The organism is Ligilactobacillus hohenheimensis (assembly GCF_947381805.1).
Lineage (GTDB): Bacteria > Bacillota > Bacilli > Lactobacillales > Lactobacillaceae > Ligilactobacillus > Ligilactobacillus hohenheimensis.
Window position 1 is genome coordinate 1 of sequence record NZ_CANCXC010000004.1, and the last position, 57,671, is coordinate 57,671.

The 57,671-nt window shown below is 52.7% G+C and carries 47 protein-coding genes (1 of these 47 running past the window's edge); 27 read left to right on the forward strand and 20 right to left on the reverse strand.

What is annotated here, in order from left to right; genetic code table 11:
- Positions 1-122: 122 nt before the first annotated feature.
- Entirely contained in the window at positions 123-581 is a 459-nt protein-coding gene (locus QOR60_RS05620) for a low molecular weight protein-tyrosine-phosphatase (protein ID WP_283582392.1), read from the reverse strand.
- Between the two features lie 165 nt (positions 582-746).
- Here QOR60_RS05620 and QOR60_RS05625 point away from each other — a divergent pair, with 165 nt between their 5' ends.
- On the forward strand, positions 747-2,072 hold the full coding sequence (locus QOR60_RS05625; RefSeq protein ID WP_283582393.1) for a ClC family H(+)/Cl(-) exchange transporter: 1,326 nt from the start codon (positions 747-749) through the stop codon (positions 2,070-2,072).
- Between the two features lie 103 nt (positions 2,073-2,175).
- On the opposite strand, the gene QOR60_RS05630 is transcribed toward QOR60_RS05625, so the two are convergent.
- A complete protein-coding gene (locus QOR60_RS05630; protein ID WP_283582394.1) occupies positions 2,176-3,165 on the reverse strand; it encodes a LacI family DNA-binding transcriptional regulator in 990 nt (329 codons plus the stop codon).
- 40 nt (positions 3,166-3,205) lie between these two features.
- Entirely contained in the window at positions 3,206-4,681 is a 1,476-nt protein-coding gene (locus tag QOR60_RS05635) for a sucrose-6-phosphate hydrolase (RefSeq protein ID WP_283582395.1), read from the reverse strand.
- A 222-nt stretch (positions 4,682-4,903) separates the two neighbouring features.
- Between QOR60_RS05635 and QOR60_RS05640 the strand changes: the two genes are divergently transcribed.
- Positions 4,904-6,871 (forward strand): sucrose-specific PTS transporter subunit IIBC, encoded by a 1,968-nt coding sequence (locus tag QOR60_RS05640; RefSeq protein WP_283582396.1) that lies wholly within the window; start codon positions 4,904-4,906, stop codon positions 6,869-6,871.
- A 92-nt stretch (positions 6,872-6,963) separates the two neighbouring features.
- On the opposite strand, the gene QOR60_RS05645 is transcribed toward QOR60_RS05640, so the two are convergent.
- Positions 6,964-8,151: an SAM-dependent methyltransferase gene (locus tag QOR60_RS05645; RefSeq protein ID WP_283582397.1), complete on the reverse strand. Its 1,188-nt coding sequence runs from the start codon at positions 8,149-8,151 to the stop codon at positions 6,964-6,966.
- Positions 8,152-8,332: 181 nt separating this feature from the next.
- Between QOR60_RS05645 and QOR60_RS05650 the strand changes: the two genes are divergently transcribed.
- Both QOR60_RS05650 and QOR60_RS05655 read left to right on the forward strand, forming a co-directional pair.
- A complete protein-coding gene (locus QOR60_RS05650) occupies positions 8,333-8,569 on the forward strand; it encodes a transcriptional regulator (RefSeq protein ID WP_283582398.1) in 237 nt (78 codons plus the stop codon).
- A gap of 101 nt (positions 8,570-8,670) precedes the next feature.
- Positions 8,671-10,830 carry an ATP-dependent Clp protease ATP-binding subunit gene (locus tag QOR60_RS05655; RefSeq protein ID WP_283582399.1) on the forward strand — a complete coding sequence of 720 codons (2,160 nt, stop codon included), beginning with the start codon at positions 8,671-8,673 and terminating at the stop codon, positions 10,828-10,830.
- Positions 10,831-11,008: 178 nt separating this feature from the next.
- On the opposite strand, the gene QOR60_RS05660 is transcribed toward QOR60_RS05655, so the two are convergent.
- The gene (locus QOR60_RS05660; protein WP_283582400.1) at positions 11,009-12,292 is read right to left on the reverse strand and encodes a C40 family peptidase; all 1,284 of its coding nucleotides are present in this window, start codon (positions 12,290-12,292) and stop codon (positions 11,009-11,011) included.
- A gap of 424 nt (positions 12,293-12,716) precedes the next feature.
- Here QOR60_RS05660 and QOR60_RS05665 point away from each other — a divergent pair, with 424 nt between their 5' ends.
- Positions 12,717-13,604 (forward strand): ROK family protein, encoded by an 888-nt coding sequence (locus tag QOR60_RS05665; RefSeq protein WP_283582401.1) that lies wholly within the window; start codon positions 12,717-12,719, stop codon positions 13,602-13,604.
- 82 nt (positions 13,605-13,686) lie between these two features.
- Here the strand turns inward: QOR60_RS05665 and QOR60_RS05670 are convergent, their stop codons facing one another.
- The 3 genes from QOR60_RS05670 to QOR60_RS05680 form a co-directional block, all read right to left on the reverse strand.
- Positions 13,687-14,004 (reverse strand): type II toxin-antitoxin system Phd/YefM family antitoxin, encoded by a 318-nt coding sequence (locus QOR60_RS05670; RefSeq protein ID WP_283582402.1) that lies wholly within the window; start codon positions 14,002-14,004, stop codon positions 13,687-13,689.
- 118 nt (positions 14,005-14,122) lie between these two features.
- On the reverse strand, positions 14,123-15,028 hold the full coding sequence (locus tag QOR60_RS05675; protein WP_283582403.1) for a proline-specific peptidase family protein: 906 nt from the start codon (positions 15,026-15,028) through the stop codon (positions 14,123-14,125).
- A 42-nt stretch (positions 15,029-15,070) separates the two neighbouring features.
- Positions 15,071-17,488: a Xaa-Pro dipeptidyl-peptidase gene (locus QOR60_RS05680; RefSeq protein ID WP_283582404.1), complete on the reverse strand. Its 2,418-nt coding sequence runs from the start codon at positions 17,486-17,488 to the stop codon at positions 15,071-15,073.
- 164 nt (positions 17,489-17,652) lie between these two features.
- Between QOR60_RS05680 and QOR60_RS05685 the strand changes: the two genes are divergently transcribed.
- From QOR60_RS05685 to QOR60_RS05700, 4 genes are all read left to right on the forward strand, one after another.
- Positions 17,653-18,825, forward strand: coding sequence for a cation:proton antiporter (locus QOR60_RS05685; protein WP_283582405.1), 1,173 nt, complete (start codon positions 17,653-17,655; stop codon positions 18,823-18,825).
- 86 nt (positions 18,826-18,911) lie between these two features.
- Positions 18,912-19,343, forward strand: coding sequence for a Fur family transcriptional regulator (locus QOR60_RS05690; protein WP_283582406.1), 432 nt, complete (start codon positions 18,912-18,914; stop codon positions 19,341-19,343).
- 70 nt (positions 19,344-19,413) lie between these two features.
- Entirely contained in the window at positions 19,414-19,857 is a 444-nt protein-coding gene (locus QOR60_RS05695; protein ID WP_283582407.1) for a hypothetical protein, read from the forward strand.
- 13 nt (positions 19,858-19,870) lie between these two features.
- On the forward strand, positions 19,871-20,875 hold the full coding sequence (locus QOR60_RS05700; RefSeq protein ID WP_283582408.1) for a DUF6681 family protein: 1,005 nt from the start codon (positions 19,871-19,873) through the stop codon (positions 20,873-20,875).
- A 76-nt stretch (positions 20,876-20,951) separates the two neighbouring features.
- On the opposite strand, the gene hflX is transcribed toward QOR60_RS05700, so the two are convergent.
- From hflX to QOR60_RS05720, 4 genes are all read right to left on the reverse strand, one after another.
- A complete protein-coding gene (hflX, locus tag QOR60_RS05705) occupies positions 20,952-22,226 on the reverse strand; it encodes a GTPase HflX (protein ID WP_283582409.1) in 1,275 nt (424 codons plus the stop codon).
- A 56-nt stretch (positions 22,227-22,282) separates the two neighbouring features.
- Entirely contained in the window at positions 22,283-22,954 is a 672-nt protein-coding gene (locus QOR60_RS05710; protein ID WP_283582410.1) for a histidine phosphatase family protein, read from the reverse strand.
- A gap of 368 nt (positions 22,955-23,322) precedes the next feature.
- Positions 23,323-25,176 carry a monovalent cation:proton antiporter family protein gene (locus QOR60_RS05715; RefSeq protein WP_283582411.1) on the reverse strand — a complete coding sequence of 618 codons (1,854 nt, stop codon included), beginning with the start codon at positions 25,174-25,176 and terminating at the stop codon, positions 23,323-23,325.
- A 21-nt stretch (positions 25,177-25,197) separates the two neighbouring features.
- On the reverse strand, positions 25,198-25,827 hold the full coding sequence (locus tag QOR60_RS05720; protein WP_283582412.1) for a VTT domain-containing protein: 630 nt from the start codon (positions 25,825-25,827) through the stop codon (positions 25,198-25,200).
- Between the two features lie 150 nt (positions 25,828-25,977).
- On the opposite strand from QOR60_RS05720, the gene helD reads away from it, so the two are divergent.
- Both helD and QOR60_RS05730 read left to right on the forward strand, forming a co-directional pair.
- Entirely contained in the window at positions 25,978-28,281 is a 2,304-nt protein-coding gene (helD, locus tag QOR60_RS05725; RefSeq protein ID WP_283582413.1) for an RNA polymerase recycling motor HelD, read from the forward strand.
- Between the two features lie 234 nt (positions 28,282-28,515).
- Entirely contained in the window at positions 28,516-32,196 is a 3,681-nt protein-coding gene (locus tag QOR60_RS05730) for a mucin-binding protein (RefSeq protein WP_283582414.1), read from the forward strand.
- Positions 32,197-32,377: 181 nt separating this feature from the next.
- Here the strand turns inward: QOR60_RS05730 and QOR60_RS05735 are convergent, their stop codons facing one another.
- The gene (locus QOR60_RS05735; protein ID WP_283582415.1) at positions 32,378-32,992 is read right to left on the reverse strand and encodes an SGNH/GDSL hydrolase family protein; all 615 of its coding nucleotides are present in this window, start codon (positions 32,990-32,992) and stop codon (positions 32,378-32,380) included.
- A 129-nt stretch (positions 32,993-33,121) separates the two neighbouring features.
- Here QOR60_RS05735 and coaA point away from each other — a divergent pair, with 129 nt between their 5' ends.
- The 4 genes from coaA (at position 33,122) to QOR60_RS05755 (ending at position 37,146) form a co-directional block, all read left to right on the forward strand.
- Positions 33,122-34,042 carry a type I pantothenate kinase gene (coaA, locus tag QOR60_RS05740; protein WP_283582416.1) on the forward strand — a complete coding sequence of 307 codons (921 nt, stop codon included), beginning with the start codon at positions 33,122-33,124 and terminating at the stop codon, positions 34,040-34,042.
- A 112-nt stretch (positions 34,043-34,154) separates the two neighbouring features.
- The gene (gene guaA, locus QOR60_RS05745) at positions 34,155-35,696 is read left to right on the forward strand and encodes a glutamine-hydrolyzing GMP synthase (protein ID WP_283582539.1); all 1,542 of its coding nucleotides are present in this window, start codon (positions 34,155-34,157) and stop codon (positions 35,694-35,696) included.
- 149 nt (positions 35,697-35,845) lie between these two features.
- The gene (locus QOR60_RS05750) at positions 35,846-36,481 is read left to right on the forward strand and encodes an Lreu_0056 family protein (protein WP_283582417.1); all 636 of its coding nucleotides are present in this window, start codon (positions 35,846-35,848) and stop codon (positions 36,479-36,481) included.
- A 2-nt stretch (positions 36,482-36,483) separates the two neighbouring features.
- Positions 36,484-37,146, forward strand: coding sequence for a histidine phosphatase family protein (locus QOR60_RS05755; RefSeq protein WP_283582418.1), 663 nt, complete (start codon positions 36,484-36,486; stop codon positions 37,144-37,146).
- A gap of 74 nt (positions 37,147-37,220) precedes the next feature.
- On the opposite strand, the gene QOR60_RS05760 is transcribed toward QOR60_RS05755, so the two are convergent.
- A complete protein-coding gene (locus tag QOR60_RS05760; RefSeq protein WP_283582419.1) occupies positions 37,221-38,564 on the reverse strand; it encodes an FAD-dependent oxidoreductase in 1,344 nt (447 codons plus the stop codon).
- Positions 38,565-38,788: 224 nt separating this feature from the next.
- Positions 38,789-40,381, reverse strand: coding sequence for a bifunctional aspartate transaminase/aspartate 4-decarboxylase (locus tag QOR60_RS05765; RefSeq protein ID WP_283582420.1), 1,593 nt, complete (start codon positions 40,379-40,381; stop codon positions 38,789-38,791).
- A gap of 170 nt (positions 40,382-40,551) precedes the next feature.
- Between QOR60_RS05765 and QOR60_RS05770 the strand changes: the two genes are divergently transcribed.
- The 5 genes from QOR60_RS05770 to QOR60_RS05790 all read left to right on the forward strand — a co-directional run bounded on the left by QOR60_RS05770 (position 40,552) and on the right by QOR60_RS05790 (position 46,895).
- On the forward strand, positions 40,552-41,982 hold the full coding sequence (locus tag QOR60_RS05770; RefSeq protein WP_283582421.1) for a C69 family dipeptidase: 1,431 nt from the start codon (positions 40,552-40,554) through the stop codon (positions 41,980-41,982).
- A 156-nt stretch (positions 41,983-42,138) separates the two neighbouring features.
- Positions 42,139-43,650: a glutamate/gamma-aminobutyrate family transporter YjeM gene (gene yjeM, locus QOR60_RS05775; protein ID WP_283582422.1), complete on the forward strand. Its 1,512-nt coding sequence runs from the start codon at positions 42,139-42,141 to the stop codon at positions 43,648-43,650.
- A gap of 169 nt (positions 43,651-43,819) precedes the next feature.
- Positions 43,820-44,371 carry a hypothetical protein gene (locus tag QOR60_RS05780; protein ID WP_283582423.1) on the forward strand — a complete coding sequence of 184 codons (552 nt, stop codon included), beginning with the start codon at positions 43,820-43,822 and terminating at the stop codon, positions 44,369-44,371.
- Positions 44,372-44,480: 109 nt separating this feature from the next.
- Positions 44,481-44,930 (forward strand): hypothetical protein, encoded by a 450-nt coding sequence (locus QOR60_RS05785; RefSeq protein WP_283582424.1) that lies wholly within the window; start codon positions 44,481-44,483, stop codon positions 44,928-44,930.
- 300 nt (positions 44,931-45,230) lie between these two features.
- A complete protein-coding gene (locus QOR60_RS05790; RefSeq protein ID WP_283582425.1) occupies positions 45,231-46,895 on the forward strand; it encodes a Cys-Gln thioester bond-forming surface protein in 1,665 nt (554 codons plus the stop codon).
- 314 nt (positions 46,896-47,209) lie between these two features.
- Here the strand turns inward: QOR60_RS05790 and QOR60_RS05795 are convergent, their stop codons facing one another.
- The 3 genes from QOR60_RS05795 to QOR60_RS05805 all read right to left on the reverse strand — a co-directional run bounded on the left by QOR60_RS05795 (position 47,210) and on the right by QOR60_RS05805 (position 51,109).
- Positions 47,210-47,473, reverse strand: a complete 264-nt coding sequence (locus QOR60_RS05795) for a hypothetical protein (RefSeq protein WP_283582426.1) — start codon at positions 47,471-47,473, stop codon at positions 47,210-47,212.
- Positions 47,474-47,682: 209 nt separating this feature from the next.
- Positions 47,683-48,984, reverse strand: coding sequence for a uracil-xanthine permease family protein (locus QOR60_RS05800; protein WP_283582427.1), 1,302 nt, complete (start codon positions 48,982-48,984; stop codon positions 47,683-47,685).
- A 220-nt stretch (positions 48,985-49,204) separates the two neighbouring features.
- Entirely contained in the window at positions 49,205-51,109 is a 1,905-nt protein-coding gene (locus QOR60_RS05805; protein ID WP_283582428.1) for a M13 family metallopeptidase, read from the reverse strand.
- A 211-nt stretch (positions 51,110-51,320) separates the two neighbouring features.
- On the opposite strand from QOR60_RS05805, the gene jag reads away from it, so the two are divergent.
- The 6 genes from jag to QOR60_RS05835 all read left to right on the forward strand — a co-directional run bounded on the left by jag (position 51,321) and on the right by QOR60_RS05835 (position 54,044).
- Positions 51,321-52,169 carry an RNA-binding cell elongation regulator Jag/EloR gene (gene jag / locus QOR60_RS05810; protein ID WP_283582429.1) on the forward strand — a complete coding sequence of 283 codons (849 nt, stop codon included), beginning with the start codon at positions 51,321-51,323 and terminating at the stop codon, positions 52,167-52,169.
- 14 nt (positions 52,170-52,183) lie between these two features.
- On the forward strand, positions 52,184-52,561 hold the full coding sequence (locus tag QOR60_RS05815) for a DUF302 domain-containing protein (RefSeq protein ID WP_283582430.1): 378 nt from the start codon (positions 52,184-52,186) through the stop codon (positions 52,559-52,561).
- A gap of 1 nt (position 52,562) precedes the next feature.
- Complete coding sequence (locus tag QOR60_RS05820; RefSeq protein ID WP_283582431.1) at positions 52,563-53,147, forward strand: uracil-DNA glycosylase family protein; 585 nt, start codon at positions 52,563-52,565, stop codon at positions 53,145-53,147.
- Between the two features lie 97 nt (positions 53,148-53,244).
- Positions 53,245-53,577, forward strand: coding sequence for a hypothetical protein (locus tag QOR60_RS05825; RefSeq protein ID WP_283582432.1), 333 nt, complete (start codon positions 53,245-53,247; stop codon positions 53,575-53,577).
- Entirely contained in the window at positions 53,570-53,878 is a 309-nt protein-coding gene (locus QOR60_RS05830) for a type II toxin-antitoxin system death-on-curing family toxin (RefSeq protein WP_283582433.1), read from the forward strand. The genes QOR60_RS05825 and QOR60_RS05830 overlap by 8 nt, the downstream gene beginning before the upstream one ends.
- Before the next feature lie 4 nt (positions 53,879-53,882).
- Positions 53,883-54,044, forward strand: a complete 162-nt coding sequence (locus QOR60_RS05835) for a hypothetical protein (protein ID WP_283582434.1) — start codon at positions 53,883-53,885, stop codon at positions 54,042-54,044.
- Between the two features lie 84 nt (positions 54,045-54,128).
- Here the strand turns inward: QOR60_RS05835 and QOR60_RS05840 are convergent, their stop codons facing one another.
- Positions 54,129-55,442, reverse strand: coding sequence for an MFS transporter (locus QOR60_RS05840; protein ID WP_283582435.1), 1,314 nt, complete (start codon positions 55,440-55,442; stop codon positions 54,129-54,131).
- Positions 55,414-56,205, reverse strand: coding sequence for a glycerophosphodiester phosphodiesterase family protein (locus QOR60_RS05845; RefSeq protein ID WP_283582436.1), 792 nt, complete (start codon positions 56,203-56,205; stop codon positions 55,414-55,416). Before QOR60_RS05845 ends, QOR60_RS05840 begins: the two co-directional genes overlap by 29 nt.
- 346 nt (positions 56,206-56,551) lie before the next feature.
- On the opposite strand from QOR60_RS05845, the gene glpK reads away from it, so the two are divergent.
- Positions 56,552-57,671: the 5' portion of a glycerol kinase GlpK gene (glpK, locus tag QOR60_RS05850; protein ID WP_283582437.1), read on the forward strand. Its footprint extends 404 nt past the window's final position; only the first 1,120 of its 1,524 coding nucleotides appear in the window; its start codon is at positions 56,552-56,554; its stop codon lies beyond the right edge, outside the window.

The following is a 57,671-nucleotide window of genomic DNA, read 5'->3' on the forward strand; positions in this document are numbered from 1 at the left end:
CGAACACAGCAGTTAAGCTTCAGCGCGCCGAGAGTAGTTGGGGGACCGCCCCCTGTGAGGGTAGGACGTCGCCGTGCAATGGAAAAGAGGAGTTCCAATGATGGAACTCCTCTTTTTGTTTGTTATTGTTTCTGAATAAACGCTAACCATGCCGGAAGTGCTGCGCTTAAATCATTATATGTTGCATTAAAGTTGTGTGTATACCACGGATCAGCAATTGGTTGGCCCTTTTTATCTGGTAAAACATCATTAATTCCGTATATTTTAGCCGCTGTTCCCTGAGGAGCCATTGCCCGAAGATCCCGCAGATTCATAGCATCCATGCCAATAATGTAATCGTTGTTAACAAAATCTTGGGTGGTAATTTGGCGTGAAACCAATCCGGTTGCTGGAATATGGTGGGTCGCTAAAATCTGTTGGGTTCCCTCGTGGGGTTGGCTTCCAACCTGAGCACTTGTTCCGGCTGAATCAACCGTAATTTGGGACGTCAGGTGAGTTTGGGCTACAAGATCGCGCATCATCGCCTCTGCCATGGGTGAGCGACAAATATTCCCCAAGCATACAAATAGGACGTTTGTCATCATTCTCTCCCCTTTCTTGTTTAATACTAGAATACGGAAAGTTACGCGATTTGACAACGATTTATGATTATCCGGGTACACAGTAATCATGCGGCAATGATTTTAATTTTTTCGATGATAATCATATAATGAAAATAAAGTGAAGGAGAAAGAAGCGACGGTCCAATGGAAAGTGTAAGGGAAGTTCTTCGGCCAGCATTTCAGACGAAGAACTTCATTTTAATTGCGAAGAGTGCGGTAGTCGGAGCGATTACGGGATTAATCGTTAGTATCTTTCGGTTAATCATCGATCATACGATGAAGTGGTTGTACCTGATTTACCCGTACATGTTTCATCATCCGGTAACCATTATCGGGTACGTAATTGCAACGCTTATTCTAGCGTTAGTCCTGGGGTTTATTATCCGGCCGCAGTTACGCAACATTACGGGTTCCGGGGTTCCGCAAACAGAAGCCATCCTTGACGGCACGCTTGAAATTAAGTGGTGGCCCGTCCTTTGGCGGAAATTTGTCGGGGGGCTGATGGCGATTTGTCCGGGGCTGTTTCTTGGCCGGGAAGGTCCGTGTATTCAAATGGGAGCGTGCGTCGCTCAGGGAGTGGCGGACGACCTGTTTCCGAGTACCAAGCAAGAGCGGAATACGTTGATTGCTAGCGGGGTTGCTGCGGGGCTGTCCGCGGCGTTCAGTGCGCCGCTTGCCGGGGCGTTATTCCTAATTGAAGAAATTACCCAGGATTTTTCAACCGTCGTGTGGTTAGCGGCCCTGACTGCTGCGATTGTTTCTGACATGGTAACGCTCATCTTCTTTGGGTTAACGCCGAGCTTACACCTGATTTATGATTTTAGCGTGCCGTTAGCGCAGTACTGGCAGTTAATTCTGTTGGGGCTAATTCTTGGGTTCTTTGCCTTTCTCTACCAGTGGGTGATTTTAAGTTTACCTCACTGGTACGGCAAACTAAAGATTATTCCGCGGGCCTGGCACTGTGTCGTGCCGCTTTTACTGGTCATTCCGTTAGGGTTGTTCTACTGCAAAATGCTGGGAGGAAGTCATAACTTTATCCTTGATATTACCAGTCCCCACTTCAGTGCGTACATTATGGACAGGATGTCCGGGGTTGGAATTTTACTACTCCTGTTGATTATCCGGTTTGTCTTTTCGATGGTCTCGTACGGTGCGTCGGTTCCAGGGGGGATTTTCATGCCGATTTTGGTTCTCGGGGCAACGGCTGGTGGCTTATATGCGAGCGTGATGGTTCACATGGGATTGCTTGCTTCCGGGTACTTCCTCAACATCGTCATCTACGCGATGGCGGCCTACTTCGGTGCAATTGAAAAGGCGCCGTTTACCGCGGTAGTGCTTATTTCTGAGATGGTCGGGAGTATTAAACACATGATGCCGTTGATTGTGGTTACGCTGGTGGCATACCTGGTGAACGATTGGCTGGGAGGCCGGCCGATTTACACTGCTTTGCGGGAGTTAAATGGATTTTAGAACCATAAAGTACGGGTCCTTTATGTCCCCGTTCTTTTGAGAGATATAAAACAAGCGAGTTAAGGAAAGCTGGTTCCTTAGCTCGCTTATTGTTTGCTGTGAGTTAATTGGCAAGGTTCCCCGCCCGAAACGTCACCGGAAGAATACACGGTGATTCAGTGACGGGCTTATCCGGCGTTTCAATCCGTTGCTTGAGGAAGTTGACAAGCACCGCGGCAATGTCTCGTGTTGGCTGGACAACCGTCGGCAATTCCGGGCAGTAGTTCTGAATTAGCTTGGTGCCGTCAAAGCCGCTTACCCGCAAATCAGTTGGAACGTTAATGTGCAGTTCTTGCGCCGTTTGGAGGACTAAAAGGGCGGTGAGGTCGTCCGTGCACACCACCGCGTCAGGATGGTGGTTAGTCAGCATGTCCTTAATGGTAATTTTTTTGACCGCGGGCGAATCATCAAACCGGACCGGACAGATATGGGGCTGAAGTCCAAGGCTGTGCACCGTATCCTGGTATCCCCGGAGCCGTTGAATGGTCGGGTTGGCCTCATCATGGGGATTTCCCAGGAAATAAATATGCCGGGCACCAGTCCGGTACATGGCCCGGGCCGCGTGCACCATTCCCTGGTAGTTATCGGACGACACGATTGGGATGTGGGGCGCCAACTGGCGGTCAAACGAAACGATTGGCAGGCCCGTTCGCTGGTATTCACCAATGCCGAGATTATGGGCACCGGCGATTACGCCATCCACCTGGTTGGCAATCAACATGCGCAGGTAGGCGCGCTCCTTTTCCTTGTTTGTCACACTGTTACACAGGATCATTTTGTAGTTATTGCGCAGCAGTTCGTTTTCAATTTCCTCGACCAGCTCGGCGAAAAACGGGTTTGTAATCGACGGAACGATGACGCCAATTAAGTGGGTTCGTTTCCCCTGAAGTGAGCGGGCCAGGGAGTTGGGCTGGTAGTTAAGTTTTTTCATTGCAGCGTGAACCGCGTTAATCGTCTTTTCGCTCAGGTAACCGTAGTGGTTGATTACCCGGGAAACGGTCGTCACCGAGCACTGTGCTTCCCGGGCAACGTCTTTCAATGTTGGACGGTGCATGTTTCATTCCCCCTAAATAAGTTGGTTGTTTGGCTAACCGTTATAGGGCAAGCGGCCAGTATTCCCCGTCAAAGTGGCCGTTACCAGTAAGAGTGACCGTTGTGGCAGCTTGCTCCTGGAAGAAGCGGAAGGTCATAACGTGCCGCCCCCCATTAATAAAGATTTCCCCCAGTGAAGCATCAATAAAGATGTCGAGGTCAAGGGGGGCGGTTGCTGGGAGGGCGATTGACCGGGTCGTTCCGTATTCCGGGTTGACCGCCTTTCCCGCCTGACCACGGTCAAGGGTTAGCTTTCCGGTGGTGGTATCAAAGCGAAGTTGAATAGCGTGGGTGCAATCCGCATTGCCAGCAAGGAAGACGGTTCCCTGGGTTGAACTCTTAAAGTGCAGGTGCAACTCGTAGTGGTTACCGGCATCCGCAATTAGTGGGGTAATTTCCCGGGAAATTGCGCCGTTAAGTGCTTGCTTGGTTCCCCGAAGGTCCTTCATTGCAGTCACTGGCTGTTGAATTAACTCTCCAGTAGGCGTTACGTGGAGTTCTTTGACTTGGCTAAGGCAGTTTGCCCAACCTTCTTCGTCCGTGGGGTAGGTACAATCGGGAAGTCCCACCCAGCTAATCATGTATATGTTGCCGTCCGGGGCGTTAAATGCCTGGGAGGCGTACACGTCAAACCCATCGTCAAGGTTGGTCGGCGTGGTGGCGTTGGTGATCGCCGGGGTGGTGAGATCACAGTCATCACCAATGAGGTACATGTTCGGGTAAATGTTGGCGTAGTGCTGCACTTCCTGGGCAAGTCCCTGTGGACAGAAGATAAGAACCGGGCGTCCGTCAACCCACACAAGGTTCGGACATTCGATCATGTAGCCCATGTCGTCCTTACTAAACTGAAGGTAACCCTGGTCGTGCCATTCGTGCAGGTCGGAGGATGAGTAGACCGCTACTTGTCCGGTCAGGGTTTGCTTATCCTGGGCCCCGATGATGGCGTAGTAGGTATCGCCCCGTTTAATTAGCTGGGGATCCCGGAAATGTTCGGTGACGTGGTCAGGAGGGGTAATTAGCGGGGCCGGCAGCTTGGTGATTGTTCCGTCCGGAGCCATCATGGCGCCTAATTGGTATGGGGTCCGGACCCAGTTTTCGTCCCGGTGATTGCCCGTGTACATCAGCATCAGCTGGTTATCAACAACCATCGCTGAACCAGAATACGCCCCGTGGCTATCATACGGAGTATCAGGCGCAAGGGCGAGTCCCTGGTTTTCCCAGTGCACAAGGTCTGACGACGTGAGGTGCATCCATGACTTTAACCCGTGAACCGGACCGAAGGGATACGACTGGTAAAAGACGTGCCACTCCCCGTTAAAATATGAAAACCCGTTGGGATCATTTAGCAGTCCCGACTGGGGATGAATGTGATAGTGCAGCTGGTACTGTGACCGGGCTGCTTGTGCCTGCAGTTGAAGTAGTGTTTGAGCATCCCAGTCAGCATATGGTAAATACCGCTGTTCGCGCGTCCATTCCATTAGTAGTCCTCCTTGAAAACGTTATCTATTGCTATTCTAGCGGGCGGTGATTTTTATGTCAAACGCATATCATGTTATCGTTTCATAGTTAAAAAAGAAGGATAAAGACGGCATTTTTTCTGATAAACGTTTGACAGACGGAGAAAAAGCTGGATAATAGAGTTTGGAAGTTATAAAAACGTTTCCATTGCAATTATCATTTACGGTAAAGGAGTGTTTACCATGGATCACAAGAAGGTCGCTGCCGACGTCGTTAAAGCGGTCGGCGAAGACAACATTGTTGCCGCTGCCCACTGTGCAACACGGCTGCGGTTGGTCTTAAAGGACGAATCTAAGGTTGATCAAGCAGCTTTGGATAATAACGATGGGGTCAAGGGAACGTTCAGTACGAACGGGCAGTTCCAGATTATTATTGGCCCTGGTGACGTTAATAACGTTTACGACGAAATGGTTAAGCAGACGGGGGTTCAGCAGGCTTCGACTGATGACCTGAAGCAGATTGCTGCGAAGGGGAAGCACGTTAACCCAATCATGGCGTTTGTTAAGCTGTTATCCGACATCTTTGTTCCGCTGATTCCAGCCCTGGTTGCCGGCGGGCTTATGATGGCGTTAAACAACTTCATTACGTCAAAGGGACTCTTTGGCCCTCAGGCCGTTGTTACGATGGTGCCGTGGCTCAAGCCAATCTCAAACATGATTCAGGTTATGTCGTCCGCACCGTTCATCTTCTTACCAATTCTGGTTGGTTTTTCTGCTGCTAAGCGGTTTGGCGCTAACCGATTCCTCGGTGGGATGATCGGGATGATGATGACGTCCCCGAGTTTGATTGCGGGCCACTCATGGGTGCTATTTGGGATGCACGTTTCCCAGACACCGTACACGTACCAGGTTATCCCGGTATTGGCGGCCGTATGGGTCCTGTCCATTCTGGAGAAGTTCTTCCACAAGCACTTACCAGAAGCCGTGGACTTTACGTTCACCCCGTTACTGTCCGTGATCATTACCGGCTTCCTGACGTTTGTCCTGATTGGGCCGGTTATGCGGGCCGTTTCTGAGTACCTGACAGACTTTATTGTTTGGCTGTACCACATGACTGGTGCTATCGGAATGGGAATCTTTGGGGCCTGCTACTCACCGATTGTGCTGACTGGGCTGCACCAGAGTTTCCCGGCCATCGAAACCCAGTTAATTACCGCCTTACAGCACGGTAAGGGGGTTGGGGACTTCATCTTTATCGTTGCTTCCATGGCCAACGTTGCTCAGGGGGCCGCAACCTTCGCCATCTGGCGGTTAACTAAGGACAGCAAGATGAAGAGTTTGACCTCATCAGCCGGTGTTTCAGCACTGCTGGGAATTACGGAACCGGCCATCTTCGGGGTTAACCTGAAGTTCAAGTTCCCGTTCTTCTGTGCTTTAGTTGGTTCGTGTGTGGCATCATTTGTTGCTGGGCTATGCAAGTTAGGGGCCGCTTCCCTCGGTTCCGCCGGGTTCTTAGGGTTCTTATCAATCCACATTGCTTCCCGGTTGACGCTGCCGTTCTACGTTGGGTGTGAATTACTGAGTTTCGTCGTCGCCTTCATCATCACCTTTGTGTACGGGAAGAAGCACATCGACCAGGTTAACCCGGCCAGTGCAATGGTTCAGGAAAGTGCCACGGCCGTTTCTGCCGACGAAGCCGCTGCGGTTGATGCCAAGGCAGAACAGGTTGCTAAGGAAGAATTAAGTCTAAACGACGAAATCATTGCTTCCCCGGTTACCGGCCAGTCAAAGAGTTTAACTGATGTAAATGACGAGGTCTTCTCCACGTTAATGATGGGGAACGGGGCTGCTGTTGTTCCGAGTGACGGAACAATCTACGCGCCAGTCGACGGTGAAATTACGATTGCATACGAAACGAAGCATGCTTACGGATTGAAGTCCGATAACGGTGCTGAAGTATTAATCCACATTGGGATCGATACCGTTAACCTGAAGGGTGCCCCGTTTGAATCATTTGTTAAGCAGGGCCAGCACGTTAAGAAGGGTGACAAGCTGGGGACGGTTGACATCCAGCAGGTAAAGGATGCCGGCCTTGACCCGACAGTCATGGTGGTTATTACTAACACGGCGAACTACGCCGCCGTTGACCGGATTACCGAATCAAAGGTGGAACACGGCGACCAATTAATTGCTGTTACGGTTAAGGAATAACCGTGCTTCTCTCATAAACTAAAGACAAGTAAAAATCCGGAGAACCAGTTTGGTTCCTCGGATTTTGTTTATCCTGAATCTTTGCATTAAGACTACTGTTCGTCTTCGTAGACGTAGTTGCGCGTCATTGGAAGACCAGCGCCACTTGGGCCCTTAGTCAACAGGTACTGCATGACATCCACGTTTCCCACCTGGAAAACAGCCGCACAGGCCTGGAGGTAGAGGTCCCACATCCGGGCGAACCGTTCGTCAAACATCTGCTCAACTTCTTGGCGGTGAGCGTTAAAGTTCTTGTCCCAAATTTCCAGTGTTTTCTGGTAATGCCGCCGGAGACTCTCAAGGTCAGCAATCTGCAGGTTGGCGTTGGCGATGTGATCAATGTTTTCAACGACTCCCGGAATGTAACCGCCCGGGAAGATGTACTTATTAAGCCAGGCATTGTACGCCCCGCCCTGTTGCCGGGTAATTCCGTGAATGAGGGCCGTTCCCCCGTCCTTGAGAAACTGGTTAACCAGCTGGAAGTATTCTGCCAGGTTTTCCTTCCCGACGTGTTCAAACATCCCAACACTTACCACGTAGTCAAATGGGGCGTGCTTCAGCTTCCGGTAGTCTTCGAGGAAGATTTCCGCCTGGCCTTCGAGCCCCTGATCCTTAATTTGCTGTTGAACGTAGCGGTACTGTTCTTCACTAAGGGTGATCCCCGTAACCTTCATGCCGTACTTCTTAGCAGCTGTAAGCATCAGTGTTCCCCAGCCACACCCAATATCAAGGAGTGATTCACCCTGCTTAGGGTGGAGCTTGTGGAGAATGTGCATGACCTTATTCATTTGGGCCTGCTCGAGGGTATCGTCGGGGTGTTCAAAGTAGGCACACGAGTACGTCATCGTTGGGTCAAGCCACATCTTATAAAAGTCATTCCCGATGTCGTAGTGGGCGGCAATGTCCTTTTTGTTGTCCTTAACCGAGTGGGTCTGCTTCTTGGGCAGGAGGTTCTTGATCTTTGAGTTGTTCATGAAACTGCCCGCTGATTCATAAGCGGAAACCAGTAACCGTTGAAGGGAACCATCAACGTCAACGGTTTTGTCCATGTAGGCTTCACCTAGGCAGAGCGAAGCGTTCTTGATGAGGTCAGGAATTGAGATCTTGCCGTTAAAGGTGATGGTCGCCTCGGGTGTCCCATCACCGCCGTACTGTTCCGTTTTTCCATCGGCAAATTTCACCTTCACCGGATAGTTAAACGAGTGTTTCAGTACTTCCTTGAAAAACAAATCATTCATCATGTGAAAGACCTCCTTGGAATTGATGAAGTGTTTTCCAAACTAATTGTAACGCTTTTGCTAACTGTTGGTAAGTAATTGCGGTACGCAATGGTTGTCATAAAATTATTTCACATTTTTGGTAGTTTACACTTGTCATATACTACAAAAGTGGTATACTGAGAAACGTAAGGAAGTGATGGCGATGAAGATCGACATCAAGGCATATCTCGGTGCAAACCAATTAACGATTTACCGGGTGTCGAAGGAATCAGGCTACGGCTACACGACCTTGCACAAGTCGTTCAATAAGCAGCAGTCCAGTGCAACGTCGCTGAATCTTCGGGATCTCGATGCACTTGCTCAGGCGCAGCATAAGCGGATGTGGGAAGTGCTCCGGGAGCTTGAGGAGCACTACTTACGGGACGACGATGAAGGGTAAGCGTAGTTGGAAGTCCGTTGGCGTGCACGAGCAGGTTGATGGACTTTCGCCGTTAAACGAGTACCGTAAGAATTAGAGGATGTAATAAGGAGGAATGTGTTATGGCTAAGATTCCAGTAGATCCATTTGACGATGACATGAACAGTATTTTTAACCAGTTAATGGGCGGGATGAACGGAATGAATTCGGAACGGCATTACCTGGTAAACGGGCGCGAGTTAACTCCGGAACAATTCGCAGAGTACCGGAAGACCGGTAAGCTGCCGGACGGAGTTGCGCCGCAGCAGGCCGCTAAGCGCGGGCAGGCAAATGGCAAGGATTCAATCCTGAACAAGCTTGGCCGTAACCTAACGGAAGAAGCCCGGCAGGGGAACCTTGACCCGGTGATTGGCCGGAACAAGGAAATCCAGGAGACGAGTGAAATTCTTTCCCGGCGGACGAAGAACAATCCAGTGTTGGTTGGTGACGCCGGGGTCGGGAAGACGGCCGTGGTTGAGGGATTGGCCCAGGCGATTGTTGCTGGGGACGTTCCGGCGGCCATTAAGAACAAGGAAATTATCAGCGTTGATATTTCTGGCCTGGAAGCAGGAACCCAGTTCCGGGGAGCGTTTGAAGAAAACGTTCAGCGGTTAATTGATGAAGTAAAGAAGCGGGGCAATGTAATCCTCTTCTTAGACGAAATCCACCAAATTCTTGGTGCCGGGAGTACCGGCGACGGGAACGGTTCAAAGGGTCTGGCCGATATCTTAAAGCCGGCATTATCCCGGGGTGAAGTCACCGTCATCGGGGCAACGACCCAGGATGAGTACCGGAACACCATTATGAAGGATGCGGCCCTTGCACGGCGGTTTAACGCGGTGACGGTCAACGCACCGAGCGCAGCGGACACGTTTAAGATTCTGCAGGGAATTCGGAAGCTGTACGAGAAGCACCACAACGTTGAATTGCCGGATGATGTTTTGAAGGCAGCGGTTGATTACTCCATCCAGTACATTCCGCAGCGGAGTTTACCGGACAAGGCGATTGACCTGCTTGACATGACGGCGGCGCACCTTGCAGCGCAGAATCCGGTTGCCGACGTAAAGGAACTGGAAGGCCAGATTAAGGAACTGGCTAAGAAGCAGAAGGATGCGGCCGCCAAAGAAGACTACGAGGAAGCCATGAAGGATAAGCAGCAGATCAAGGAACTGCAGTCCCAGATTGACCAGCATTCGGAGGACAAGAAGACGACGGCGACGGTCAACGATGTCGCAGAAGCCGTTGAGCGGTTGACCGGGATTCCGGTTTCCCAGATGGGCGCAAGTGATATTGAACGCCTGCGGGGCATCGGCGACCGGTTGAAGGGCAAGGTAATTGGTCAGGACGAAGCGGTCGATGCGGTTGCCCGCGCAATTCGGCGGAACCGGGCTGGGTTCGATGAAGGAAACCGGCCGATTGGGAGCTTCCTGTTTGTTGGCCCAACGGGAGTCGGAAAGACGGAACTGGCTAAGCAGTTGGCACTGGATATGTTTGGTAACAAGGATGCGATTATCCGGTTGGACATGTCCGAATACTCTGACCGGACGGCGGTTTCTAAGTTAATCGGGACGACGGCTGGATACGTCGGGTACGACGATAACGGCAACACGTTAACCGAAAAGGTTCGGCGGAATCCGTATTCAATTGTCCTGCTGGACGAAATTGAAAAGGCTGATCCGCAGGTAATCACGCTGCTCCTGCAGGTACTGGATGATGGTCGCTTGACGGATGGTCAGGGGAACACCGTGGACTTCAAGAACACGGTCATTATCGCAACGTCAAACGCCGGGTTTGGAAACGAAGAGCTGACGGGTGACAAGAAGAAGGATATTGACCTGATGAAGCGGTTAGCGCCGTACTTCCGGCCAGAATTCCTGAACCGGTTTAACGCCATCGTTGAGTTCTCCCACCTGACGAAGGACGACCTCAAGCAGATCGTTGATCTCATGTTGGCGGACGTCAACACGACGTTAGCGAAGAAGCACCTGGACCTGACCGTTAGCGATGATGCCAAGGACTACCTGATTGAGCAGGGGTACGACGAAGCGATGGGTGCACGGCCGCTGCGGCGGGTAATCGAGCAGCAGATCCGGGACAAGGTAACGGACTACTACCTGGATCACCTGGACGTTCAGCACCTTGAAGCGGTGATAGAAGATGGTCAGCTGGTTATTAAGGAACGGCAGGCTAAGGCAGAAGAGGATAAGGACGAAGAAGAGAAAAAGGATGATGATAAGGACTAAGTTTGGCGGAAACGTCAAATAAAAGAAGGGCGAAGTTAGCGGGAATTCCGTTAGCTTCGCCCTTTTGTTATGCCTTATTCAGGGTTATCGTATTATACAAACACCGGGGCAACGTCCTCAAATAGCGTTGTCCCGGTGTTCATGTTTAAGATTAGTTGTTTATGAAGTTGTTATCGGATTACCGTACGTGAACGGCGAATGATGGTTCAAAGCCTTGCATACTTTGGATTGAAACGGACATCCCCGGTTCTGGAGCAGCAATGAACTTGCCGTTTCCAACGTAAATCCCAACGTGGTATGTTGCACCCTTCGAGCCCCAGAAGAGCAGGTCGCCTGGCTGTGCTTGGCTAACTGAAATCTGTGTCCCGGCATTTTCCTGCTGGGTGGTTACCCGGCCGATGTGAATGCCTTCGTGGGCGTAAACATACTGCGTGAAGCCTGAGCAGTCAAACCCAGCCGGCGTTATTCCACCCCATACATACGGTGTTCCGATGAAGGATTCAGCGTATGAAACGATGGAATTGTAGTTTGCCTGTGCCTGGTTAACCTGCTGTTGGTCCCGTTGAACCTGTTGCTGAGCCTGCTGGATGGCAGCAGAATGAGCAGCGGCATTAGCGTTGTTGTTCTGCTGTGTTTGTGCAGGAGCCTGAGCAACAGCGGCTGGCTTAACCTGCTGTTGTTGCTGAGCCTGTTGTGCTGTTGATGATTGCTGTGATTGCTGAGCAGGAGCGGATGACTGCTGAGCCTGGCTTTGCTGTGAACCGTTGTTAGGAGTAACAGCAGCATGTTGTAATGCAGCTAAATGTTGTTCATCCTGGTTTAACTGACCTTTCTTGTTAGTCAGATCTTGCTTGGCTGAGTTAACCTGAGCCTGAACGTTAGCCGGAACAGTGCGCTGTTGAACCTGCTGCGGTTGGGCTTGCTGCTGTGGCTGAGCGGCCTTTTGCGCTGCAACGGCGTTAGCTAACTGTTGAGCCTGGTTATTGTTAACCGCTGGCTGCTGGTTAGCAACCGGCTGCTGTGCTGTTTCCTGCTGAGCAGGAGCAGCGACAACAACGGCGTGACCGTAAACCTTCAGGATTTGTCCTGGGTGGATTAACGTGTCGTTAGCCGGAATGTTGTTCAACTTTTGTAACTGACTAACAGTCATGCCGAACTTCTGGGAAATAGCCCAAAGAGAATCTCCCGCCTGAACGGCGTAGTTTTGAACGTTGTTTTCATTAGCGTCCTTTGTTGGGATTTTTAGGTTCTGTCCCTGGTAAATCAACCCAGTCTGCTTGTTAATGTTGTTTAACTGTTCGATTGATTGGATTGAAACGCCGTACTTCTGGGCAAGGCCAGAAACCGTATCGTTAGCAACAACCTTATGGATTGTATCGGCATTAGCCGTTGCGGTTGTAACAAACATTGCACCTGCAACCCCAACGGTTCCAGCTAATAATGTCTTTGTTGTTTTTTTCAAGAAATTCACTCCTAAGAAATTAATGACGTAATTTAGTAAATACCCTTTTCCTGTTATCTACGTCCCATGATACACGCTGTGCATTGCAGGAACATTGTCAGAATGTTACAAGAACGTAACTTAAACGGCGAAAAACACCGCATAAACACATTCAGTCTATCATACATAGCTCAAAGAGTAAAACTACGGTGCTTATTTAGCGGTATTTCTGAACGATAAACCGCTGGAAAGCAGTTAGGATTGGCGAGCGTTGGTGATCGGAGTTAATGCAGATGGCCGTCGTGAACTGCATGCTGCTGGCGGGGATATATGGGGGGTGTACGGAGATTTCTGCTAAACGTTTAACAGAAATCTTTTCTTTTACAAAATAATCGACTAGAATGGTAAAGAAAGCGATTTATTTAGGCGAAAGGAACGATGCAGGATGGCAGTTAAATACGGTGCGATTGAAGCCGGCGGCACGAAGTTTGTGTGTGCCGTTGGGACGGCGGATGAGAACAACCACGTAACGGTCGAGAAACGGGTTAAAATTCCGACGACTGTTCCGGAAGAAACGATGGCGGACGTGTTTGCCTTCTTTAAAGAGAATCCGGTTGATGCGATTGGAATCGCGTCATTTGGCCCGATTGATATTAACGAGTCGTCAGCGACGTACGGGTACATCACGACAACCCCGAAACCAGGATGGGCCAACTATGACTTTCTCGGCGAAATGAAGAAGCGGTTTGCCGTTCCGTACGGTTGGACAACGGACGTTAACGGCGCAGCCTACGGTGAATTGAAGTGTGGGGCAGCCAAGGGTCTGACGAGTTGCCTGTACCTTACCGTTGGGACCGGTGTCGGTGGTGGCGCCGTGGTAAACGGAAAGATTCTTGAGGGGTACGGCCACCCGGAAATGGGCCACATTATCATGCGGCGGCATCCGGATGACCACTACGAGGGTCATTGCCCGTATCACCACGACTGCCTGGAAGGCCTTACTGCGGGCCCGGCCGTTGAAGCCCGGCAGGGAGGCGTGAAGGCGTACGATATTCCGGAAGACGACCACGCATGGGACATTGAGGCGTACTACCTGGCTCAAGCTTGCGTTGACTTTACGACGATCTTATCGCCGGAAATGATTATCTTTGGCGGGGGCGTTTCCCACCAGGAACACCTTTTCCCGAAGATTCGCGAGTCCTTCGCAGAGCAGTTGAATAACTACCTGAAGACACCGGATCTGGACAAGTACATCGTCCACTGTGCATTGGGCGATGATGCCGGGATTACTGGATGCCTGTTGTTGGCACGCGATGCAATGAACGAAGCATAGTTTAAAACAGTTATATATAAAAAGGCGGGTGATGAGCCCGTCTTTTTGTGTATTTAGACTTGTAAGGTGATTTGGTACATTATCAATCCCACCCGTCGTTAGGGTCAACAACGGGCGGTTTATCAGCCGCATTTCCGCGTGTCTCGCGGTCGCTTAAAAGGGTGGGGTTAGGGTTACTGATCCGTTGTTGAATCGCATAGTTTGCTAGTTGTTCGTTGAGATGACGGTTTTCCTTAACCATGTGTTCGTATTCTTCAACCGGCATAATTACGGCTTCCGGTTTGCTTTGGTTGAGAACGTACACGCCGGTTTCGAGTTCAGTCGCCTCGTCGATAATTTTACGAGGTGATTTTTTGAGTTCACTAATCGTAGTTAGCGGTGCGTCAAGCGTTTGAAGCATGTAAATCCCTCCTTAGTAAATTTCTTGGGCACAATGGTTGTACCATGAATTGTACGCAAAATGGTACTAAAATAGCGCAAAAAAATAGTTAGGCTCACACAGAACCTAACCATTTTTCTTATTCGTTAAAGTTGCCCGTCTCAACGTCGCTCAGGAACTTCTTGAGGTGGGCGAAGTAAACCGGCGCATTGTCAATCATGTGGTGGTGACCCCCACCCGGCGTAGTTTCTAGCCGGGCATGCGGAATGTCCCGTGCCATCCGCTTAGCCGTCGTCAGCGGCATTGTTTCGTGCTCCCCGAATGTCAGCAGGGTCGGCATCGTGATCCGGCTGAGCTGATCCCGGATGTCCCACAGCTTCAGCTTACCGGTAATGACGAATTCGTTGTTCCCTTGGAAAGCGTTGTACACCGGCGTTGCCATCGTTGAAATCAGGTGCCGGATGGCTTCCGGTTGCTTCCGGTCAACGTACTCGCGGTTAAGGACGTCAACGTATCCCTGGTACCGGGCGTTGTCCAGGTCGTCCTTCTCTTCGCATTCCTTCATGTAAGCGACTGCTTCTGGGGTAAGCGTCTTTTCCCGCAGTTCGTTGATGTGGGTGACGTACTCGTCAATGTTATCAACCATGCTGGAAACGATTAACCCCTTCAGGTGCTGCCCGTACTTCAGGGCGTACATCATGGCAAGCGCTCCGCCCCATGACTGGCCAATCAGGTAGAAGTTATCCAACCCGAGCTTTGTCCGGACTTCTTCTAGTTCTTCCAGGTAGTAGTCGTAGGTGAGGTACTTGTCGGCGATTGCCGGGTCAGAGTAGTCCGGCTGGTCAGAGTACCATGATCCCAGCTGGTCGTACATGGTAACCTGAACGCCTAGATCGGCAAGCTGTTCGCCGAAGTTTTCCCAGTATTCGTGGTTGCCACCAGGGCCTCCGTGGAGGCACAGTAACTTGATGTCGCCGTGGCCCTGGGTGTTGGTCCAGATGTGGTAGCCGTTATCGAGGGTAACAATTGTTGTTCCTTGACGCATAAAGTCCACTCCTTTAGTGTTATTACTTTTATTCTACCATACTTAAACGACCGGCCGGGACTGAACCGTCAGCTGGGCGCCTGCCAGATCCAGGGTGTAGCTGGCCCGCTCGTTTCCCCGGACGGTCATTCCCATGTCAGTGGCGTACACCACGAGGCCAAGCTGGTGGCCCGCTTTTAACCGGTAAAACATGGGCTGGAGGGTAAACGTAACCGGGTAGGTAGTGCCTGCGACCAGCTCGTCGGTTTGCCAGAGGTTGGTCCGGTTTTGGAGGTTCCGGTGGCCCTTGGTAATCATCTTAAACGGCGTCTCTTTCTTTGCGAGTTTAAACTCAACGAGGTCTTCCTCGCGGAGGTGGAACCCGTGATCAATTCCCCGGCGTTTAAGCACGGTCGGGGTGGCGTTAAACCGGCGGGCGGCCCCGTAATCCACCAGCATGACGCTGACTAATCCGTGGTCAAGGGTGGTTGCTAAGGGAAGGGTCACCTGGGGTTGCCCTTCAAGAAACACATCGTGATCCAGTGGCTGGGTCTTAAAGACGAGCCGGTTGGAGGTCATGGCCGTTGGTTTGTCCGTCAATAGGGCGGTGGTCCATCCCGGAATATCGACCCGGTAATGGTCAAAGTCAGCGGTAGCAAGGTGGTCGTTGTAGGATAATTGCCCCGTAGCGGGAGCGGCAGCCAGCGTATGCTCCGGGGTAGGGAAGTAGGTCGTTTGGGAACAGTCTGTTCCGCCCCAGTCGGAAAAGGCATGCCACGTTTCTTCCTGCGTGTTGTCCTGCACTAACACATCAGGGAGGGCAGTTTCTGCCCCGTTATTAACGCCGTAGAGTTTGTGTGTCAGCCACAGGTTCATCATGGCGCTGAAATCCAGCGACTGGAAGTTATTGATGTAAATGTGCTGGCCCTGGTGCAGGATGAGTTTTTGCTTAACCGGTAATTCCTTGAGCCCGTTCCACAGGTTAAAGACGTTGCGGAGCTTAACGTTCCAGTCGTTCAGCCCGTGAACCATCACGATGTCGGCGGTGACGTTATGCAGGTCGTTGAGGTAATTCCGGGCGTCCCAGAAGGCGTTGTAGGTTCCTCCTTCTCGGTCCATTTCCCGGGAAATATTTTGCAGGGCGGTCTCAAATTGGGGCTTGATACGGTGGAAATCGGCAGCCTGCTTGGTTCGGCTAAAGCACTCGGTAGCAAGTACGTCCGCATCCTCGCCGGGAAAACCGCCCGGAGCGATGGCGAGTCCGCCGTCGCGGTAGTAGTCGTACCAGTTCGAGATGGCAGCTTCACTGATGATTGTTTTTAGGTTGGGAACGCCCGTTGTTGCACAGGCGGTGGCGAGTGTCCCCAGGTATGATTTTCCGGTCATGGCGACGTTGCCATTACTCCACCACGCTTGAATGGCGGCGGTGGCGGCGTGGTCGGTAAATGCGGTTCGTTTTCCGCCCAGCCATTCAATGACGCTGGTTGCTGCCAGTGTTTCAGCGGCGGAGCCACACGTCCGGAGTCCGTCCGAATCGCGGGTCCCGATTCCGGCGGAGTAAACGACTGCAAAGCCCCGGGTGAGGAGGTATTCGTTCAGGGTGTACGCGAATTCACCGGTAAACGAGGCGGCCGCTGTTTTGGTAATAGCGCGGACCGGCCGTGCCGTGGGAACCGGGGTGTCTTCTGGGTGGGCGTGTGGTTGCGGGGCGTGGTCGGGCGTCCTGCGTTTCAACGGGACGTCCACGTTGTGGGTCAGGTGCTCCCCCAGCTGATCGTTGGTTCCTTCGTTGTACGGGGAGGCGGTGTAAACAACTGGGACCCGCAACCCAGCAGTGGTTTCTGCGGGGCGAATAATTTCTGTGCGGAGCAGATCACGCTGGCCGTCGTGGTCCGTATCAAGTGGGGCCTCGACGTAAACGACTTCCCGGATTACCTTTGCCGGGTCGAACACGGGCATGGCCTTGCCGTTAAAGATAACGGGCTTTTGGCTAGCGGGGAGCGAATAAAACGGCGCAAAGTACCCCCGGGTTGCGAGGACGTCGATGAACGGCTGCCCCGTTGGTGTTTGGGTAACCAGAAAATCGTACCAGCATTCAAGGAGGTCGGCTGTATCCTGGAGCTCTTCGTGGAAGGGTAACCCAAGGGTCTTCATTTTCGCGAGTGGTTGTGCCGCATCAAAGTCGGTGCCTGGTTCAAACCCGAGCAGCTGCAGGGCAACCAGGTAAAAACTGGTGGGGGTGACGGCAGCGTGGGCCACGTATTCCGGGACGGCCTCTTCGGGAGTTGCCAGTAAGCCAGCAACCATTTGCTGCTTCATGGCCAGGGTGTGGGCCTCCGGGAAAGCTCGTCCGAGTAAGTCCACCCATAACTCGGTGGGAGTCAACTTTAAGTTTTCATCATCGATAAACCGAATCGTTGCGAGTTCCTGGCGTTGTTGTTGGCGGGAAGCGGTAATCCGCCCGAACTGGTTAAGTTTCATGGCAATTCCTTTCTGGGGCAGGCCCCCAATTCAAGGTGACGGTTAATAATTGCGTTTATTATAGCAGGCTTCGGGACAAAATTACCGGTTTACCGTCAAAATCAGTATAATTAAGCGTAGATTATATTGTTACGGTGGCATGATGAAGAAGGAGTAGTGGGGAAATGGAGTACCTTGGAGTCCTGTGCATTATTTTGTTGGCAACGGCTGCCGCCGGCCACCTGAGCCGGCGGTGGGGCATTCCGGCGGTAATCGGGCAATTAATGGTAGGAATTATTGTGGGCCCCGCCTGTTTAGGAATCGTAAAGTCAACCGCGTTCGTGCACACGTTTGCCGAAATTGGGGTGATTATCCTGATGTTTATCGCGGGGTTAGAAAGTGACTTGGGCCTTCTCAAACGGTTCTTTAAGCCGGCCTTGGCGGTTGCAGTATGCGGGGTCGTTCTCCCCGTAGGCCTGTTTTACCTCCTAGGATTGTCCTTCCACTTCAGCCAGGAGGAGGCCATCTTCTTAGGAGTGCTCTTTGCCGCTACGTCCGTCAGCATTTCCGTGGAGGTGCTCAAGGAACTCAAGCGGCTGGATTCGACGGAGGGAACGACGATTCTGGGGGCGGCGGTGATTGACGACATCATTGCCGTTTTACTGCTAAGTGTCCTGGTTAGCTGTTTTAGTGACGTTTCCAAGGCCGACGGGGGGCACGTGCAGTCTAACTTGTGGTTGGGGTTGCTCTTCCAGGTGGTGTACTTTATTGGGATTTTCTTCCTCGTGAAGTGGATTGCGCCGTTGTTGATGCACCTCGGCGAACGGCTGAGTGTGTCAGCTTCTGTGGTGTTAATGTCCCTGGTCATTTGTTTAGGGATGGCGTACCTGGCAGAGCTGGCCGGATTAAGCGACGTGGTTGGTGCGTTCTTTGCGGGGGTCGCGGTGGCCCAGACGCCGTATAAGCAGGAGATTGATTCGAGCATTGAGCCGATTGGATACGCGGTGTTTATCCCCGTCTTCTTCGTTAGCATCGGATTAAACATGACCTTTGATGGCTTCTGGGAAAACCTGTTTTTCGTGGTAATTATGACGCTATTGGCCCTCGTTACCAAGTGGATCGGGTGCGGTGCCGGGGCCCGGTTGCTAGGAATGAGTGTGTCGGCCGCAAACGTCATTGGTGCGGGAATGGTTTCCCGGGGAGAAATGGCGCTAATCATCGCGCAGGTTGGCTACGCGGCGCACCTGCTTTCGGAGCGGTTTTATTCCAGCGTAATTATGGTAATCATTCTAACAACGCTCGTTACCCCGTTTATCCTGAAGAATGCAATCCGGCGGCAGAAAAGGACAGCCAAGTAGTGTGGGTTTGCAGCGGGGTTAAATCGTGGTACGATTACGCTATCGGTAAACAGTAATAATTATTATTTATAAGGAGGCGGCCGGCAATGATCGAAGAGGCGTTAGCCCTTCTACGGCAGAACCACTACAAGGTAACGAAGCAGCGGCGGGCGCTGTTGACGTATTTAAGTCAGTTTGAGCAGCAGTACGTTGACGTGACGGCGGTTGATGAGTACATGCACCGCCTGTTTCCCGGGATGAGTCACAATACGATTTACCGCAACATTAAGGAATTTAGTGAGCTGGGAATCATTGAAACGCAAACGCGGGTTCATGGAATGTGCGTTAAGTACCAGTGCGATTTTAAGCATACCCACCACCACCACTTCATTTGCCGGCAGTGCGGGCGGGTGATTGAGGTTGAGGTATGCCCGGCGGACCTGATCGGGGACCAGCTCCCGGGGTGTCAGCTGGAAGGCCACCGCTTTGAGGTATATGGTTTATGTGCCCAGTGTGCGCACCGGGCTGACAAATCTTAATAAAAGTTTGTCACCCTCCGCGCGATTTTGTAGTAGGATAGAGAAAATCAATGAAATGGAGGGGTTGAACATGGCATACAGACCAGCACCGTTTATTACCCCGTTTGCGGTTTTATCAGCAGTCCTTGCGCTTGGCGCGACGAACGTTGTGGTGAACCGGGCGACGGGAACGGTTGAGGGTAAACCACGGCAGGAACAGGTTAGTTCTACGCCGGCCCCGGTAAAGAGTGAAAAACCGGCGGCAACGCCATCACACGATAAAGACCGGGAGGATAATTCCCAGGCTCCAACCCAACAGCAGGAGAATAATAACCAACAGGCGAATGACCAGCAGAATAATGACCAGCAAAATAACGCCGGCAACCAGGGTAACGCCGAGAAGAACGAGCAGGGTGGTGACCGGACGTACCACATGAACACCAATGATGAACAAAACGGCACGAACGGTGCAAACGGCGCCCAGCAACAGGAAAATGACCAACAGGGCGCAGCCAACCAACAGGCCGGGAATTAGGGAGGTCTGGTAGATGTTTAATTTCTTAAGTATCATCAGTAGCTACCTTGGCTACATTAACGTGAACGTTAAGTTAAAGAACCGGATTTACACGGTCTTAGGGGCCCTCGGGAACCTGTACCTGTTATACGTTGCGCTCCGGTTCTTTGCGAACGGCTTTTACTTCCGGGGATTCCTGTTTATCCTTGCATTTGCGGTAGCGGCGTACTTCTCGTACCTGAACATTCTGTACTACTTCACGAAGGACAAGAAGTCCCGCTATGATATTTCCCCGGTAATTGAGCGGTGGCTACACATTGCGCCGCCGGAAGCAGCGGAAGAAGGGGAGATGCGGCGGAGCGCCGGTCCACAGCCAGGTTACATTCAAACCAACGGGCTGTTTGACGATGATCAGGAATTTTTACCGGCAGTGATTACCGCTTCCTCCCGGGAACGGGCTAATATTCAGCAGGTCGTCAGTGACCTTGAACGGAAGGGCTACCTGCAGCTGGATTACGCCGGAAAGTCCAACCAGGAAATTTACCGGAGCGGGAAGCGCCAGGCAGCGTTAAGTGCGCCGGTAACCTTGCCGTACTACGAGCTTGTTCAGACGGGAAAATACCTCGAAGTCTACGGGGGCGTTAACCAGATGGAACGGTTGCCACTCGGCCGGGTGAAGACGGTGGGTCTTTTACCAGCAGCCGAAGCAATGGCGCGGTACCACCTGTACCTGGCATCCGCGGCAATTATTAAGGGGCCGTACAAGTTTGCGGGTCGCTCCGACGTGGTTGTCCAGGCGCGCGACTTTGACCTGGACATTAAGGTGGCCTACCGCGAACGGGGAGCACACCCCCAGCATGCGGCCGCTGGTGTGGAAACCGGGGAAGGACTGCACCGGACACAGGCCCGGGAAATGGAAGCGGAAGAACAGGCTACTCACCAAACTTCCCGGCGTGCTGCCACGGCAGAGGATGAACCGCCTCTCCGCCGGCGGCAGGCCCAGCAGAAGCATTCCGGATTTCGTGATTTTTGGAAATAACGACTAACTAATAAAACTCCGTGAATTAACCGGTAATCCGGTCCGTTCACGGAGTTTTTGTCATGATGAGTTAGTGTTAATCGGCGATAAATTGATGGAGCCGCCCCGCAATTTCCGGGGAAACCTCCGCGGTAATCCGCGTGCCGTCCTCCTCGTAATCAGTCTTAATGATGGTGGCGTGCTCGTTGAGAAGTTCTAGGAACCGCCCCTGATCAAATGGAATTAGGTAGGTGTGCTGCTCATTGTCCTTGAACAGCTCCTTTTTAATTGCGGTAATCAGGGTGCGAAGTGATTCTTCGTCCCGGGCGCTGTAGGTCAACTGTTGTCCCGTTAGGAGAGGATAGGGTTGCCCCGTTTTATCCGCCTTATTGTACGCGTAAATCATTGGGATGTTGGTAACGCCAATCTCTTTTAGGGTGCGCTCGGTGGTTTTTACCATTTCGGGCGCATGCGGATCGGACGCGTCAATCACCTGAACGAGCAAGTCGGCCTGCGCCGCTTCGGCAAGCGTACTCCGGAAGGCCTTCACGAGCTGGTGGGGCAGTTTGCTGACAAACCCGACGGTATCGCTGAGAAGGATTTCCTTGTTGTCGGCAAACTTAAGCCGCCGCACCGCCGTATCAAGCGTCGCAAACAGCATGTCCTTCGTAAAGACCTTCTTAACCGCCCCCTCGTTATCAACGAGGTTCAAAAGACCGTTCATGGTCGTGGATTTACCGGCGTTCGTGTATCCCACGAGGGCCACGCTCTTGAGTCCTGAGTTATCACGGAGCTTCCGTTTCACCTGCTGTTCCTTAGCAATGTCCTTGAGCTCCTTATTAAGGGCGCTAATCCGTTTTTCAATAACCCGCCGGTCCATTTCGTGCTGGGTTTCCCCGGACCCCCGGTTACTCATGCCCCCGGCAGACTGCTGGTCGAGTTTTTCGGCGCCAGCGGTGTGCAACCGGGGAAGCTGGTACTGAAGTTGGGCAATCTTAACCTGAATCTTAGCTTCGCGGGTGTGTGCCCGGGAGGCGAAGATGGCCAGGATTAGGGCGGTCCGGTCCATAACGGTCATGTGGGTAATGTCCTCAAGGTTCCGGATCTGGGTAGGCGTGAGCTCATCGTTGACCACCAGAGTAGCTGCCTCCAGTGCGGTGCCAGCCCGGCCAATTTCTTCCGCCTTACCAGAGCCAAAGTAGGTGGCTGCAACTGGTTTTTCTAATTTTTGCCGCACGTCCCCGACCACCTGCATGTTGTTTGCAGCTGCCAGTTTTCCCAGTTCGTCCATCGTATATTCAAAGTCCGTTTGTTCGTTCTCAATCCCGCAAATAATCACGGGTTCGGGAGGGGTATCCAACACACTTTCCATCCAATCTCACCTCGTTTATTCAATCACCGTCATTATACACCCCGGACGGCCGGTAATTAGTATTCCTGATCGTCCCGGTAGTGGTCGTAGTATGCAACCTGGATGTTATTCGGTGAAACGGTCAGCTTGGTAACTGAGCCGTTTAACGGGCGCTCCTTGACAATGTCGATTTCCGGGGCGTACCGGTGAACGATGCTCCGGATACACGTTCCGTGACTGACGAGCAGGACGCGGTCGCCATCATGGTGGTTTTGCCGGAGCAGGTCAAAGCCGGCATCGACGCGTTCCCAAAACTCGGCGTCGCTTTCGCTATCGTGAAACGGATCAACGGCCTTCATCATGTCGCGCGATTTTTCCAGGGAAAACTTCGTAATGAGTTCCTCAAACGTCTTGCAGCCGTGCGGCATTCCGACCATGATCCACGTGTTGGCGGAATCTTGTCCCTCAAAGTAGCCGTAGCACTGCTCTCGGAAGTAGTGGAGTGCGGTCGGGGGGTCAAACTGCGGGGTGGCCTGGTTTTCGTCCATGATGATCTTGCAGGTCCAGGCCGTGCGGGTCATGTCACTGTGGTAGACGCGGTCAAAGTTGACCTGGGCAAGGTGCCGCCCCGCCTTGTGGGCGTCCGCAATCCCCTTGGCGGTTAACGGGGAGTCGCACCAGCCCTGCATCCGCCGGTACTTGTTGAGTTGGGTTTGGCCGTGTCGAACCATGTAGACTGAGAATGTCATTGAATCGCCTTCCTTACTGTGTGGTGGTTGGGTTAAGTATAGCATAAGGTGCGGAGCCACGGCCTTATCCCCATAACGGTAATCAGACGAAGGGCGCGGAACGCGGCCAAGGAAGATTGCGTTATGGGGGTAAAAGGGCGTGAGCGGAGCCCGATTAAGGGAAGGTGCGGAGCCGGACCACCGGGCAAATAAATTAAGGCGTGACGCAGAGCGGTAAAGCCGGTCAAGGAGGGGCTTATTATTTGCGCATGGGTGGTCCGAGCGAAGCCTGATTAAGACAAGAACGTGAGCGGAGCCCGATTAGGAAGGTGTGGTAAACAAAAAGATAACGGTCACCGCACTGCCGATGACCGTTATCTTTTTATTGTTTAATCCTGCTCTACCAACCGCTTGATTCCGCGCACGTCCGCGGGGTTCCCCGAGAAGATGATGTGATCACCCAGTTGCAGGCGGGTGTTACCGTGAGGGGCAATGGCCCGCTTTACCCGGAAAATCCGGGAAATCGTAATGTCGTTGATGAACGGCAGGTAACGGATTTCCATGCCGTCAAAGATTGAATTATTGACAACCACTTCGTAGAGGCGAGCGTCCGGGCTGGTAATGAGCTTCAGCGTTGACGGACTGGTAATGAGGGAACGCAGGCTTCCAACATTGAAGTCAAACATGCTGTAGAATTCAATGCCCAACCGCTGGAGCGTTTCCTCGTGGGTACTGAGCGGGTCACGGCTTTCAAACCGGGTGATGACCCGCTTAACGCCGTACTCTTTGGCGGCCACGGCAAGCCGGTAGTTAACGTTGCTATCGCCGTGGCAAAGGACCAGCACGTCGGTGTCAAAGACCTGGCTGGCAATTAAGTCCGCCGGTTCCAGCGAATCCAGGAGTGTTAGGTTAGCTTCCGAATTATACGTGGAGTAGTTGCGGGCGATGTTGGTGTACAGCTGGGTGTCGTACCAGTCGCTTTCCAGCTGTTGGCTGGCCGCAACGGTAACCAGCCCTACGCCGATGATGTGGACCGTTGTTTTGTGGTTGTCTTCTGGAGCGGGGTGGTATCCACGGTTGAAGAGCAGTGGACACACAACGCACGTGAGGATTGCTGCCAGCAAGAAGGCGCCGGACTGGGCCGTGGTAATGGCATGCAGCTCCTGGGCAACTTCCAGGGCGGCCAGGATCAGCGTGATGGTGGTCCCCGACAGCACCGCGCCCATCAGGGAATTGGCCCGGTTAAACCGCAGCCGCAACCCGAAGTAAACGGGGAGTTTTGCCAGCAGGAAAGCGCCGAAGATGACGGCAATCATGATGAGCACATTGGGGCTGGTCAGGAGGGCTGGGATGTTGAGCTTGACCCCGGTGAGGATGAAGAACACCGGGATGAAGAACCCGTAGCCGATGGAATCCAGCTTGTGGAGGGTTTCCCGCTTGGGTTCAAGGAGCTTGACCACGATACCGGCAACGAACGCCCCCAGAATGTTTTCGGCGCCGGTGGCCTCCGCAATGACCACGAGGGTGACGATGACGAAGAACGCCAGGCGCATGTCAACCTGAGTCGTCGGCTTGTTTATCCGGTCAAAGAACGTGAAGAACGACTTGAACCGGCGGAAAAGAATGGCCCCGGCGATGAAAAGCAGCGAAATAAGCCACAGGCTGGAACCCTTGCCGGCGTACAAGGCAGCGTACACCGTCAGGGCTAACATCGGAACAACTTCTCCTAGAACCGCGATCAACAGGATGGTTTGGCCGTACGGCTTACTGAGGAGGCTGTTTTCCTTTAGGAGGGAAATGACTAACCCCAGGGCGATGGTGGCCAGCAGAATTGTTGCTAGCCAGATGTCGCCAAAGAGGCCGGTGACCTTAAAGATCAGGGCGAGGGCAAAGGATGTGACCACACACAGGGTGTACGCAATCACGGCGGTTAAAACGGGCGAGAGTTGTTTGGGCTGCTGGCGGGCGACCTTTTTTTCAAGCGGTGTCCGCGGCTCGCGGTTCCGTTGGAAAAGGGAGAAATCGATTTCCATTCCGCTCAAGAACAGCAGGAGGATGACCCCCAGGGTGGAGAGGTCGCTGAGTAGGCTATTAATGTGGATTACGTTCAGGCAACTCTGGCCCAGGATAATCCCCACGATGATTTCCGCCACGGAGGTGGGAATGATGCTGAGTTTAAACCGCGAGAGCAACATGGGGGTTGCAAATGCGGCCAGGGCAACAATAACAAGCGATAAATTCATAGGTGAACCTCTTTCAATCTCTTAGTGACTTTTACGAACACGTTGGATTAGGTGGGTAAGGGCTGGAGTCCCGGCAAACACCGCGATAATCCCCAGAAAAACAACGGTGAAGTGGTGCTGGACAAACGGAATCCGGCCGAAGAAGTAGCCGATGCCGGAACACAGCGCCGTCCAGAGAAACACGCCCCAGAAGTTGTACCAGCTAAACCGGCGGTAGTCCATCCCGCTCGTTCCGAGAACCAGCGGAAGAAATGAGCGAATCACCGGAACAAAGCGGCCGAAGATGACCGTTTTGCCGCCGTGCCTGTGCAGGAACTGCTGGGTTTGGCGCCGTTTTTGGTATGAAACCATGCGCTGGAACCACGGGCGGTCGCCCACCAAGCGGCCCAGGGTGAAGTTAACCGTATCACCGAAGAGGGCCGCACAGAAGAAGAGGGGGACGAGAAGCCGGATATCGAGTGCCGGTGAAAGGGCGGCCAGTGAGCTGGTTAAAAAGACCAGCGATTCACCCGGAAGGAACGCCAGAAACACCAGGCCGGTTTCCATAAAGACCATGACAAATAACACCACGTATATCCACCCGCCTAGTGCGTGCACTGCGGGAAGCAGATACTGATCAAAGTGCAGTAAAACGTGGATTAATTCGGTCACAAGAACCCCTCCCCTCAAGGTTACTGTTGGTGAATATGATAGCAAATTTTATTTTCAAAGGGGAGCATAACCTCTTTGGGCGGGGGAAGTTGGTCGCCCCTCCGAAAGGTGATAGAATGACATTATTTGGCTAGTAGGGAGTGAAGTGGAATGGCAGAAAAGGATGTGCGTCAGCAAGAACAATGTCGGATGGATACCGTCGTGGAGAAAATCCATGCGGCTGAAGACGTCCGGCGGCAGGAAATCGACCGGGCCAAGCAGGAGCAGCGAATCGTTGATGCGGATTTTAAGAAGAACGTCCGCGTCAAGGTGTCGACGTATTCTGGGATGATGGATACCGCCATGGCGGTGCGCCAGCAAAACCAGCTTCTCCAAGAGCGGGAAAATGCCCGGGAACACGCCCAGCACGAACTAACAATCTTGGAAAAATTAGCGGAACACCCCTACTTTGCCCGGATTGATTTTCAGGAGGAGGGTGAACCCAAGCCGGAGACCATCTACATTGGACTCGCCTCCTTTGCGGAAACGCCGGACCACTTTCTGATTTATGACTGGCGGGCGCCGGTTGCCAACCTCTACTACGACGGTGGACTCGGGGAAGTGACCTACCAAACACCGGTGGGCGAGCAACGGGCGACGGTGACGTTAAAGCGCCAGTTTAACGTTGAACACGGCAAAATTACCGCGGTCTTTGACACGGACGAAGCGGTTGGGGATCAGATGCTGCTGACGGCTCTTCAGGGACATTCGGGCACTAAAATGAAGGGCATCGTCACGACGATCCAGCACGAGCAAAACCGGATTATCCGCAATACCACGGCGGACCTCCTCTTTGTCCAGGGGGCTGCAGGTTCCGGGAAAACGTCGGCGGTGCTCCAGCGGGTTGCTTACCTGTTGTACCGGTATCGGGGGAAGATTACGTCCAAGCAAATTGTGCTGTTTTCACCCAATCAGCTTTTTAACGACTACGTTGACCGGGTTCTTCCGGAGATGGGCGAGCACAACATGGAACAGCTGACGTACTACCAGGCGCTCCAACGGCGGGTGCCCCACTTACAGGTTGAAACGCTGCAGGAGCGGTTTACCGCGCAAGATGATTCCGTAACGCTACGGGTAAACCGCCTAAAGGAGAGCCTGCAGTTTATGCGGGCCTTACACGAATATGCGACCCTACTAGAACGGGGCGGGATGCAGTTTACCGGGTTGTGTCTGGACGGAAAGGAAATCTTTTCCCGGGAAATAATCGCGCAGATTTACTACGGCTTTAACGAAAACTACCATCTCCGCAACCGACTGATTGCCACGAAGGAGGAGCTCCTCCGGCGGCTGCAGCGGAAGATTAAGCGGACGGCGAAGACCGATGCGGTCCAAAAGGCGGTCCAGGGACTCAATCAAGATGCGTTAAATGCTTTGTACGGGGATCATCCCCGGGACTTCGCGGACGGGGACGCTGAGTTTAAGTTCTTGACGGAAGCGTACGTGACCCAGCAATTTGCGGCGGTGGCGGATGACATCCGGAATAACCGGTTCATCGAGGCGACTGCCCAGTACGTTAATTTCCTGGGAAATGTTCCGCGGTTGGTTGACCTGCAGGAATGGCACCTGTCACCGACAGAGTGGATGCAGGCGGGGAGCCGGACCATCGCGGCCTTTCAGCACCAGCACATTGCCCTTGCAGACGCGACCCCGTACCTGGACTTATACGACCTAATCACGGGGCGGCACGGGATGCGGAAGATGCGCCATGTCCTGATTGACGAAATTCAGGACTACACGCCGTACCAGTTGGCGTACCTGAAGGAGTTGTACCCGCGGGCGAAGTTTACCATGCTGGGCGACCTTAACCAGTCAATCCTCACGCACGAAAACAGCCGGACCCTCCTCGAACAGTTGCGGCCCCTCTTTGATCCGGAAAAAACCCAGGTGGTCCAACTAACGCGGTCCTACCGCTCAACCAAACAACTGACGGACTTTACGCGGGAATTGCTGGTTGACGGGGAAAAGATCGAGGCGTTTGACCGGGAAGGCCCCGTTCCTGAAATGGTAGTCGGACAAGACCGGGGTACCCTGGTTAACCAGGCAGCCGCCACCCTCCGCCAGAACCACGAGCGGCAGGAGACAACGGCGGTGATTACCCGGACACTAAAGGAGGCCCAGTGGTTAGCGGCCCAGCTCAAACAGGCGGGGGTAACCACGACCGTTATTAAAACGGAGAACCAGCGGCTGGTTGCCGGACCAATCATTGTACCGGCGTACCTAGCGAAGGGGTTGGAGTTTGACGCGGTCATTATGTGGGATGCGAGTGCGGCTAATTACCATGACGAAGCGGACCGTCAGCTGGTATACACAATCTGTTCACGGGCGATGCACCGGCTGATGATTACGGTGACGGGGACCCCGAGCTCATTATTTGACCGGGTGGATCCAAGTCTGTATAAGGTTTGCTCGGATTAGACATAGTTGATGTTTACAAAATACGGGGAATTAATCCTGGTTAGTGGTGTTTACTAACCAGGATATTTTTATGTAATGGGGGGTGCTCATAAAATGAAAGTGGGTGAATGATTGGATAAAACTAAATCAATCCACAAAAAAGATGCAATTAATTTCAATTAAATTATTCACAAAAAGGTGGGGGAGGGGGTAAAATGACCTCCTGAAAGCTACTATAACATAGGGGGTACTACGATGCGGACTACGGAAATATCAAAAAAGTTTATTTTCAGCGCAGCGGCCTTTTTCGCTGGGTTGGGAATGGGGAGCGTGATTCATGCTGATGCGGTTCAGGCGTCAAGGAACACATCGAATCCAGTAGCAGCACAATCTTCAACCGTTCGTCAGTCGCAGGCAGCGGTTCCGCTCGGGCAACACCAGTCAGCTAAAGCATCCGGCCAAACCACTCAGCCAGTGGCGGCTAAATCGGTTTCGCGGGTGCCGGTTCAGCAGGCGGCAACGAATACGGCGAGTGGGGATACCCAAATTCAGATTAGTGGGGCAGACTTCAATAAGTACATGCACGTTAACGGGAGCGCATCGTATAATTCTGCGAATGATACGGTGACGTTAACCCCTGACCAGGACCAGCAAGCGGGGCACGCGGCTATTAATGTTCAAATTGACATGGATCGTGATTTTTCAGTAAAGGCCCATGTTTTCCTGGGAAATAATCCGTCAAATAAGGGCGGCGCGGACGGAATTGCCGTTGGGTTTCACCCCGGAAGCGTAAATGAAGTGGGACAACCCGGGAATGCCTTTGGGCTAGGGGGAATTGCGCACGCGTTCGGCTTTAAAATGGACACGTTTTATAACTCAGAAGGCCCGAGTTCTTCGGAGAACGCTAATGCTGATCCGCAGCAGTTCAGTGGCCCTGGTGATGCATTCGGTGGATTTGTCTATTCAGATGCCAACGGAGCTGTAAGCACATACGACCCAAGCAACAATTCAGCCAGTCCAGCACTTATCCCATCGCCGAACGGGCAGTGGGCCTGGCTAACAATGAAGTATGACGGCACCACCCACGTGATGACGGTTAATTACCAGGAAGGAAACTACAACCACACCTGGACAATGGATGTCTCGCAGTGGATTACGTCCCGTTACATGGCGTTTGTAGTCTCTTCATCAACGGGTTCGTACAAGAACCTGCAGCAGATGAATTTCTTTAACATTACGGCGTGGGTCCCTAATTCCCAGTTGTCGCAGTATAAGGAAACCGTTCAGGTAAAGTACGTAAACGAGTTAACCGGCCAGGAAATTGCACCGGCTCAAACGATTAATACTTACGATGGTGCCCAGTACACGACCACCCAACAAACCATTCCGCACTACACTTATGACAAGTTAGGAACCGGGAGTGCCCCGGCTGCCGGAATGTGTACGGGAGCAGGAATGGTTGTAACGTACGATTACATGCCAAATGCGGAGCACGCGGTGGTAAACTACGTCGATGGCCAAACCGGGAAGACGGTTACGAGTGCAACGGTTAACGGGCATTACGATGAGACGGTAACTTATAATCCCCAGGAAACGGAACAGGGACTAGAGAAGCAGGGGTACGTGATTGGGACAAGTACGCTGCCGGCGAATGACCAGATTACGTTTAGTCAGGACGGGACCGTGCCGACGTACACCGTTACGCTGCACCACCGGCTAACAACTGACACGGTAAGCGATAATCCTGATAACGTTGCGGGGTTAAGCAAAACCGTTACGGAGACGATCAATTACCGTTACGGGAGCGCAACGGGTGCGGTAGCGGCGCCAACGAAGACGCAGCGGGTTACCTTTACCCGGACAGCAACGAAGGATCAGGTAACCGGGCAAGTAACGTATGGGGCGTGGAGTCCGGCGGCAACGGAAAGTTTACCGGCCGTGCCGACGCCGCCGATTACGGGATATACACCAGATATTTCGCAGGTGGCCGCTCAAACCGTGACGCCAACAACTGCGGATACAACGACAACCGTGGTGTATACTCCTAACCCAGAAAAAGCAACGGTAACGTACGTGGATACGACAACCGGGAAGCCGCTGCGCGTGGTTTCAGTTACGGGAAAATACGGGGAAACCGTTCCGTATGATTCGGGTGCCATCGTTAAGCAACTCGAAAACGAAGGGTATACGTACCAGAGCACGACAATCCCAGCAGCAGGAATCCCGCTGACGACGGACGGGAAAACCGTAAATTACGTGGTTGATATGGGTCACCTGGTAACAACGGATACAACCACGAATAACCCGGATAACGTAGCGGATTTACAGCGAACCGTAACCCGCACGGTAAAGTACCAGTATACTAACGGCCAGCCTGCCGCAGCGGCAAATACCACCACGCTGACGTTCACCCGGACGGCGCAGGTGGACCACGTTACTAAGCAGGTGACGTACGGCCCGTGGACCGCAACGGCCGGGACCACTTTCCCGGCGGTTTCTAGTCCGGTAATTACGGGGTACACACCGGATCAGGCAACACTTCCGGCAATCACAAACGTGACGGCCACAACGCCCGCTACGACGCAAACGGTAACCTATGCTCCGAATGCGGAGAGTGCGACGGTCGCATACGTCGACGATACAACGGGAGCGACCCTTAAAACGGTGACCCTCCATGGGAAATTTGATCAGCCGGCAAGCTACCGTCCGGATCAAACGATTACTGGTTACACCCAGAAGGGCTACGCACTGGTAAGTAACGATTATCCGACGGACGGGGCAGTCTTCACGACAGATGGGGTGGTTCATCACTACGTAATTCACCTTAGGGAAACCACGACAACGTTTACCCCGAATAATAATCCGCGGCACCTGACACTTACCCATAAGGTGACACGGACGGTGAAATTTATTGGCCCGGACGGGAAGCAGTTTGAACGGCCCGTTGTCCAAACCATCACGTTTCACCGGACGGCAACCCTAAACAATGTCACCGGGAAAATTACGTACGGTCCGTGGCAGCCAGTAAGGACGCCGGTCTTTGGCCAGGTTCGGGTTCCGACGGTGGTCGGGATTGACCCGTCACCGGCCGTGGTTCCGGCGGAGAGCGGAGTTACTGCGACAACCCCAGACCACACGGTGACAATTAAGTACACCCCGAATCCGGAAAAGGTAACCGTCACCTACATTGATGAAACGACGGGGAAAAAGTTATCCGCAGTGACGGTCACGGGGCCGTACGGGTCAACGTCTCTGTACACCCCGAAGGCCACCATTGAGAAGTACGAGCACGAAGGTTATAAGGTTGTTCGGGATGACGTTCCGGCCGCGGGAATCCAGTTTAACGAAGACGGGAAGATAAAACACCTTGTGGTTGGGCTAACTGAGACAACGACGACGTACACCCCAACGGATAACCCCCGGAACCTAACCCTAACGCACGTGGTTACGCGGACAATTCGGTTGGTTGGCCCAAACGGACGGGAATTAGCGCCTGCAATTACGCAGAAGGTTACGTTTGGACGGACAGCGACGATTAATAACGTTACCGGGAAGATTACGTATGGTCCGTGGCATGTGATTGGAACAGCAACCTTCAGTGCGGTTCGCGTTCCGGCAATTGCGGGAATGATTCCTGAAATGACAACTGTTGCGGCGCTGACGGGAATTACGCTAACAACCCCTAACCAAACGGTGACGGTGGTTTATCACCCGCAACCAGTTTCACCAGTTGCCTACCGGATGACGACGGCATTGCCGTTATCCGGAAAGGCTCGCGAAGTGCGGGAACAGGCAAATTCCTCATCCCACCGGCAGCAGCTTCCGGATACGGGAGATGCTGTGGCTGGCCAGGCGAGTGGGATTGCTGTTTTGGCGCTTGCCGTTCTGTTAGCAACAGTAGGAAGCGTTCCGGACAAGCGGACTAAGCGGCACTAGCCGGAAAAGGAAAAGAGAATTATTGAAGTAAATGGAACGGGCAAAGTAGACTAGCGGCCGGATGAAGCATGGTTTCGCCGGTTGCCGGGTCTTCTTCAGCCCGTTTGCTTTAGCATTAGAACAGGGAGGTTGGAATTAATTCCAACCTCCCTGTCGCTTTGTGTTTGGTTTATCGTGCTAATTAGTTATTATCCTGACTCTGGCGGCTGCCCATGAACTGCCGGGCCGATGAAATCATGTTGAAACTGGCGAGTCGTTGCTTAAACCGGGCGGCCAACATAGTAGTTAGCTCATCGTATGCCAAGGCGGAGTAGTGAACGCCGTCCGGTTGAAGCATTTTTTCCGGCGTAGTTGCCATATGCGCGTGCCATGGAATCAGGTCACAGTGTGTCGTCGTGGCGACTTGCTGGGCAGCCTGAACGTACTCCTGAAGATGAGCATTAACGGTGGAATCATCTGCGACGACCCCGGGCGTAATCAGCAGGCACTTCTCCGGGGTAATTTGGCGGACGAGTTGCGTGAGGGCTGCAGTATATGTAGTTGCTGAAAGGGGCTGTTTTTGCCGGGCGTCTGCCAGGCCGAAGAACGGCACCACGTAGTTTGGTTCGATTGCCAGAACGTCCGCTTGCAGCCGCTCCAGGGCGGACGTGATGGTACTGTTCGGGACACCCCGGTTAAAACAGTAGACGTCTTCCCGGCCAATCTTTTCCTTCAGCATGTCCGAAAACTTACTGGATGGGTAGCCGTCCGTATAGCCGGCGGTGATGCTATCCCCAAAAAGAACAATCCGAATCATTGTGGTCCCTCCGTCAAAAGTTGCATTCCTATTATATGCGTTTTAATGGGGAAGCACTACCCCTTTTTGGGTTCGTTTCGCGGGGAGAAGATGATATAATTATGCCCGTCAATAGGGGGTGACGGGGCGATGCAAAACGAAATGAACTACTACCGGATTTCGCGAGCGGAATGGGCGCAGTTGGAAGTCCCCGCACGAATTGCCCTGACTAACGAGCAACTAGCAGCGATCCGGTCGGTTAACGACCAGCTGTCATTAAAGGATGTGCGGGAAGTGTACCTGCCGTTGGTACGGCTTTTGGGAATGGAACTTCGCCAACGCCGGCGTCACCAACAGGCCCAAGCAGCCTTGCTGGGAATCACTCCGGCGCCCGCCCCGTTTATCCTGGGGATTGCCGGGTCGGTTGCGGTCGGGAAAAGTACGATTGCCCGGTTGTTGAATTTGTTGCTGCGGCAGGTATTTCCAGACAAACGGGTGCAGCAGATTACCACTGATGGATTTATCTACCCGAATGCTGAATTGAAACGGCGGGGGCTATTTGACCGTAAGGGGTTCCCGGAAAGCTACGACATGCCCCGGCTGATTACCTTTTTGAACGACATTAAAAACGGGGTACGCGCCCAGGCGCCGGCCTACTCGCACGAAATTAGTGACGTGGTGCCGGGAAAGTTTGACGTGGTGGATCACCCCGATATCCTGATTGTGGAGGGGATTAACGTCCTCCAGCTGCCGCCAAGTGAGCGGGTGTACGTGAGCGACTACTTTGACTTTTCGCTGTACGTGGATGCGGCAGAAGAAGACATCGAACGCTGGTACCTTGAGCGGTTCGGGATGCTGCTGGAGATGGCGGCCAAGGACCCACACAACTACTATTACCAGTACACGCAGGAGCCGCGGGAGGACGCCTTTGCGATGGCCAAACGGGTGTGGCGGGACGTCAATTTGAAAAACCTGCACGAGTACATCCTGCCGACCAGGAACCGGGCCGACCTCATCCTTTCAAAGGACGGCCAGCACCGCGTAACCGAACTATTAATCCGAAAAGCATAGTTAACGGTGACTAATGTCCGGATTTTGACGCTTCGACCGTTGACCGGACTTTTTTTTGTATGTACAATGAGAACAAGTATTTTAAAACGAGGTGACGAGCGTGGCGCACGATATGCAATCATTCGATAAGATTCTCGTACTGGACTTCGGGAGTCAGTACAACCAGCTGATTACCCGGCGGATCCGCGAGTTTGGCATTTACTCTGAACTGCTGTCGCACAAGACAACGGCAGAAGAGATTAAGCGGCTGGCGCCGAAGGGGATTATTTTCTCTGGGGGACCGGATAGCGTAAACGATCCTGGGGCCTTCACGGTGGACCCGGAAATCTTTAACCTGGGAATTCCGGTACTGGGAATCTGTTACGGGATGCAGCTGATGGCCAGCATGCTTCCGGGCGGCCAGGTTGAACCCGCTGACAATAAGGAATACGGAAAGGCTGATATTACGGTAACGCAGGACGACGCAGCGTTATTTACCGGGATGGACCGGCAGCAGACCGTTTGGATGAGTCACGGTGACCTGGTAATGCAGGTTCCGACCGGTTTTACGGCGGTGGCCACGAGTGCCAACTGCCCGATTGCGGCCATGCAGGATCCAGAACGGAAGTTGTACGGAATTCAGTTCCACGCAGAAGTGCGGAACACGGTGCACGGAAATGAAATCCTCCGCCACTTCGCGTTTGACGTGTGTGGTGCGCAGGCCAACTGGACGATGGACGACTTCATCGATATGCAGGTGGCTAAGATTCGTGAGGAAGTTGGCGACAAGAAGGTCATTCTTGGCCTGTCTGGTGGGGTTGATTCCAGCGTGACGGCGGCCCTGTTAAACCGGGCAGTGGGTGACCAGCTGACGTGTATCTTCGTGGACCACGGATTACTGCGGAAAAACGAGGCGGACCAGGTTATGGCGGCGCTCAACAAGGGACTAGGAGTTCGGATCAACAAGGTTGATGCGGCGGACCGCTTCTTGTCCAAGCTCGAAGGAGTCACCGATCCGGAACAGAAGCGGAAGATTATCGGAAATGAATTTATTCAAGTGTTCAACGCTGAAGCCGCCAAGATGAAGGATGCAGATTTCCTTGCCCAGGGGACGCTGTACACGGACGTTATTGAAAGTGGAACGGACACGGCCCAGACGATTAAGTCTCACCATAACGTGGGGGGGCTACCGGAAGACGTGCAGTTTACGCTGATTGAACCGTTACGGACGCTCTTTAAGGATGAGGCCCGTGAACTGGGGGAAAAGCTCGGGCTACCGCACGACCTGGTATGGCGGCAGCCGTTCCCGGGCCCGGGCCTGGGAATCCGGGTCGTTGGTGCCATTACGCCGGAGAAACTTGAAATTGTCCGTGATAGTGACGCCATCCTCCGGGAAGAAATTAAGAACGCTGGTTTGCAGGAAGATATCTGGCAGTACTTCACCGTTCTGCCGGGAATCCGGAGCGTCGGGGTGATGGGCGATGGCCGGACATACGATTATGCCATTGCCATCCGGGCCGTCACGTCCATTGACGGGATGACGGCTGACTTTGCCCGCATTCCGTGGGACGTTCTGCAGAAGATTTCGGTGCGGATTGTCAATGAGGTTGACCACGTTAACCGCGTTCTGTACGACGTCACGAGTAAGCCGCCGGCAACGATTGAGTATGAATAATAGGATAGTGTATAACATCTCCGAAGTAATTGCTCGGAGGTGTTTTTCTTTATTCTGAAAATTACGCAACTAACCAGCCTAACATTAGTGCAGTTCCGCCCGGTTAGTAATAAAATAGGGGAAGTTGAAAAGGAATGGGAGGATGAATTATGAAAAAACGCGCAGTTGTTCTTGGCCTCGGCCTCGGGGTTAGTTTACTTTTAGCGGGGTGTGGGCAACAGCAGGTGAGTCACCATGAAAATCATCATGGGGATGCGCCGACCCACCAGCAGGCACAATCTAAGCAGCAGAATCAAAGCAAGCAGGTTGTGCTGAGTAACAGTCAACCAGCGCAGGGCAGCAGTAGTGCGGCGACCGTGGACCCGCACCACGTTCACCTGACGACACAGCAGCTGGGAACAATGGTGGCCCTGTTGAAGTACCCGAACTGGTTTAAGCAGGGGGTTGCGGATGGCAGCATGTACTACAGTGACCAGCCGAACACGGCTCCCGGAAGCGACCTAAACGGGTTTAGCTACGTAACGGCCAACGGGGATCCGACCAGCTATATTTATTTCCAGTTGCAGGGCGAAAACGTCGTGATTAAGTACGTGGATGCGTCACATGCCGATTGCGTTGCGGACGCGCCGATGCGGACCATCAGCGTGCGCCTCGACACGTTAATTAACGATTACTACAACACCAAGAAGAAGCAGGATGAAGTTAACGGCTACGCTAACCGGCTGCTGCCTGAATCGCAGTATGGTAAAAACGTTGACAACCAGAGCCAGAGTACGGGGGACTAACCATGACAGCACACGTTTACCTTGTCCGGCACGGCCAAACACTTTATAACCTAATGAATAAGATGCAGGGGTGGTCGGACACCCCGTTGACGGATGCGGGAATTGCCGGTGCCCGGCAAACGGGGCAGTGGCTGCGAAACGTTCACTTTGACGGGGCGTACAGCTCAGACCTTGGGCGGGCGGCGAAGACCTGCCAGTTAATCCTTGAAGAGAACCTGACGACGGACCCGGCCACGCAGGTGCAACTGCCGGCGTTTCGGGAGCAAAACTACGGTTACTTTGAGGGGATGGATAAGCAGTTGGCTTGGCGGCTAACCGGTGCTCAACTTGGGATGACGACCCTCAAGGAGATCGTGACAGCTAAGTCATTTGATGCGGCGAAGGACCTGATGAAGGCAGCGGACCCGTACCATTTTGCGGAGGATCACACGGAATACTGGCAGCGGGTGGATGCCGGGTTTAACCGGTTACGGGCTAATTATCACCGGGGAAATATTTTGGTGGTAACGCACAGTAACACGATTGCCAGCCTCGTGGACCGGTTTAGCTCCATTAACGTGCTGGCGGACTATCCGAAGAACGGCAGCGTTACCCGCTTGTCCCTGACGGACGACGGTCTGACGGTGGACTACTACAACCGGACGGGGGCGGATCAGGAGTATTAACCGACACAATAGGGATACGAAAAACGGGGCGGTGACTTTCATCACTGCCCCGTTTGCTGTCTCGTTAGTACGGGTTATTCCTGATTTGCCTTGTTGATTGCGGCCAGGGCCACGTTATTTAACCAGTTAAGCGGTTGGTCAAAGTTTGGCTGGAAGAACATGTCAACCATAGCCAGCTGTTCAATGGTCATCTTGTTTTGGATGGCCAGTGAAAGAACGTTGGCTGACTGGGAGACGTCGTGCTTGCTGAAGACCGCCCCTCCGAGGATCCGGTGGGTTGCCGGATCCCACACAAGCCGGCAGGTGACGTTGGTCGTGGACGTCATGAATTCTGGCCGGTATGGTTCTTCGATCGTGACGGCATCCGCCTTAAGCCCGCGCATTTTGGCGCCCTCAACGGTTAGGCCGGAAGCGGCCATGCAGCACCCGTATAGTTCGACCGCTGAAGTGGCCTGTGTTCCCATGTACTTCATGGTTGGCTGGTCAATGTTTTGTCCAATCAGCATTCCCTGACGCACGGCGTTGGTCGCCAGCGGAATGTAATCGTCCTGACCAGTTGGGTTGTAGTGGACGTTGGTGGCATCACCGGCCGCGAAGACGTTCGGATTGCTGGTTTGCATGTATTCGTTTGTCCGGATGGCGTGGTTCGGGAGCATGTCGAGTTGGCCATCAAACAGTGCGGTGTTCGGTTTAAAACCGGCACACCATACGGCCACGTCCGCGGCGTAGTCGCCCTTATCGGTGTGGACGGTAATCTGGTCGCCCTGTTGCTCAAAACTGGTAACCTTTTCCCCGAGCGCAAGCTGAACGCCGTGGTCACGGTACTCCGCCTCAATCTTGTCGCTGAGGTCCTTGTCAAAGTTTTTGTATAGCACCCGCGGGAAGGCGTCCACTAAGGTGACGTCTTTGCCGGCCAAGGACAACTGTTCGGAGAGTTCTGCCCCGATGTAGCCGGCCCCGATAATCACGGCCCGCTTAATTGACGGCGCCAGGTTCTTCAGCGTTTCGGCGTCGTGCCAGTCCTTGCACAGGTAAACGCCCTTGCTGTCGATGCCGTCAATTGGGGGGATGACCGGGAGGGAACCAGTTGTTACGACAAGTTTATCGTACGTGGCCGTGGTTTCTTCGCCGCTGATGCAATCCTTGACGCGCAGGGTCTGGGCGGTTACGTCCACGCTGAGGACTTCGTGCTGCATCTGCATGTGGGCTCCTAAAGCCGCCAGCTTCTCCGGGCTGGAATAGAACATCTTCTTGGGGTTTGAAACGTGGTTCCCCACCCACAGGGCAATCCCGCACGAAAGGAACGAGAGGTTGTCGTTCTTTTCGTAAACCGTGACGTCGTAGTCCGGATGGTTCGTTAAAATCTGTTGGGCGGCAAACGTCCCGGCGTGGGTCGCGCCAATGATTGCAATTTTCATGGTTAAGCACTCCTTTTTTAAAAATTACAACGTCATAATAATTCCTGATTGTGAAAAAGTCAACTAAAAACGTGGAACCCCTTTCTTTACATAAAGTTCAGGTTATAAGGGGTTAATGCTGGACTGATGATAGGGGTAATAGTAGTTATGTTCACATTCATCTTTAAGGCATAATAAAAAGGCCGTGATTCTCATCACAGCCTGAATCCTCATCATTATAAGGCTTAGTTCTTCTTCGCCGCCTCGTACCGTTCGTGGTAGTTTGCCAGCAGTTGAAGGACCTGTTCCCCGATTACCGTGTAGGCGTGGGTCGGCAGGTTAGCCTCGGACACCCGCAGCTTTCCCGGCGTTGTCCCAAATCCCGGGCCGTCCATCAGCGTAATCCCGTTCTTCTTTGCCAGGTTAACCAGGAAGTCGATCTGTTCAAAGTTTTCTTCGAGGTACTTCCGGAAGTCCTTGCCGTACTTGTGCTCGGCAATCTGGTAAATATCGAGTAAGGAGTAGTATTTGGTGTTTTCCTTACTTTCGTCCGGGTTAATGCCGAGGGCGGCACACAGCCGGTTGTATCGCTCACTCACAATCCGCCGCGACTCGTTGATGTACTGGTCGTCCTTGCCGGCAACTAGATGCGTCAGGGCAAACAGGTCTTCCATCACCTGCTGGGGCGTGGAGAGCCCGGCAGTGTGGTACAGCCCGATGGAGCGGCTGTCCGCTACCATCCGCTCAATGAACGACATTTTGTCGGGGTGGAGCACCACGTTGCCGTACCGTTCGTCCACTTCAGCACGCTGGGCGGACGGTAATTCACCGACGAGTTTGTCGAAGACGTTGTCGTCGTGCATGGCAATGAGCCCGAGCCGCCAGCCGGTTGCCCCGAAGAGCTTGGAGAACGAGTAGACCAGCATCGTGTTGTACGGCACAACGCTGTAAATCGTCTGGAAATTTTCGGCAAACGTTCCGTAGACGTCGTCCGTGACGATCATCAGATCCGGGTTCTTGGCTACGGCATGCTTAATAGCTGCCAGGGCCTGCTTGTCAAACGCCATGGCGCCCGGATTACTTGGATTAATGGCACAAACCAGCTTGATGCTTGGGTCCGCCAGTTTTTCCAGTTCTTCCGGTCGGATTTGCCAGTTGGTCGTTTCGTCCGCCACCAGGTTAACCTTGACGAGCTGGTAGTCGTTGAGCACCGGAATCTCCAGGTACGGCGTGAAGATCGGCGTCGTCAGCGCAATCTTGTCGCCGGGGTGGATCAGGTGGTTTTCCTTCAGGGAATTAAACAGGTAGACGATTGCTGCCGTCCCCCCCTCAGTCGGGAAAACCTGCGTGTGCTCTTCCAGGGCAACGCCGTCGTACAGTACGTCCTGGATGTAGCGGTTTAAAATCCGTTCGGTGTAGTGCAGCACCCGGTCCGGGGACGGATAGTTGTTCCCGAGGGCGCCGTCGGTGAGTTCCTTCACCAGTCGGTCAGGGTTGGCCGCCAGTTCGTTCACGCAGTAGTCCACGGCCGCCTGCAAAAACTTGTCCGCCGGGTGTCCTGCGGGTTCCAAAAACTGTTTAAAGCGGGCGGCAATCCCCGCCGTTTCGGTGTACCCGGCCAGGTCGTGTTCATTGATCGTCCGCCGGGTCTCAGTAATTCCAAATTCAACCAGCCGGTTAAATGCCAGCCGGGCCTTCGTGTTCAGCCAGTTCGGGTCGCCCCGTCCGGCGTTCAGGAAGGCGTTGTGGTGGTCGTTATTCTGTGCGAGCTTGTTAATCTTCTTGCTAATTTCAAACGCATTTAGCTTAGCAAGCTGTTGCTCGTCTTCTCTGTCCACGAATATTCACTCCTTCAAAATACTTACCCTAGTAGGTTACTATTTTTGGCGGGGAAGTACAATTTCTTTTATGCTTTTTTTGCGGTCTTTTTTACCCCGCGAAAATTGAACCCCACGGAGAGCTCTGCTAGAATAGAGGTAATTTTAAATAGGAAATGAAGGTCATATTAATGGAAATTGAACGCGCTTGCACGTCCATGCTGGTGGGGAAGGATGCCAGCATCGACGGTTCCGTGATGATTGCGCGGAACGATGACACCTTCCTGCCGCTGACCCCCCAGCGGTTTTACATGCACCCGGCATGGCACGGGGAGAAGGGCAAGAAGATCAAGTCGTGGTTAAACGGCTTCGAGATGGAACTGCCGGAAAACGGCTACCGCTACAACGCCGTTCCGAACGTCGACTACAAAAAGAACGGGTACTATGAGGAAAGTGGAATTAACGAAAAGAACGTTGCCATGTCCGCAACGGAGTCAACGTACGGTAACGAACGGACGCTGGCCTTTGACCCGCTGGTAAAGGACGGGTTGGATGAGGACTGCATCGTCAACGTCACGCTGCCGTTCATCGATTCCGCCCGGCAGGCCGTTCAGTTCCTCGGAAAACTGATTTCCAAGTACGGTTCGCCAGCCGGCAACTCCGTGCTGTTCGCTGACAAGAACGAAGCATGGTACATGGAAATCGTAACGGGCCACCTGTGGCTCGCCCAGCGGATTCCGGACGACGCTTACGCCGTGGTCGCTAACGAAGTTGCCATTCAGCAGGTTGACTTTAACGACACGGAAAACTTCCAGTGGGCGGACGGCATCCAGGAATTCGTTGAGGAACACCACCTCAACCCGGATAAGGAAGGGTGGAACTTCCGTCACATCTTCGGGACGTTCAATGAAAAGGACCGCCACTACAACACGCCACGGGTTTGGTACGGTCATCACCTGTTTAACCCGGAACTCGATGAGGATCCGGAATCAGGTGAATTACCGTTTATTATGCGGGCAAACCACAAGTTCACGCCGGATGACATTGAGATGTACCTCGGCTCCCACTACAACGAGACGCCGTACGACCCAATGGGCCACGCGGACGACGCCGACAAGTATCGTTACCGGCCAATCGGCTTGAACCGGACGCAAAACTCCCACGTTCTGCAGCTGCGGAATGACGTTCCAGAAGAGCAGCAGGCCATCATGTGGCTGTGCATCGGTTACCCGGAATTCAGCCCGTACATTCCGTTCTACACGAACGCCAACGACACGGACCCGAGCTTCTCACAAACACCGCTTGAAATGGACGTTGATGCCGACTCTGCATACTGGCTGTACCGCCACATGTCAATGCTGGTGGAGAGCCACTACAGTAAGTTCGTTCAGGACAACACCGACTACCTGATTGAATGCCGGCGCGTTAACCGCAAGATGATTGCTGAGATTGACAAGGAAGCCGCTAAGCTGCACGGTGCCGAATTGACGGAATTCCTAACGCAGAAGAATTACGAGATTGTGGCCACGATGAAGAAGATGACCAAGGAATTGATGAACAAGCTCATCATGAAGGGCATCGAGTTGTCGAAGTTCACGTTTAACATGGATAAGAACCTGTAAAATCAGGTTAAAGGTGCGCCCCGGAGAATGTTCTCCGGGGCGTTTTTGCCGGAATATTACTATTCCTTTTTATAAAATTCCGGGTATTTTCCCGCAAACCGGCCTCATAATGATATAATCAAACTAATTTGAAACCGATTTATTGGAGGTAAATTCATGGACACACCGAAGGAAAATAAAAAAATTGGGTTGATGACCCTGGTAATGATGATCATTTCCGCCATCTACGGGTTCGCCAACACCCCGAAGGCCTTCATGCAGATGGGGTATGCCAGTATCGTCTGGTACATCCTCGCCGCGCTGGTCTTCTTCTTGCCAGTCAGTCTGATGCTGGCAGAGTATGGTTCATCCTTTAAGGAAGCCAAGGGGGGAATCTACTCGTGGCTGGAAGGCTCAATTGGTGAAAAGTGGGCCTTCATTGGGACGTTTATCTGGCTGGCGGCGTGGATCGTCTGGATGGTCCAGGTCGCTTCCGGCTACTGCATTCCACTGTCCTCGTTCATTTTCGGGAAGGATACGACGGCTTCGTGGCACCTGTTTGGTCTCAGCTCAGTTGAAACGCTCGGGATTGCGGGGATTCTGCTGGTGTTGGTCGTCACGTTCTTCTCGGTGCGGGGCATGAACGCTATTGCCAAGGTTGCTTCCATCGGTGGGGCCTTTAACGTGGCGTTGAACGCCATCTTCCTGGGCGCCAGTGTCATTATCCTGGTGTTAAACCACGGTCACTTGGCTCAGCCAGTTAGTGGGTTAGGCTCCTTCATTCACTCACCGAACGCTCAGTTTGGAACGCCGATTGCGATGATTTCGTTCATTGTCTACGCCATCTTTGCGTACGGCGGAATGGAAACAATGGGCGGGATCATGGATAGCCTTGATAAACCCGAAAAAACCTTCCCGCGCGGCATCCTGCTGGCAACGATCTTCATTGCGGTGGGGTATGCCTTAACCATCTTCATGTGGGGCTTCAGTACCAACTGGCAGCACGCCTTCGGTAGTGGCAAGGTTACGCTGGGGAACGTGACCTACGTGCTGATGGGGAATCTCGGGATTTCCTTCGGGGAAGCCATCGGTGTTTCCCACCACACAGCCTTATTATTCGGCCAGTTAATGATGCGCTTTACGGGCTTTAGTATTTTACTGGCCGTAACGGGAAGCTTCTTCATCATGACGTACTCCCCGATTAAGTCGTTCATCATGGGCTCAGACAGTAAGCTGTGGCCGAAGCGGATTACCAAGCTCAACAAGGCTGGGATGCCGGCGTTTGCCATGTGGGTTCAGGCAGCCGTTGTTTGTGTCGCCATCTTCTTCATCTCCTTCGGGGGGTCAACGGCGGCGAAGTTCTTCACGATTCTGATTAACATGGGGAACGTGTCAACGACCTTCCCGTACCTCTTCTTGGTCGGGGCGTTCCCGTTCTTCAAGCGGCTGAAGAACATCGACCGCCCGTTTGAGTTCTTCAAGAACCGCTTTTGGACCAACGTCCTGGTAATCTTCTGTCTGGTTGTTTTGGCCGGCGGGATCATTTTCACGATTGTGCAGCCGATCCTGCAGCACGAGTACATGACCGCCTTCTGGACGGCAATCGGGCCGGTCTTCTTCGGCGCCGTGGCGTTCATCTTCTACGCCTACTCCAACCGGAAGCGGCAGCGGGAGAGTAATGCAGATTAGTAGTAATTGATAATTATCAGAGAGGGTTGTGCTGGTAGGCGCAGCCCTTTTCGTTACTTTTGGGTGGTTGCGTCCTCCCTGGAATGCGAACTGGCGCCGATGAACGAAAGGCGCTATAATCGGGAACAGATTTATTAAGAAAAAATTACGAAAGTGGAGGATGATACGGATGACAACACACCACCACCGCCTTGCCGTTGGACTGATCGTCGGCGGACTGCTATTCGGTTGGGGAGCAACCGTCCAGGCTAGCTCTTCCCACAAGGCGTCCTCAAGCTCCCGGGTGACCCCGGCCATGGTCAGCAGTCAGGGCACACCGGCAGGGACCAATTTTCCGCAGGACATGCAGGGGACCTGGTACACGGCGGACGGCGCAACTTTGACCATTCACGGCAACCAGCTTCAGACTGACGACGGCCACGGGCACACCTCAACGTTGGAGGCCCACCCAGCCGAGCAACACACCGATGCGGACACCAATCATCACCCGCAAACGATGCAGGCCGATACGGTTAACTGGTGTTTCCTGACGAACGTGACGATGCACCACCATCGCTGGCTGCGGGAGTACGGCTGGACGCAAAGTAAGGGCGACGGGACCCTCTACCGCGTGACGAAGTGGCACCACCACAAGGAGTTATTGCGGAGCGACGACCTGTCGACAATGCACTACTTCCGGAGTGCGCACGCTGCCCGAGTATGGGAGCATCATCACCATTAAAAAAGATAAATCATTGAGTTGTGATTATCTAAGCGGGAGCGGCGTGATAGAATGAAACCGAAGAGTGCGGTCCGGCAGTGCGCCGTGGCCAGAAAAGGAGCCGATGATAATGAGTAGTGATATTAAAATTCACCTGATTAAGCGGATGGAAAACTTCGCAACGTCGGAAGCAGCTGAGCAGTTCCGCAAGCAGGTTTCGGAGGCAGCAAGTAAGGTATTGCTCCGGGACGATGCGATTGGGCTGGTCTTTTTGGGCGGCGAGTACCGTCACGCCGACCATGCCATGACGATGGACTGTGCCATCGTTAACAAGTATGATTTCCAGATCAACGGGGTAATGATGAACCTGAATGCTCAGCTGAAGGGCAGTGAGAAGACCAACATCCACCTGGAAGTAATGCCCAATGATATGGGCGTCTTAAACAAGGATGAAGGGGTTGCACTTCGGTTAAACGTGAAGTTTGCGGGTTTTGAGAGTGACGAGGATTTCCAAATTAAGCCGAAGGACATTACGTTAACAATTAATGCAGTGCAATACTCCCGGGTAGACGGTAAGTAAACAATCAGCCTTTAACTAGTTAAGGCCACCAGCAGGATTGCTAGTGGCCTTTTTCACTTATTTTCATTTTTTAACGGTGAGCAGAATGCTTGCAAACGGGGAAGATGTCGTTCTAACCCCCGAAAGAATACTAAAACTAGCACGAATCCTGAAAATAGTAGCAAATTATTTTCATCTTAACCATTTCTTAAATATGTTATCAATTTTTCAACAAATTTAATGAGTACACTAAGAGCGCAGTCGGTGCAGAAGGATGCACTGAAACAAAATATTTTGTTTATACAAGGAGGATGTCTTCTAATGAAGAAAAATATTGTAAAACCTTTGTATTCATTCGGAACAGCTGTACTTGCTTTCGGGACATTAGCTACTGCTAGTATGCCAATTGTAAGTGCAACGACAGTTTCTAGCTCACAAGAAGCAGCAGTTTCACAAGTTGTTGCTTCTTCAAAATCAAAGAGCTCATTACAAAATTCACAAATGAGTTCTCGGGTATTAACAACGGTTGCTTCAAGTAAAGCAATGTCACAACCGTCGGCATCATCATCGACGGTGGAAGGATCACAAACTTCTGCTTCTAATGCAAGTGTTGCTCAACACTCAATGAAAGTAATGCATTTAGCAGCGAATGCTTCTTCTGAAGAAGGACCATATGTTATTTCAGGAACAATGCCAACACCGGCAACAGCAGATGATGGTTGGAAAGTAACTCAAGGACCGGATCATGATGGTGAAGTAGTATATTGTTACGATCCCGACAATTTTAACCCAGCAGCAAACGGAATTAATGGCAATCCATTAGTTGAAAACCCGGCAAGGGGAGTTCACTACAACCGTTCAGATTTATGGAATGGTTCAGAAGCCAATGGTTATAGTGCAGCATCAGTCAATAAAGTTGCTGCAGTATTGTATGCCGGTTATCCAAATAATATTGGCAGTTCTCAATATAACGGACCAATCAGTCAAGCTCAAGTTGACCAATGGTATCAACAGTATCTTGCTAAAAAGAAATTATCATCATCACAATATTCAGAAGCTCAATATGAATATGATATGACTCAAGATGCCATTTGGGGCGTTGAAGGAAATGTGCCAGGTGATAACGTTGCAGATTCACAATGGAGTAAGCAATACCAAGAAGATCCATTATCAAGAGCACTTTACAACTATGCTCAACAATATCCGTTAGATTCACAAAATGCGGCTAAAAATGGGGTTACTCTTGAAAATGCTCAAGGCCAACCAATTGGCGCTAATGACACATTGACCGTTGATCCATCAACTCACGAATCAGAAGGATTCCAAGTTAAGGGTGGAGACGTAACATTACCTTCAAGCATGAATGGCTACAAAGTTGTTAATGCTCAAGGCCAAGCAGTTTCAACACTTGAACCAGGTGAAACATATCGTGTAGTATTTGAACCTTCAACGGATCCTACAAAGACCAACATGCTTTGCCCATATCTTCATGTTGCAACTGCAGACTACTATCACTCAAATGAAGCTGAAGGTACAATGACTTACGGACCAGAGAAAGGTCAAAAGAAGCCATGGCAAAACATGGTTGGATTGGAAACTAACATGTCAAGCCTTAACATTAAGTTTGCAATGAGTTCAAGTCAATCATCAAGTTCAAGTAGCAAGTCAAGCTCAAGTTCAAAGAGCTTAAGCAGCTCATCAAGTAGCAAGAGTTCAAGCAGCAAGGCTTCATCAAGCTCATCATCAGCTAAGGCAGTTTCAAGCAGCAAGGCTTCATCAAGCTCAGTAGCTTCAAGCTCATCAGCTAAGAAGGGCGTTGTAGTTGCTGCTAAGAGTTCATCAGCTAAGGGTCAGGGCGAAGGCCACGGTCATGGCTTACCCCAGACTGGTAACGCCATCGAGGCAGGCTTAGCAATCATCGGTGCCATGATGGCAGCCGCTGGTGCATTCATCGCCGGCTTCAAGCGGAACAAGAAGCAGGACTAATCCAGCGCGATTAAACTAAACGAAAAGGGATCGGGTAACCGACCCCTTTTTTGTGTGTTTAAGTGGGTTTACAAGAAGGCAAGTATAAAAATGGTTTTTTTGTTTCCTTTGATAGTTGCGGATGAGTGCGATATGTGGAAATATTGGACTTCCTGGGAGAATACGCGGATGATCGTATTCAAGAGGTCTTTTCTGCTCTGAGCGTTCAGCAAACATTAAAAGGGGAATTTATGAAGAGCTAGAAGCAGAACAATCGCGATTATAAGAAAGTAAGCGACCGTCATCCTTCCAGATGGCGGTCGTTGTTTTACCAGTTAAAAGCTATAGTTTTCGATGGGCGTATCGAACCAGTCGTACCGCAGAATGTGCCGGTGCTTCCGGTCGACGGGGATCCATAGCCCCGTGTGCATAATGTCGCGCATCACCTTCAGGAAGACGTTATCGTGGGCGGTGCTTCGCGGCCGGGTGACGGTAATGAGCTCATTTGTTTCGGTCTTGAGGACAAGGGCGTGCTTGCCGAGCTTGACCACCTGGGCGGGCACGATGTCCGCCGTTGCTTGTTTGCCTGATGTTGTCATGAAATCACTCTCTTTCTATCAGGACTTGGGGATTGCTTTCCCCGTACCATCATTGTACGTGGTTTGGCTAAGAACGCCACGGATAACTCCGGGCCTTTATGAATCCTTACGTTCGTTTGGACTTTCATAAGGAGTGTGAAAGAAAGTGTTTCAAAACAAAGAAGGGCGTAAAAAGGCCGGAACCCCGTTGTCCCGACCTTGTTGAAGTTTTATTCTGTTTGTTCGTTCTTCTGCTGGGCTTCCCGTTCACTGCGGGCTTCCTTTGGCAGAATCAGGTTGAGGATAATCCCCAGCACTGCCGCCACTGCCAGGCCGGAGAACTGGTACTGGCCCAGTTGCAGGTAGGCGTTCCCGATCCCGATTACCAGGATGACCGAAGCAATCATCAGGTTCCGTTTCTTATCGAAGTCAACGCGGTTGTCGATCAGCACGCGCAGCCCGCTTGAAGCAATTACCCCGAACAGCAGGAACGAAATTCCCCCGATGACCGGCTTGGGGATGGTTTCAATCAGAGCGCTCAGCTTGCCGATGAAGCCAAAAATGATGGCAAATAGGGCGGCTCCAGCCAGCACGTAAACGCTGTGCACCTTGGTGATGGCCAGCACGCCGATGTTTTCACCGTAACTCGTTACCGGTGGGCCCCCGACGAACCCGGCGATGATGGAAGCCGTTCCGTCTCCCGCCAGTGTGTGGTTGAGCCCCGGGTCCTTGAAGAAGTTCCGCTCCGTCAACTGGTTAAGCACCATGATGTGGCCCATGTGCTCCGTCATCGTCACGAAGGCGATCGGTGCCATGCTGAGGATGGCACCCCAGTACAGCTTCGGTTTGTAGTTTACAAACGGAATCTGGAAGGCCGGCAGGCTCAACCAGTGGGCGTGGAGCACCGGCGTGAAGTCGACGATACCAAAGAGAACGGCAATCACGTAGCCGACCACGATGCCTAGAAGAATTGGGATCAGCCCGAGGAAGCCCTTCATGAACATGTTAAAGGCAATTGTCACCAGCAGGGTCAGTAGCGCTACTACGAAGAACTTAAGGTCGTAGTGGCCCGCCGCATTAATCGTGGCGTCCTTCGCGGCCGTCCCGGCAAGCGAAAGCCCGATCACCATGATAATCGGGCCGACGATGACCGGCGGCAAGAGGCGGTCAATCCAGTCCGCCCCGATCATGCTGACAACCAGTGACACGACCAGGTAAACGCACCCGACGGCAATGGTCCCCTGGGCAATTCCCGGGTAGCCGACCGTCTTCATCAGCGCAATCATCGGCACGATGAACGAGAAACTTGACCCCATGTACGCCGGAATCTTTCCCTTGGTAATTAGGATGTACATCAGGGTGCCCACCCCGGAACTAAACAGGGCAATTCCTGGATTTAACCCTACCAGGATCGGCACCAGCACGGTTGATCCGAACATCGAGAACATGTGCTGGATGGAGAGCCCCACCCATTGCCCGAACCCCGGGCGCTCGTTAACGTCGAGCACAACGTCCCGCCGTTTATCACTCATAAAAAACACTCCTTCAAAAAACGCTCCTGGTCGCGTGAAACCAGGAGCGGTGTGCACAGGGAAACCCTGTTAAAATGTACCGGTCTTTTGGGCCTCACGGGACCACATTAAAAGCGTTTGTTAAACTGTCATTCATTGTATGGCCTTTCTGGAAAGGCGTCAAGCAAAACGGGGGATCAGCGAAAAGATTGCCACCCGTTTTTGTTGTGTAGGCAATTAATTACCAGATGTTGACCCGGTCTTCCGGTTTCATGTACATGCCGTTACCAGGCTGCACATTAAAGGTAGTGTAGAAGTCCGCCAGGTTTCGCGGCTGGATGTTGGCCCGGAGTTCTTGCGGAGCGTGCACGTCAATTGCCAGGAGCAGCTTTTCCCGCTCCAGGGAGGACTTGACGCACCAGATCCGCGCCCAGTTAATGAAGAAGTCCCGCAGGTTGGCGTCCGGCGTTTCCTTAGCGGCCTCCAGGGCACAGCTCAGCCCGCCGGCGTCGGCGATGTTTTCGGAAACAACCAGCTTACCGTTGACCTTCCCGGCCCGGGTGGTTAACCCGTCAAACTCGCGGACCATGTCCTGGGCTAAGGTGTCAAAGTGCTTCTTGTCAGCATCCGTCCACCAGTTCTTCATGTTGCCCCACTCGTCAAACTTAGCACCGTTGTTATCAAAGGCGTGGGAGATTTCGTGGGCGATTACCGCTCCAATGCCCCCGTAGTTGGCGCTGGCAGACTGGTCGAGGCTGTAGAACGGTGCCTGCAGGATGGCTGCTGGGAAGACAATGATGTTAAATGACGGGTTGTAGTAAGCGTTAACCGTGCTGGCCGCCATTTCCCATTCCGTCCGGTCAACCTCTTTGCCCCAGCGGCTAAAGTTGTCCTCAATGGCAATCCGGATAAAGCGGGCGTCGTTGGTAAGGAGGGATTCCTTTTCGTCAACGACAAACCGCTTGTAGAGTGGCGCTAACTTGTCGGGGTAGCCGACCTGGACACCAAGGTTATTTAGCTTGACGATGGCCTGCTCGCGCGTAGCGGCGCTTAGCCAGTCGTTGTTTTCCAGCCGGTGCTTGTAAACGGCGACCATCTTGGCAACCATCTGTTCAACGTCGGCCTTGGCCTGTTCACCGAAGTATTTGTGACCGTAGTACAGCCCAACAACCTGGGAGAACTGGTCGCTTGCGAGGCGGTAGGCACTCTTTTGCTGGTTGGCTGCTTGCTTGCTACCGGAAAGGGCCCGGTTGTAGATGGTAGCGGTGGTCCGCGCTTCGTCGGTTAGGTACGGGCTGACCCGGAGGAGGGTCTTAACGAACAGCCAGCTCTTGAGGTTCGTAAACGTCTGCGGGTTGACAATCTTGTCGAGGTGCTCAAAGTAGCGCGGCTCGCTGACGATGATCTTGTCCGGGGTTTTGCCAATGAGGGCGGCAGCGTTTGCCACCAGGTCGACCTGGTCGCTAAAGGCGGACAACTCCGCCGCACTAACCGGGTTGTACAGGCTAGCATAATCGGCCCGGGCCGTACTGTCCTTTTCGTACGGGGCCATGGAGCGGTCAAAGACGAGGGCTTGTTCGAGGGTTTCCCGGGCGAAGTCGTCGTCGTAGCCCGCCAGCTTGAAGAGTTTGAGCATCATTGCCCGGTAGGTTTCAAGGAGGGCCGGGGCCTGTGGGTTGTTTTCCTGGTAGTACGTTGTGTCTGGCAGGATGAGGGAACCGACGTCAACGCTTAATACGTAGTGCTGGGTATCCTTCATGTCAGGTTCCACAAAGAACTGGAACGGTGCCGGGAACCCGTCCTTGGTAAGGTCAGGCAGTTGGTGCTGCCAGTCGGTCAGGTCGTGCAGGTGGCTAACCCGTTCGAGAAGTTCAAGGGCCGGGCCGAAGCCTTCCTTGTTCCGGCGGTCAAAGTCGGCGGCCAGTCGGTAGTACTTGATAAACTCACCGAGGTACTTGTCGGTTGGTTGGGTCTTCCCGTCCAGCATGGCGTTAAAGTCATCCATTAACTGGTGCTCGATGTTATCAGCCAGGGTGGCAAAGCCCCCGGTGGTTGGCCGGTCGGTAGGGATCTTGGCCGTCTTGAGCCATTCGCCGTTAACGGCCATGTATAAGTCGTCTTTAATTAATTGTTCGTTTACTGTCATGGATCATGCCTCCAATATAAAAGCGCTTCAGTTACCCATAGTTTAGCGCACCTGCCGGGAAAAAGCGATTTTTATAGGAAAACGGGATGTGCTGGGGAAGCCAAAACAACCGGACCGCGAAGCCTTATTTTGCCCGTTTTCTTCGGGTTGTTACCCCCGCATTATGCTACAATGGTGGTGATTGGATACAAGGGACGGAGGAGAAAAGGAAATGGAGTTTACAGGGAAGACGGTTGATGAGGCGGTTGCGACGGGCTTGGCCCAGCTGAAGTGTACGCGCGATGAGGTCACGGTCACGGTCGTTCACCCCGGCAAACGCGGTTTTTTGGGGATTGGCCGCCAGGATGCGGTTGTTGCCATTGAGGTGCGCAAACCGGAAGTGGCGCCAGCACAGGAAAACCAGCCGCAGGAACCGGTAACTAAGGAGCAGACCGGCAAAGAAGCACGGCCGCAGGAGGCAGTGACTGAGAAACAGGTCGCTGAGGAAACGCAGCTGCAAGAGACGGTGGCTGGGGAACAGGCCGACGGGGATGCACCGGTAGCCTCCGCCCGCTCCCAGCAGGGTTCCCGGGAAGCGGACCGGGATGCGGTGATTACTGACCTGGGGAACTACCTCGCAGACGTGACCGCGCAGATGGGCGTGCCCGCCACGGTGGACGTTACCGTGGGTCACCGGCAGGTTACATACCGGTTTGTTGCTGAAGAGGATGATGAGGGGAAGCTGATCGGTAAGCACGGTAAGATCCTCAATGCCCTGCAGCTACTGGCACAAAACTACGTGGATGCTCGTTACCGGCACCACCTGCAGGTTATCCTCGACGTTGCTGATTACCGGGAACGGCGGCGGGCAACGCTGGAACACCTAGCTGAGCGGACTGCGGAGGACGTCATTGCCAGTGGGCGGCCGGTTTACCTGAACCCCATGCCAGCAAGCGAACGGAAGGTTATTCATCAGGCACTGGCCGAAAATGACTACGTCACAACGGCTTCCCGGGGACGGGATCCGCGGCGGGGCGTGGTTGTCCGCCCGGTCCACCATGATGATGCAGATTTAATGTAGGAGGCGTTTGTATAATGGAAACGGTCATTGTTAACCGGAAATTTGACGAGGTATACGCGGGAATCTTAGCGAAGATTAAGGAACACGGGTTTAAGGTGTTTGATGACATTGACCAGCAGGCGGAGGCGGCAGCCGTTGACCTGCAGATTAACCCTACCCGGTTGATTATCTTTGGTAACCCTAAGGTCGGGACGCTTTTGATGCAGGAGGACGACGAGATTACGTTTGAACTGCCCATCAAGATTCTGTTAATCGGGATGGGGGACCAGACCAAGCTGGTATACCGGGCACCGCGGGATTTCGCTGGGGCTGACCGGCTTCAGGAACGCGGGCAGCAGATTATCGCGAAGATGACAGCGATGTACGCGGACATGGTAGAAAGTGTGAAGTAGCATGAATGATGAGTTAAACGCCATTTTTGAAGCGATTAAGGCGGACCCGCAGAATGCGGAGTACACCAAGCAAGGAATTGATCCGCTGTACTACGTGGACGCGAACGCTACCATTCTAGTGATTGGCCAGGCGCCGGGGAAGAAGGCCCAGGACACCCACATCATTTGGAACGATGCGTCCGGAAAACGGCTGCGGGAGTGGATGGGTGTGTCGGATGACACGTTTTACCACTCCGGGAAGATTGCGGTGCTGCCGTGTGATTTTTATTTCCCGGGAAAGGGGAAGAGCGGCGACCTGCCCCCGCGGAAAGGCTTTGCGGATAAGTGGCACCCCCGCTTGTTAAAGGCGATGCCGAACCTGCAGCTGACGATGCTGGTGGGAAACTACGCTTTGCGGAAGTACCTGGACTTGAAGAGTAAGGACACACTGACGAACACGGTCAAGCACTTCCGGGACTACCTGCCGGAGTACTTCCCGCTGGTCCATCCGTCCCCGCGCAACCAGATGTGGATGAAGAAGAACCCGTGGTTTGAGGCGGAGGTTTTGCCGGAACTGAAGCGGCGGGTGCAGGATGCATTGAAGTAAGAAAAAATTCCTGTGGCTGAGGAGGCTGCGGGAATTTTTTAGTAGGTAATGCATGTTAAGCATGGTAATATCGGTTTAAAGAAAAGGAGGGGGTAGGGTGGATAATAGTTATGTGTTCATGAATCCGGTGGATCTAAAAACAACTCAAACGGCGATGATTAGTCAGACGAGTGAAGCGTTAGGACTTTTGCAAAAAACCATTAAGTTGAAGTTCAATATGGATAAAGCCGTTACATGGGATTCAGAAAACTCCCAGTTATTGGTACGAAATAAAAGTTCAGAATTATCTATTCAAATTGAGAATTGTAAAATGAATTATTTGACGGTAAATGATATTATTCACCTGAATGAAGATGCGCAATCCCTTTTTGAGGAAGAAGGAATATATGGCGTTGCTGGTCTGAAAGATCGTGGAAACAGCTGTGAATAACATTGGAAAGAATTCAGTTATTTTTGGGGAAGATCAGTTTCCGACCATATCGCAAAAGGCCGCCCACCTTTGGTTTAAGTTAGCACGTTATCAGGCTTTTAATAATGGCAATAAGCGAACAGGATTATTAGCGGCGTTGAATTTTTTGGAAAATAACAATTACCATGTTCAGTACGAGGAACTTAAACTCGATAAGAATTATTTCTACGTGGTTTCAAAAAAGATCGCTACTGGCGAATGGGATGAGCAAAAAATTCGGGAGTTTATTTTAAGAGTGTGTATTTTAAACTTAAGGGGGTGATTAAATGACGGACAATCAGCGGATGAAGGTGCTTGAGCTACTCCAGAATAGTGAGTTTAGGCGAATGAGTGTGAAAGAACAAGAAAGCATTAAAGAAAGAAACAGAAAGAAAATCATGAATGAGCCGGTCGTTAGGGATGCTCTTAAAAAGCTGGCAAGTGAATAATGCGTGGTGTGCTAAAGACGAAATAAGGTTGGGACTAACATCTCAACCTTATTTCGTCTTTATTTGAAAGGGATTGTTACTGATTTAGGCTTCCCGCCGCTGCTGGTCATGCTTGCGGTTTACAATCATGAGAATAAAGGCGGCAACGACACCAGCGCCGGCCACCAGCACACTGATGAAGAAGATAATCTTGTAGGCCGTAACCGGGTTGTGCTGGTCGATGATCATTCCGTTTAACCCGTATGCCCAGAAGACCGGGGCGTACGAGGCAAACGAGCCCACACTCATTGCGGAGCCGGAGTATTTTTCGGGCACTTCAATTTCACTGACTGGTGCCAGGATAATACTCTTTGCCAGGAAGATGGCAAACGAGAAGACCATCAGCAGGATGATACTCGGCCACATGAACTCGTGACTCTTCGGCACAACCAGGACGGCAATCAGCGCCAGGAAGGTCAGCCCGAGGGAAACAAACATCATCCGCGACGTCGACTTGAAGACGTAGTCGGAGATCACTCCTGAGATAGCCCCGGCGACCACGCCCATGGCCCCGGTGTTGATAATCCCAAAGATGGACGCTTCCGTCTGGCTAATGTGGAAGACCGCCTGCAGGTACGGCACCGTGTAGATCAGGTTGATGTACGACCAGTAAATCGTCAGGGCGGTGATTCCGGCCAACCATACCCGTGGCATGGTCAGTACTTTGATGAGCCCCTTCAGCGCATCGCCGGACTTCTTTCCTTCACCGGAGTCGTCCTCCGCAGCGGCAATCCCGTTCTTCGGCACGAACTTCAGGATGAAAAGCACCAGCGGGATAATCAGCAGGTTGTAAATCAGCATTCCAGTCTTGAAAATGGAGATGCCACCAAAAAGGGCCATCGCCCCGACAATCAGCAGGTTCATTCCCATTTCAAGCGCCCGCCGGAGGGATTCCAGCAGCCCGTATGCCAATCCCTTATGGCCCTTGTCCGACATCAGGTCGACCCCGTTAAGAACTGCCGGCCAGAAGAAGGCGTCCGTCAAGCCCCAGATAATTGCAATGATTCGCAGAACGTTAAACGTGGGGTGGAAGAAAATAATGATAAAGACGGTCGTCATTCGAATAAGGAGTCCTGAGATTAACAGCGACCGGATGGAGAACCGGTTGTTTAACCAGCCACCCGGAATATAGAAGAAGACCGAAATTCCAATCAAACTAAAGATGATCCCCAGCTGGGCGTTGTTTAGCCCGAGCACCTTTAACAGGAGGTCGTAGAACGTTCCCTTAAAGGCCTCAAAGCAGGAGTACACTAGCTGGCCGGCAACAACAACCGTCAAGAACCCGGTCAACTGGTTGCCGGACTTAAAGCCCATCTTGTTTAGTAAAGCATTAGAACCACGTGGTGAGGAATTTTCCATAGCGCGGCGCTCCTTTCTGGTGGTGCGGTGGGAATGACTGGGCAATGTCGGTAAAGATGCCATCAACGCCCCAGTTAAACAGCTCGTTGGCCCGATCGATGGTGTCCACCGTCCAGACATTGACCTCGTAGCCGTAGTCCTTCATCTGCTGAACGGTCCCCCGCGTCAGGTGTTCGCTTTGCGGGTGGATAATCTTGGCGCCAGTGGCCTGCATGATTAACGTCCAGTCGTCGTAGAACGTGTGGTCCTCAAAGAGAACGGCGTATTCCAGGTCAGGTTTTAGCTGTTTCATCTTTAATAACATAATCGGGTTAAACGATGAAATGATTACCCGTGAGTCTGGGTTTAACCGGTCTAAGGCCGCCGCAAACTGCTTGACCAGGGAATCCGCCAGCCGGTTGGCATCCGGTCCGATAACCGCCTTAAGTTCGATGTTAATGTTGACCTTGCTGCGGTTTACGAAGTCGATCAGTTCGTCCATTGTCGGTACCTTCACCCCCGTAAACTCGGGGCTAAACCAGCTCCCGGCATCCAGTTGCCGGAGATCGTCAAACATGATGTCCGTGAGGGGGCCGCTCCCCGAAGTTGTCCGGTCAAGGTAGTCGTCGTGCAGCACCACGACGTGTTCATCCTTGGTAATGCCAAGGTCGGTTTCAAGCCACTTTACCCCGTATTTCGTCAGCAGCTCAAAGGCTGGCATGGTGTTTTCGGGGGCCAGGGTTGACATTCCCCGGTGGGCCAAAATGTTACGTGGACTAGTCATCAATCCTGCATTCCGGGTAGCAGAAGCCGGAATGCGCACCTTCTTTCGTGTGAAATTACTCCCCGCTGCCCCGGGGAGCGAACGGATTTCACGAAGTTTTCCTTCATGGAAACGGCCGTTGCTTTTAGCGAAATCGCTTACAGGTATAGAATATCATAAATATAGTAAATGTCACCCGGAAGTTTTCCGGGAAAGTTCCCGGTTAACCAAAAGCTCAACCGGGCGAAGGGAGCATTCCAGTGAAAGCAACACGATTTGTGAATTTGGGGATTTGCAAACTAAAAAACCGATGTTACAATAATTTATGTAAGCGTTACCACAAAGCAACCATGAGGAGGCGAGGTTAATGGATCAACAGCAAAAGTACATTTTGGCGATTGACGAAGGAACCACGAGTACCCGGGCAATTCTGTTTGACCATGACGGCAAGAAGGTCGCAGATAGTCAACGGGAATTCAAGCAGTACTTCCCGCAGCCAGGCTGGGTGGAGCACGATGCCAACGAGATTTGGAATGCGGTGCAGTCTACCATTGCCAACGCCCTGATTAAGTCGGGCATCCGGCCGGATCAGGTCGCTGGGATTGGGGTGACCAACCAGCGGGAAACGACCGTTATCTGGGACAAGAAGACGGGGCTGCCGATCTACCACGCGATTGTTTGGCAGTCGCGGCAAACCGAAGAGATTGCTAACCAGCTGATTGCGGACGGGCATAGCGATGAGATTTACGAAAAAACGGGGCTGCGGATTGACCCGTACTTCTCCGCTACTAAGATCCGGTGGATTTTGGACCACGTTCCGGGCGCCCAGGAGCGGGCCGAGAAGGGGGAACTCCTTTTCGGGACGATTGAAACCTGGATTGTGTGGAAACTGACCGGCGGCGACGCCCACGTCACGGACTACACGAACGCCGGGCGGACGATGCTGTTTAACATCCACACCCTGGAATGGGAGAAGAGCATTCTTAAGATGTTGAACATTCCGGAACAGATGTTGCCGGAAGTCCGGAGTAACTCTGAGGTGTACGGCTACACCAAGGACTACCACTTCTACGGCTACAACGCCCCAATCTGTGGGTTGGCCGGAGACCAGCAGGCCGCCTTGTTTGGCCAGTTGGCCTTTGATAAGGGCATGGTGAAGAACACCTACGGCACCGGGGCCTTCACCCTGATGAACATCGGGGAAAAGCCGCAGCTCTCCAAGAATAACCTGGTGACGGACATTGCCTACGGGATTAACGGCAAGGTCAACTACGCCCTGGAAGGGTCGGTCTTCGTGGCGGGTTCTGCCATCCAGTGGCTCCGTGACGGGCTGGAAATGATTAGCAACGCCGCGGAATCAGAGGATCTGGCCAACGAGTCCCATAATGACAACGAGGTGTACGTTGTGCCGGCCTTTACCGGACTGGGAGCGCCGTACTGGAACTCCGATGCGCGGGGCGCCATTTTCGGGTTAACCCGGGGAACGA

What these genes read in the sequence shown, in the direction of transcription:
- helD (WP_283582413.1), top strand. Translation starts at nt 25,978, where the DNA reads ATGGCAGAAAAGGATGTGCGTCAGCAAGAACAATGTCGGATGGATACC.
- QOR60_RS05680 (WP_283582404.1), bottom strand. Translation starts at nt 17,488, where the DNA reads ATGAAACTTAACCAGTTCGGGCGGATTACCGCTTCCCGCCAACAACAA.
- QOR60_RS05780 (WP_283582423.1), top strand. Translation starts at nt 43,820, where the DNA reads ATGACAACACACCACCACCGCCTTGCCGTTGGACTGATCGTCGGCGGA.
- QOR60_RS05650 (WP_283582398.1), top strand. Translation starts at nt 8,333, where the DNA reads ATGAAGATCGACATCAAGGCATATCTCGGTGCAAACCAATTAACGATT.
- jag (WP_283582429.1), top strand. Translation starts at nt 51,321, where the DNA reads ATGGAGTTTACAGGGAAGACGGTTGATGAGGCGGTTGCGACGGGCTTG.
- QOR60_RS05655 (WP_283582399.1), top strand. Translation starts at nt 8,671, where the DNA reads ATGGCTAAGATTCCAGTAGATCCATTTGACGATGACATGAACAGTATT.
- QOR60_RS05630 (WP_283582394.1), bottom strand. Translation starts at nt 3,165, where the DNA reads ATGCACCGTCCAACATTGAAAGACGTTGCCCGGGAAGCACAGTGCTCG.
- QOR60_RS05685 (WP_283582405.1), top strand. Translation starts at nt 17,653, where the DNA reads ATGGAGTACCTTGGAGTCCTGTGCATTATTTTGTTGGCAACGGCTGCC.
- QOR60_RS05785 (WP_283582424.1), top strand. Translation starts at nt 44,481, where the DNA reads ATGAGTAGTGATATTAAAATTCACCTGATTAAGCGGATGGAAAACTTC.
- QOR60_RS05755 (WP_283582418.1), top strand. Translation starts at nt 36,484, where the DNA reads ATGACAGCACACGTTTACCTTGTCCGGCACGGCCAAACACTTTATAAC.
- QOR60_RS05790 (WP_283582425.1), top strand. Translation starts at nt 45,231, where the DNA reads ATGAAGAAAAATATTGTAAAACCTTTGTATTCATTCGGAACAGCTGTA.
- QOR60_RS05620 (WP_283582392.1), bottom strand. Translation starts at nt 581, where the DNA reads ATGACAAACGTCCTATTTGTATGCTTGGGGAATATTTGTCGCTCACCC.
- QOR60_RS05640 (WP_283582396.1), top strand. Translation starts at nt 4,904, where the DNA reads ATGGATCACAAGAAGGTCGCTGCCGACGTCGTTAAAGCGGTCGGCGAA.
- QOR60_RS05845 (WP_283582436.1), bottom strand. Translation starts at nt 56,205, where the DNA reads ATGACTAGTCCACGTAACATTTTGGCCCACCGGGGAATGTCAACCCTG.
- QOR60_RS05695 (WP_283582407.1), top strand. Translation starts at nt 19,414, where the DNA reads ATGGCATACAGACCAGCACCGTTTATTACCCCGTTTGCGGTTTTATCA.
- QOR60_RS05675 (WP_283582403.1), bottom strand. Translation starts at nt 15,028, where the DNA reads ATGCGTCAAGGAACAACAATTGTTACCCTCGATAACGGCTACCACATC.
- QOR60_RS05835 (WP_283582434.1), top strand. Translation starts at nt 53,883, where the DNA reads ATGACGGACAATCAGCGGATGAAGGTGCTTGAGCTACTCCAGAATAGT.
- QOR60_RS05635 (WP_283582395.1), bottom strand. Translation starts at nt 4,681, where the DNA reads ATGGAATGGACGCGCGAACAGCGGTATTTACCATATGCTGACTGGGAT.
- QOR60_RS05670 (WP_283582402.1), bottom strand. Translation starts at nt 14,004, where the DNA reads ATGCTTCAAACGCTTGACGCACCGCTAACTACGATTAGTGAACTCAAA.
- QOR60_RS05690 (WP_283582406.1), top strand. Translation starts at nt 18,912, where the DNA reads ATGATCGAAGAGGCGTTAGCCCTTCTACGGCAGAACCACTACAAGGTA.
- QOR60_RS05715 (WP_283582411.1), bottom strand. Translation starts at nt 25,176, where the DNA reads ATGAATTTATCGCTTGTTATTGTTGCCCTGGCCGCATTTGCAACCCCC.
- QOR60_RS05760 (WP_283582419.1), bottom strand. Translation starts at nt 38,564, where the DNA reads ATGAAAATTGCAATCATTGGCGCGACCCACGCCGGGACGTTTGCCGCC.
- QOR60_RS05735 (WP_283582415.1), bottom strand. Translation starts at nt 32,992, where the DNA reads ATGATTCGGATTGTTCTTTTTGGGGATAGCATCACCGCCGGCTATACG.
- QOR60_RS05645 (WP_283582397.1), bottom strand. Translation starts at nt 8,151, where the DNA reads ATGATGAATGATTTGTTTTTCAAGGAAGTACTGAAACACTCGTTTAAC.
- QOR60_RS05730 (WP_283582414.1), top strand. Translation starts at nt 28,516, where the DNA reads ATGCGGACTACGGAAATATCAAAAAAGTTTATTTTCAGCGCAGCGGCC.
- QOR60_RS05800 (WP_283582427.1), bottom strand. Translation starts at nt 48,984, where the DNA reads ATGAGTGATAAACGGCGGGACGTTGTGCTCGACGTTAACGAGCGCCCG.
- coaA (WP_283582416.1), top strand. Translation starts at nt 33,122, where the DNA reads ATGCAAAACGAAATGAACTACTACCGGATTTCGCGAGCGGAATGGGCG.
- QOR60_RS05625 (WP_283582393.1), top strand. Translation starts at nt 747, where the DNA reads ATGGAAAGTGTAAGGGAAGTTCTTCGGCCAGCATTTCAGACGAAGAAC.
- yjeM (WP_283582422.1), top strand. Translation starts at nt 42,139, where the DNA reads ATGGACACACCGAAGGAAAATAAAAAAATTGGGTTGATGACCCTGGTA.
- hflX (WP_283582409.1), bottom strand. Translation starts at nt 22,226, where the DNA reads ATGGAAAGTGTGTTGGATACCCCTCCCGAACCCGTGATTATTTGCGGG.
- QOR60_RS05805 (WP_283582428.1), bottom strand. Translation starts at nt 51,109, where the DNA reads ATGACAGTAAACGAACAATTAATTAAAGACGACTTATACATGGCCGTT.
- QOR60_RS05700 (WP_283582408.1), top strand. Translation starts at nt 19,871, where the DNA reads ATGTTTAATTTCTTAAGTATCATCAGTAGCTACCTTGGCTACATTAAC.
- QOR60_RS05750 (WP_283582417.1), top strand. Translation starts at nt 35,846, where the DNA reads ATGAAAAAACGCGCAGTTGTTCTTGGCCTCGGCCTCGGGGTTAGTTTA.
- QOR60_RS05840 (WP_283582435.1), bottom strand. Translation starts at nt 55,442, where the DNA reads ATGGAAAATTCCTCACCACGTGGTTCTAATGCTTTACTAAACAAGATG.
- QOR60_RS05815 (WP_283582430.1), top strand. Translation starts at nt 52,184, where the DNA reads ATGGAAACGGTCATTGTTAACCGGAAATTTGACGAGGTATACGCGGGA.
- QOR60_RS05795 (WP_283582426.1), bottom strand. Translation starts at nt 47,473, where the DNA reads ATGACAACATCAGGCAAACAAGCAACGGCGGACATCGTGCCCGCCCAG.
- guaA (WP_283582539.1), top strand. Translation starts at nt 34,155, where the DNA reads ATGCAATCATTCGATAAGATTCTCGTACTGGACTTCGGGAGTCAGTAC.
- QOR60_RS05710 (WP_283582410.1), bottom strand. Translation starts at nt 22,954, where the DNA reads ATGACATTCTCAGTCTACATGGTTCGACACGGCCAAACCCAACTCAAC.
- QOR60_RS05665 (WP_283582401.1), top strand. Translation starts at nt 12,717, where the DNA reads ATGGCAGTTAAATACGGTGCGATTGAAGCCGGCGGCACGAAGTTTGTG.
- QOR60_RS05820 (WP_283582431.1), top strand. Translation starts at nt 52,563, where the DNA reads ATGAATGATGAGTTAAACGCCATTTTTGAAGCGATTAAGGCGGACCCG.
- QOR60_RS05770 (WP_283582421.1), top strand. Translation starts at nt 40,552, where the DNA reads ATGGAAATTGAACGCGCTTGCACGTCCATGCTGGTGGGGAAGGATGCC.